59 protein-coding genes and 1 tRNA gene (1 of these 60 only partly in view) are annotated in these 54,765 nt (G+C 57.1%); 27 read left to right on the forward strand and 33 right to left on the reverse strand.

Going from position 1 to position 54,765, the window contains the following annotated elements:
- The 3 genes from AC4PR2_RS20735 to AC4PR2_RS20745 all read left to right on the forward strand — a co-directional run.
- On the forward strand, positions 1–456 hold a 456-nt coding region (locus tag AC4PR2_RS20735), incomplete at its 5' end, for a baseplate wedge 1 family protein (protein ID WP_492175411.1).
- 1 nt (position 457) lies between these two features.
- Positions 458–2,008, forward strand: a complete 1,551-nt coding sequence (locus AC4PR2_RS20740; RefSeq protein ID WP_492175413.1) for a hypothetical protein — start codon at positions 458–460, stop codon at positions 2,006–2,008.
- Positions 2,008–2,460 (forward strand): tail fiber assembly protein, encoded by a 453-nt coding sequence (locus tag AC4PR2_RS20745; RefSeq protein WP_492175414.1) that lies wholly within the window; start codon positions 2,008–2,010, stop codon positions 2,458–2,460. The genes AC4PR2_RS20740 and AC4PR2_RS20745 overlap by 1 nt, the downstream gene beginning before the upstream one ends.
- Here the strand turns inward: AC4PR2_RS20745 and AC4PR2_RS20750 are convergent.
- From AC4PR2_RS20750 to AC4PR2_RS20760, 3 genes are read right to left on the reverse strand one after another with little or no spacing between them, the layout of a single operon-like run.
- Positions 2,457–2,963, reverse strand: a complete 507-nt coding sequence (locus tag AC4PR2_RS20750; protein WP_342204967.1) for a DapH/DapD/GlmU-related protein — start codon at positions 2,961–2,963, stop codon at positions 2,457–2,459. The two genes, AC4PR2_RS20745 and AC4PR2_RS20750, sit on opposite strands and share 4 nt — an antisense overlap.
- Before the next feature lie 47 nt (positions 2,964–3,010).
- Positions 3,011–3,274, reverse strand: coding sequence for a helix-turn-helix domain-containing protein (locus AC4PR2_RS20755; protein WP_089191827.1), 264 nt, complete (start codon positions 3,272–3,274; stop codon positions 3,011–3,013).
- Between the two features lie 36 nt (positions 3,275–3,310).
- The gene (locus tag AC4PR2_RS20760) at positions 3,311–3,484 is read right to left on the reverse strand and encodes a hypothetical protein (RefSeq protein WP_153860755.1); all 174 of its coding nucleotides are present in this window, start codon (positions 3,482–3,484) and stop codon (positions 3,311–3,313) included.
- Positions 3,485–3,592: 108 nt separating this feature from the next.
- Here AC4PR2_RS20760 and AC4PR2_RS20765 point away from each other — a divergent pair, with 108 nt between their 5' ends.
- The 3 genes from AC4PR2_RS20765 to AC4PR2_RS20775 all read left to right on the forward strand — a co-directional run bounded on the left by AC4PR2_RS20765 (position 3,593) and on the right by AC4PR2_RS20775 (position 7,260).
- Complete coding sequence (locus tag AC4PR2_RS20765) at positions 3,593–5,908, forward strand: GDSL-type esterase/lipase family protein (protein ID WP_492175415.1); 2,316 nt, start codon at positions 3,593–3,595, stop codon at positions 5,906–5,908.
- Positions 5,909–5,917: 9 nt separating this feature from the next.
- On the forward strand, positions 5,918–6,709 hold the full coding sequence (locus AC4PR2_RS20770; RefSeq protein ID WP_492175416.1) for a hypothetical protein: 792 nt from the start codon (positions 5,918–5,920) through the stop codon (positions 6,707–6,709).
- A gap of 152 nt (positions 6,710–6,861) precedes the next feature.
- Positions 6,862–7,260, forward strand: a complete 399-nt coding sequence (locus AC4PR2_RS20775) for a HumD family translesion DNA polymerase (protein WP_492175417.1) — start codon at positions 6,862–6,864, stop codon at positions 7,258–7,260.
- Between the two features lie 481 nt (positions 7,261–7,741).
- Here the strand turns inward: AC4PR2_RS20775 and AC4PR2_RS20780 are convergent, their stop codons facing one another.
- Positions 7,742–9,082 carry an anaerobic C4-dicarboxylate transporter gene (locus AC4PR2_RS20780; RefSeq protein ID WP_100396529.1) on the reverse strand — a complete coding sequence of 447 codons (1,341 nt, stop codon included), beginning with the start codon at positions 9,080–9,082 and terminating at the stop codon, positions 7,742–7,744.
- 232 nt (positions 9,083–9,314) lie between these two features.
- On the opposite strand from AC4PR2_RS20780, the gene AC4PR2_RS20785 reads away from it, so the two are divergent.
- The 3 genes from AC4PR2_RS20785 to AC4PR2_RS20795 all read left to right on the forward strand — a co-directional run bounded on the left by AC4PR2_RS20785 (position 9,315) and on the right by AC4PR2_RS20795 (position 10,713).
- Positions 9,315–9,767 carry a PaaI family thioesterase gene (locus tag AC4PR2_RS20785; protein ID WP_087762306.1) on the forward strand — a complete coding sequence of 151 codons (453 nt, stop codon included), beginning with the start codon at positions 9,315–9,317 and terminating at the stop codon, positions 9,765–9,767.
- Positions 9,768–9,908: 141 nt separating this feature from the next.
- The gene (locus AC4PR2_RS20790) at positions 9,909–10,196 is read left to right on the forward strand and encodes a hypothetical protein (protein WP_060419583.1); all 288 of its coding nucleotides are present in this window, start codon (positions 9,909–9,911) and stop codon (positions 10,194–10,196) included.
- The gene (locus AC4PR2_RS20795; protein ID WP_492175418.1) at positions 10,129–10,713 is read left to right on the forward strand and encodes a hypothetical protein; all 585 of its coding nucleotides are present in this window, start codon (positions 10,129–10,131) and stop codon (positions 10,711–10,713) included. The genes AC4PR2_RS20790 and AC4PR2_RS20795 overlap by 68 nt, the downstream gene beginning before the upstream one ends.
- 66 nt (positions 10,714–10,779) lie before the next feature.
- Here AC4PR2_RS20795 and AC4PR2_RS20800 read toward each other — a convergent pair whose 3' ends face one another.
- The 6 genes from AC4PR2_RS20800 to etsA all read right to left on the reverse strand — a co-directional run bounded on the left by AC4PR2_RS20800 (position 10,780) and on the right by etsA (position 17,832).
- Complete coding sequence (locus tag AC4PR2_RS20800; RefSeq protein ID WP_033646469.1) at positions 10,780–11,049, reverse strand: hypothetical protein; 270 nt, start codon at positions 11,047–11,049, stop codon at positions 10,780–10,782.
- A gap of 90 nt (positions 11,050–11,139) precedes the next feature.
- Positions 11,140–11,277 carry a hypothetical protein gene (locus AC4PR2_RS20805; RefSeq protein WP_162215441.1) on the reverse strand — a complete coding sequence of 46 codons (138 nt, stop codon included), beginning with the start codon at positions 11,275–11,277 and terminating at the stop codon, positions 11,140–11,142.
- Positions 11,278–11,418: 141 nt separating this feature from the next.
- On the reverse strand, positions 11,419–12,921 hold the full coding sequence (proP, locus tag AC4PR2_RS20810; RefSeq protein ID WP_060419579.1) for a glycine betaine/L-proline transporter ProP: 1,503 nt from the start codon (positions 12,919–12,921) through the stop codon (positions 11,419–11,421).
- 415 nt (positions 12,922–13,336) lie between these two features.
- A complete protein-coding gene (gene etsC / locus AC4PR2_RS20815) occupies positions 13,337–14,704 on the reverse strand; it encodes a macrolide efflux RND transporter outer membrane subunit EtsC (protein WP_492175419.1) in 1,368 nt (455 codons plus the stop codon).
- Positions 14,705–14,707: 3 nt separating this feature from the next.
- The gene (locus AC4PR2_RS20820) at positions 14,708–16,645 is read right to left on the reverse strand and encodes a MacB family efflux pump subunit (RefSeq protein WP_100396531.1); all 1,938 of its coding nucleotides are present in this window, start codon (positions 16,643–16,645) and stop codon (positions 14,708–14,710) included.
- Positions 16,642–17,832 (reverse strand): macrolide efflux RND transporter periplasmic adaptor subunit EtsA, encoded by a 1,191-nt coding sequence (gene etsA, locus AC4PR2_RS20825; RefSeq protein ID WP_457644854.1) that lies wholly within the window; start codon positions 17,830–17,832, stop codon positions 16,642–16,644. The genes AC4PR2_RS20820 and etsA overlap by 4 nt, the downstream gene beginning before the upstream one ends.
- A gap of 231 nt (positions 17,833–18,063) precedes the next feature.
- Between etsA and cho the strand changes: the two genes are divergently transcribed.
- The 5 genes from cho to AC4PR2_RS20850 all read left to right on the forward strand — a co-directional run bounded on the left by cho (position 18,064) and on the right by AC4PR2_RS20850 (position 20,434).
- A complete protein-coding gene (cho, locus tag AC4PR2_RS20830) occupies positions 18,064–18,912 on the forward strand; it encodes an excinuclease Cho (protein WP_100396533.1) in 849 nt (282 codons plus the stop codon).
- Between the two features lie 112 nt (positions 18,913–19,024).
- A tRNA-OTHER gene (locus AC4PR2_RS20835) sits at positions 19,025–19,121 on the forward strand.
- A 185-nt stretch (positions 19,122–19,306) separates the two neighbouring features.
- On the forward strand, positions 19,307–19,606 hold the full coding sequence (locus AC4PR2_RS20840) for a sigma-S stabilization anti-adapter protein IraP (RefSeq protein ID WP_100396534.1): 300 nt from the start codon (positions 19,307–19,309) through the stop codon (positions 19,604–19,606).
- A gap of 123 nt (positions 19,607–19,729) precedes the next feature.
- Positions 19,730–20,233, forward strand: coding sequence for a YlaC family protein (locus AC4PR2_RS20845; RefSeq protein ID WP_038875410.1), 504 nt, complete (start codon positions 19,730–19,732; stop codon positions 20,231–20,233).
- Positions 20,234–20,302: 69 nt separating this feature from the next.
- Positions 20,303–20,434, forward strand: a complete 132-nt coding sequence (locus AC4PR2_RS20850; protein ID WP_015377413.1) for a hypothetical protein — start codon at positions 20,303–20,305, stop codon at positions 20,432–20,434.
- A gap of 62 nt (positions 20,435–20,496) precedes the next feature.
- On the opposite strand, the gene AC4PR2_RS20855 is transcribed toward AC4PR2_RS20850, so the two are convergent.
- The 4 genes from AC4PR2_RS20855 to mdoC all read right to left on the reverse strand — a co-directional run bounded on the left by AC4PR2_RS20855 (position 20,497) and on the right by mdoC (position 24,542).
- Positions 20,497–20,625, reverse strand: coding sequence for a hypothetical protein (locus tag AC4PR2_RS20855; RefSeq protein WP_019455877.1), 129 nt, complete (start codon positions 20,623–20,625; stop codon positions 20,497–20,499).
- A gap of 252 nt (positions 20,626–20,877) precedes the next feature.
- Positions 20,878–22,599: a potassium/proton antiporter gene (locus AC4PR2_RS20860; protein WP_492175420.1), complete on the reverse strand. Its 1,722-nt coding sequence runs from the start codon at positions 22,597–22,599 to the stop codon at positions 20,878–20,880.
- A gap of 283 nt (positions 22,600–22,882) precedes the next feature.
- Complete coding sequence (locus AC4PR2_RS20865) at positions 22,883–23,107, reverse strand: hypothetical protein (protein WP_060440221.1); 225 nt, start codon at positions 23,105–23,107, stop codon at positions 22,883–22,885.
- A 304-nt stretch (positions 23,108–23,411) separates the two neighbouring features.
- Positions 23,412–24,542, reverse strand: coding sequence for a glucans biosynthesis protein MdoC (gene mdoC, locus AC4PR2_RS20870; RefSeq protein WP_492175421.1), 1,131 nt, complete (start codon positions 24,540–24,542; stop codon positions 23,412–23,414).
- A 259-nt stretch (positions 24,543–24,801) separates the two neighbouring features.
- Here mdoC and AC4PR2_RS20875 point away from each other — a divergent pair, with 259 nt between their 5' ends.
- From AC4PR2_RS20875 to AC4PR2_RS20885, 3 genes are all read left to right on the forward strand, one after another.
- The gene (locus tag AC4PR2_RS20875) at positions 24,802–26,370 is read left to right on the forward strand and encodes a glucan biosynthesis protein G (RefSeq protein ID WP_170310507.1); all 1,569 of its coding nucleotides are present in this window, start codon (positions 24,802–24,804) and stop codon (positions 26,368–26,370) included.
- Positions 26,363–28,921, forward strand: coding sequence for a glucans biosynthesis glucosyltransferase MdoH (gene mdoH, locus AC4PR2_RS20880; protein ID WP_084826418.1), 2,559 nt, complete (start codon positions 26,363–26,365; stop codon positions 28,919–28,921). Before AC4PR2_RS20875 ends, mdoH begins: the two co-directional genes overlap by 8 nt.
- 212 nt (positions 28,922–29,133) lie before the next feature.
- Positions 29,134–29,331 (forward strand): YceK/YidQ family lipoprotein, encoded by a 198-nt coding sequence (locus tag AC4PR2_RS20885; RefSeq protein ID WP_046688460.1) that lies wholly within the window; start codon positions 29,134–29,136, stop codon positions 29,329–29,331.
- A 6-nt stretch (positions 29,332–29,337) separates the two neighbouring features.
- On the opposite strand, the gene AC4PR2_RS20890 is transcribed toward AC4PR2_RS20885, so the two are convergent.
- Together AC4PR2_RS20890 and AC4PR2_RS20895 are read right to left on the reverse strand one after the other, a co-directional pair.
- A complete protein-coding gene (locus AC4PR2_RS20890; RefSeq protein ID WP_197801587.1) occupies positions 29,338–29,883 on the reverse strand; it encodes a GNAT family N-acetyltransferase in 546 nt (181 codons plus the stop codon).
- Between the two features lie 33 nt (positions 29,884–29,916).
- Entirely contained in the window at positions 29,917–30,294 is a 378-nt protein-coding gene (locus AC4PR2_RS20895) for a MysB family protein (protein WP_033638020.1), read from the reverse strand.
- Between the two features lie 209 nt (positions 30,295–30,503).
- On the opposite strand from AC4PR2_RS20895, the gene leuA reads away from it, so the two are divergent.
- On the forward strand, positions 30,504–32,186 hold the full coding sequence (gene leuA / locus AC4PR2_RS20900) for a 2-isopropylmalate synthase (RefSeq protein ID WP_197801585.1): 1,683 nt from the start codon (positions 30,504–30,506) through the stop codon (positions 32,184–32,186).
- On the opposite strand, the gene AC4PR2_RS20905 is transcribed toward leuA, so the two are convergent.
- Positions 32,143–32,937, reverse strand: a complete 795-nt coding sequence (locus AC4PR2_RS20905) for an AraC family transcriptional regulator (protein WP_330113452.1) — start codon at positions 32,935–32,937, stop codon at positions 32,143–32,145. The genes leuA and AC4PR2_RS20905 overlap by 44 nt on opposite strands.
- 137 nt (positions 32,938–33,074) lie before the next feature.
- Here AC4PR2_RS20905 and AC4PR2_RS20910 point away from each other — a divergent pair, with 137 nt between their 5' ends.
- From AC4PR2_RS20910 to AC4PR2_RS20925, 4 genes are read left to right on the forward strand one after another with little or no spacing between them, the layout of a single operon-like run.
- On the forward strand, positions 33,075–33,392 hold the full coding sequence (locus AC4PR2_RS20910) for an ArsR/SmtB family transcription factor (protein ID WP_048233328.1): 318 nt from the start codon (positions 33,075–33,077) through the stop codon (positions 33,390–33,392).
- On the forward strand, positions 33,382–33,816 hold the full coding sequence (locus AC4PR2_RS20915; RefSeq protein WP_060440216.1) for a YeeE/YedE family protein: 435 nt from the start codon (positions 33,382–33,384) through the stop codon (positions 33,814–33,816). The genes AC4PR2_RS20910 and AC4PR2_RS20915 overlap by 11 nt, the downstream gene beginning before the upstream one ends.
- A 2-nt stretch (positions 33,817–33,818) precedes the next feature.
- Positions 33,819–34,247, forward strand: coding sequence for a YeeE/YedE family protein (locus AC4PR2_RS20920; RefSeq protein ID WP_197801581.1), 429 nt, complete (start codon positions 33,819–33,821; stop codon positions 34,245–34,247).
- Positions 34,238–34,636, forward strand: coding sequence for a VOC family protein (locus tag AC4PR2_RS20925; protein ID WP_038875445.1), 399 nt, complete (start codon positions 34,238–34,240; stop codon positions 34,634–34,636). The genes AC4PR2_RS20920 and AC4PR2_RS20925 overlap by 10 nt, the downstream gene beginning before the upstream one ends.
- Before the next feature lie 50 nt (positions 34,637–34,686).
- Here the strand turns inward: AC4PR2_RS20925 and AC4PR2_RS20930 are convergent, their stop codons facing one another.
- The 4 genes from AC4PR2_RS20930 to AC4PR2_RS20945 all read right to left on the reverse strand — a co-directional run bounded on the left by AC4PR2_RS20930 (position 34,687) and on the right by AC4PR2_RS20945 (position 39,457).
- On the reverse strand, positions 34,687–36,240 hold the full coding sequence (locus tag AC4PR2_RS20930) for a peptide MFS transporter (protein WP_492175422.1): 1,554 nt from the start codon (positions 36,238–36,240) through the stop codon (positions 34,687–34,689).
- Positions 36,241–36,713: 473 nt separating this feature from the next.
- Positions 36,714–37,952, reverse strand: a complete 1,239-nt coding sequence (gene mdtG, locus AC4PR2_RS20935; RefSeq protein ID WP_084826411.1) for a multidrug efflux MFS transporter MdtG — start codon at positions 37,950–37,952, stop codon at positions 36,714–36,716.
- A gap of 199 nt (positions 37,953–38,151) precedes the next feature.
- Positions 38,152–38,436 (reverse strand): YciI family protein, encoded by a 285-nt coding sequence (locus AC4PR2_RS20940; protein ID WP_049199424.1) that lies wholly within the window; start codon positions 38,434–38,436, stop codon positions 38,152–38,154.
- Positions 38,437–38,536: 100 nt separating this feature from the next.
- Positions 38,537–39,457, reverse strand: a complete 921-nt coding sequence (locus tag AC4PR2_RS20945; RefSeq protein ID WP_038875457.1) for a Kdo(2)-lipid IV(A) acyltransferase — start codon at positions 39,455–39,457, stop codon at positions 38,537–38,539.
- Between the two features lie 50 nt (positions 39,458–39,507).
- On the opposite strand from AC4PR2_RS20945, the gene AC4PR2_RS20950 reads away from it, so the two are divergent.
- Both AC4PR2_RS20950 and trhO read left to right on the forward strand, forming a co-directional pair.
- Positions 39,508–39,804: a hypothetical protein gene (locus AC4PR2_RS20950; protein ID WP_197801580.1), complete on the forward strand. Its 297-nt coding sequence runs from the start codon at positions 39,508–39,510 to the stop codon at positions 39,802–39,804.
- A 33-nt stretch (positions 39,805–39,837) separates the two neighbouring features.
- Positions 39,838–40,905, forward strand: coding sequence for an oxygen-dependent tRNA uridine(34) hydroxylase TrhO (gene trhO / locus AC4PR2_RS20955; RefSeq protein ID WP_033638032.1), 1,068 nt, complete (start codon positions 39,838–39,840; stop codon positions 40,903–40,905).
- A 43-nt stretch (positions 40,906–40,948) separates the two neighbouring features.
- On the opposite strand, the gene AC4PR2_RS20960 is transcribed toward trhO, so the two are convergent.
- A complete protein-coding gene (locus AC4PR2_RS20960; RefSeq protein ID WP_060440214.1) occupies positions 40,949–41,527 on the reverse strand; it encodes a YceI family protein in 579 nt (192 codons plus the stop codon).
- 23 nt (positions 41,528–41,550) lie between these two features.
- Positions 41,551–42,105 carry a cytochrome b gene (locus AC4PR2_RS20965; RefSeq protein ID WP_197801576.1) on the reverse strand — a complete coding sequence of 185 codons (555 nt, stop codon included), beginning with the start codon at positions 42,103–42,105 and terminating at the stop codon, positions 41,551–41,553.
- Between the two features lie 442 nt (positions 42,106–42,547).
- Here AC4PR2_RS20965 and AC4PR2_RS20970 point away from each other — a divergent pair, with 442 nt between their 5' ends.
- Positions 42,548–43,606: an AI-2E family transporter gene (locus AC4PR2_RS20970; RefSeq protein ID WP_060440213.1), complete on the forward strand. Its 1,059-nt coding sequence runs from the start codon at positions 42,548–42,550 to the stop codon at positions 43,604–43,606.
- On the opposite strand, the gene AC4PR2_RS20975 is transcribed toward AC4PR2_RS20970, so the two are convergent.
- The 8 genes from AC4PR2_RS20975 to pyrC form a co-directional block, all read right to left on the reverse strand.
- Positions 43,554–44,558, reverse strand: a complete 1,005-nt coding sequence (locus tag AC4PR2_RS20975; RefSeq protein ID WP_337046501.1) for a zinc-dependent alcohol dehydrogenase family protein — start codon at positions 44,556–44,558, stop codon at positions 43,554–43,556. The genes AC4PR2_RS20970 and AC4PR2_RS20975 overlap by 53 nt on opposite strands.
- Positions 44,559–44,561: 3 nt before the next feature.
- The gene (locus AC4PR2_RS20980; protein WP_004927822.1) at positions 44,562–44,678 is read right to left on the reverse strand and encodes a DUF2770 family protein; all 117 of its coding nucleotides are present in this window, start codon (positions 44,676–44,678) and stop codon (positions 44,562–44,564) included.
- A 122-nt stretch (positions 44,679–44,800) separates the two neighbouring features.
- Complete coding sequence (locus AC4PR2_RS20985; RefSeq protein WP_197801572.1) at positions 44,801–45,427, reverse strand: LuxR C-terminal-related transcriptional regulator; 627 nt, start codon at positions 45,425–45,427, stop codon at positions 44,801–44,803.
- A 216-nt stretch (positions 45,428–45,643) separates the two neighbouring features.
- Positions 45,644–46,759 carry an N-methyl-L-tryptophan oxidase gene (solA, locus tag AC4PR2_RS20990; protein ID WP_443014791.1) on the reverse strand — a complete coding sequence of 372 codons (1,116 nt, stop codon included), beginning with the start codon at positions 46,757–46,759 and terminating at the stop codon, positions 45,644–45,646.
- 141 nt (positions 46,760–46,900) lie between these two features.
- Positions 46,901–47,155 carry a biofilm formation regulator BssS gene (gene bssS, locus AC4PR2_RS20995; protein ID WP_004927812.1) on the reverse strand — a complete coding sequence of 85 codons (255 nt, stop codon included), beginning with the start codon at positions 47,153–47,155 and terminating at the stop codon, positions 46,901–46,903.
- Between the two features lie 201 nt (positions 47,156–47,356).
- A complete protein-coding gene (locus AC4PR2_RS21000) occupies positions 47,357–47,635 on the reverse strand; it encodes a hypothetical protein (protein WP_038875495.1) in 279 nt (92 codons plus the stop codon).
- Between the two features lie 130 nt (positions 47,636–47,765).
- Positions 47,766–48,005, reverse strand: a complete 240-nt coding sequence (dinI, locus tag AC4PR2_RS21005) for a DNA damage-inducible protein I (RefSeq protein WP_038875499.1) — start codon at positions 48,003–48,005, stop codon at positions 47,766–47,768.
- Between the two features lie 75 nt (positions 48,006–48,080).
- Positions 48,081–49,127, reverse strand: a complete 1,047-nt coding sequence (pyrC, locus tag AC4PR2_RS21010; protein ID WP_492175424.1) for a dihydroorotase — start codon at positions 49,125–49,127, stop codon at positions 48,081–48,083.
- Between the two features lie 213 nt (positions 49,128–49,340).
- On the opposite strand from pyrC, the gene AC4PR2_RS21015 reads away from it, so the two are divergent.
- Positions 49,341–49,628, forward strand: coding sequence for a putative quinol monooxygenase (locus AC4PR2_RS21015; RefSeq protein WP_492175428.1), 288 nt, complete (start codon positions 49,341–49,343; stop codon positions 49,626–49,628).
- Positions 49,629–49,690: 62 nt separating this feature from the next.
- On the opposite strand, the gene rne is transcribed toward AC4PR2_RS21015, so the two are convergent.
- A complete protein-coding gene (rne, locus tag AC4PR2_RS21020) occupies positions 49,691–53,068 on the reverse strand; it encodes a ribonuclease E (RefSeq protein ID WP_492175426.1) in 3,378 nt (1,125 codons plus the stop codon).
- A 552-nt stretch (positions 53,069–53,620) separates the two neighbouring features.
- Between rne and rluC the strand changes: the two genes are divergently transcribed.
- Positions 53,621–54,580 carry a 23S rRNA pseudouridine(955/2504/2580) synthase RluC gene (gene rluC, locus AC4PR2_RS21025; RefSeq protein ID WP_492175427.1) on the forward strand — a complete coding sequence of 320 codons (960 nt, stop codon included), beginning with the start codon at positions 53,621–53,623 and terminating at the stop codon, positions 54,578–54,580.
- Positions 54,581–54,586: 6 nt separating this feature from the next.
- On the opposite strand, the gene AC4PR2_RS21030 is transcribed toward rluC, so the two are convergent.
- Positions 54,587–54,765, reverse strand: partial view of a Maf family protein gene (locus tag AC4PR2_RS21030; RefSeq protein WP_060440208.1) — the end only. Its footprint extends 403 nt past the window's final position; 179 of the gene's 582 nt are visible here — the last part of the coding sequence; its start codon lies off the right edge, out of view; it ends in the stop codon at positions 54,587–54,589.

Here is a 54,765-nt window from a genome sequence, read left to right on the forward strand (position 1 = left end):
ATCGAAACCGCAGAGACCTATGGCCTCGATGTGTGGGGAAAAATTGTGGACGTAAGCCGGCGGCTAACGGTCGACGACGACTTTAATTATTTAGGGTTCAGTGAGGCGCGGCTGGATACGCCAACGCGGACAGATCCCCGCCCATTTGACCAGGCGCCGTTCTATAGCGGTGAGAGCACAACGCAGACCATTGAACTTGCGAACCCGATCTATCGCCGTCTGATCATGATGAAAGCCATGAGCAATATCACCGATTGCTCAATACCGAATATCAATCGGATGTTGTGTTACATGTTCGGCGATCGGGGGCGCGCCTATATCAAGAATGATGGCGGAATGAAGATGAGCTATGTATTCGAGTTTGAACTGTCGACCGCAGAACTGGCCATCGTCCAATCTTCCGGCGCGCTACCGGCGCCACCAGGTATTAACGTTTCGATAATTCAGAAGGCATAACATGAAACTGACAGATAAACCGCGTCAGATTGCAGTGCCGTTCGCCAGCGGTACTGCTGACAAAAACACGATCCCCAATAACGCCACCCAGGAAACTAAGGAAAAGGGTAAAGCTGCCTATGACTCTGGCTTTCCGCCACTCACAATGACAGCGATCGCGGCCGGCGGTATCCCGCCGCACGGGAAGGATTTTAACGGACTGCTGAACGACATCACTGCGGCAATTCGTTTTTCTCAAGCTGGCGGCCAGTATACCTTTGATTCCGCTTTTGCTCAGGCTATCGGCGGATATGCAAAAGGCGCTACGGTATTAAGCGCTGACGGCTCGAAAATCTGGTGGAATACTGTTGAAGCTAACACGACGGATCCGGACGGTGCCAGTGCAGCGGGCTGGAAAAATCTGTTGTCGGATCCAAATGGGCTGTTTCTTCAAAAGTCGCAGAACCTGGCGGATTTGCAAAACAAGGCCGAAGGGCGCAAAAATCTCGAGTTGGGAACCGCAGCAACTAAGAATGTCGGTACAGACAGCGGCAATGTTATGCCGGTTGGGGCATTTGGCCTTGGCGGGGGAGGTTTTGAGTTTAACTATACTAATAACGCTGGTTTGATGGCTGCATTACGAGCAAAAGGGAGTTGCATTTTCCGCAATACTAAAGACGGAACAGCTATGCCATCGTGGGCACCTGGCCTGTTTGCCCGCGCTGGGGATGCCAACTGTATGCTCACGATCAACCCATTTACTGGTAATGTAATTGCCGCTGGTTTTACTGATGGGAACAAAGACTCACCAAAGGTTAATACTCTATACGGCACAGCTAACAAGCCAACGGGCGCTGATGTTGGCTTGGGTAATGTCGGCAATTTCATGGCGGTTCAACAAGGCGGCGGAGCTAATCAGTCAAACAACAAGGTTTATATTGGCTGGGGTAACGATGGAATTCTTCGCTGCACTGTTGATACTACTGATTTAGGCCAGATATTCACGACCAAGTCACCGCCAAGTGCAGCTGAAACGGGGGCGTTTCCGAAAACAGGAGGAAATCTCTTTGGCAGTATGAATGCTGTTGGTAGTGTTGGCACTCAGGGCGGTGCATTCCTTATTAGAAACTCTGACGGTGTTCAGGTTGCCAGTGTCTCAGCAGGCAGTAATGGCTTAATCAGTGTTTACTCAGACGTTACAGGGCGTGCATTCGGAATTGGGGTGGATGGTAATTTCTATTCATCGAGTGGTGTCCAAATAATTGAGTCAGGTCAGCGTGTTTATAGCCCTAATAATCCACCACCGATAATTCAATTAAATACTGATTATATTGGTAGTCTCGCATTTGCACGTCTGAATCCTCAAAATTCCAGAGTTGGTTATGGTGGGTTAGTGTCTGGTTCTGATTTATCTCCATCCGGAGTTACCGGCTATCCCGGGGGTGGTAACTGGGCTGCTCTCTTCGCGGAGGGTCAGTTAGGAGGGACATGGAAATGCCTGGGGTTATGTGTTTCTGATAGTGAGGGTGGTAACAGGCATTACGGCGTTAGCTTATTTGTGAGGGTGTCATAATGAATTATGGACATGTGAAAAAATGCAGAACAACAAACATTAAAAAATATATAGATTGCGACGTTATTTTCCCTGAACTGTCAGATTCACCAATTTCGTTTACAGCGATACCTAACGATTCGACTGAACACGGACGCGATATTTATAATAGGGCGTTGAATGGTGAGTTTGGCGTCATAGTTATCGCTAAAAATGAAGTTGGTTATTATTGGGATGGGGATGAATTTGTAGAATACGATTTTGACATTGAAGCATTGCACTTCGATGAAATGAAAAATAGATTAATAAGTGAGGCTTCGCAAAAAATATCAATTCTATCTGATGCTGTTGATTTAGGCATTGCAACAGATGAAGAAAAAGTAAACATAGATAAGTGGAAGCAATATAGGGTGCTAGTAAACAGAATGAGCAAAGAGAATGGTTCCGGGTGGCCGGAAAAACCGGCCGATTAAATATTCTTCTTGAATACTGCCGGAGTGCCGGCATACATAGTGTTTGCTGGTACGTTACAATTCACTACGCTATTTGCACCGATAACGCTGTTTTCACCAATAGTAACACCTGGAAGAATAACAGCTCCGGCACATATCCAAGTATTCTTACCTATAATAATTGGAGCGGTTACATTTCTATCATGTCTGTTTTCTGGAGCTACATGGTGACTTACGGTTGATAAAGTTACGCCTGGGCCAATCATTGAGCCATCGTTGATGACTATTTTTTCATCATCAAGAAAGTTGCAGTTAGCATTAATGAATACATCACCAATGATCTCTATATTACCGTATTCATAATAAAAAGGCGCCATAATGTTGGCTCTGCTGCTAATGCTTACACCTGATTTTTTGAGTATTTTGTATTTCCTTTTGGTTGAATGTGAAGTGTTATTGAAAAACAACCTCGCTTTAGTAGGGCTTATTTTATTTTTTAAACTGTAAGCGAAATATTTAAGCATTGTTATCTCCTGATGTATTTTACTATGGTTAGACTGTCCAAGCGATTTTATTTAATTGTTGCACCAATCGATGCCATTTTATCAATGACTTTATCAAGCTCCTGCGGAGACAATGAAAGTTGCGCCGCCATAAAAAATAAAATGTGTGGTGACATTGCTCGCGGTTCGGCACCGCCAGTGTATTTTCGCCACTGACTATTGCTTGCCACACCCGCTAGATCTGCCATTTGCGTTCCGGTATATCCGAGTTCTGATTTTAGTTGCTCCAGATCCTCAGGGGTGGGAGGGGTGTATTCGTTTATCAGTCTCATTTTTCACCTGCGAAAAAGCCCCTCGCGGGGCTTCTCTTAAATAAATTTGATGATGATGGTTGTTACCGTAGCCACCGCGCCGATTAAACCGGTTGCTACGGCTACCGGATACCACATCGTTTCCCGGTTAATCTTCGCCGTCTCAGCCATCAGCTTGGCGATTTCGGCGTGGATCTTTTCAAGCTCTGCGGTGGTCATGTCGTTTGTCATCTCTCTCTTCCTTTCGGGGTCGGGCTGCGGCCTTTCCGCTACCTCATGTAGTAAATAATAGCCCCAATGGTGCTATTTGTCAATCGATAGTCTGAGGTTATTCACCATATGATCAAAATATCCGGCGTATACCGCGATCCGGCCGGCGTAGCCATGCCTGGCGCTTTGATAGCTGTAAAGTCGAAGAACAACACACTGGAAACGTTCAAATGCTTGTGTGTAGAAACCGTTACGGGTCTCGGCGGAGAGTATGAGTTCTCGGTCGCTCCTGACGATTACGAGGTGTTTGTTACCTATAACAATGGGATCCGCCAGCGCCTCGGCTTCATGCGCATTGAAGATGGAGCGGCGGATGGTTCCCTTAACGATTATCTGATTTATGCAGATCCGGAGCTGGCCCGGCCGCCGGTTTATTCTGACATTAAACGGATGTCCGAACGCGCAAGGAATGCAGAAATTGCATCCTCAGAATCAGCGCGTGCATCTGCGGGGTATCGCGATGCTGCAATGGATGCCAGGGATGTTGCTGTAGCAGAAAGTAAAACGGCGAAAGCGAGCGCGCAGTCGGCCATTGCCAGTGAAAAGGGTGCTGCAGGATCAGCCGCATCAGCGGCAAATTCAGCTAAGGAGTCTATAACAGCAGAGGGTATGTCAAAAAAATATTCGGATGATGCCCGGGGTTATTCGGAGATAACACAATCAGTAGCTGGGGCTTATCCAAGCAAAGCAGCAGCTCAGGACGCTATTGATAAAGGCACAGAAACGAGAACGGATTTTATCGTGTGGGGTGTTGTTGAGGGTGATATATGGACTGAGCGATATCAGAATGTTAATGGTGTCGCTACCCCAACCGGCGTGACAATGAAAAATGGCAAATTCATTGATGCTTTGGTAGCCGTTGTGAATAACTTGAATAGCTCGTTACCGAGTTATCACCAATCGCCCGACCTTGTGGCATTGCACGTTGATAGAAAGGGACAAGTGCCAGCTTGGTATCGTTACGGTAAACTTGGTTTTGCAGGGGTAGAGAGTGATTCGGCTCAGCGCCTTCTTAATGCCAGCTATTCGTTTTTCCCAATCAAAATGTCGGCAAATTTGTGGGCATTTGGGGTGGATTCGGCAGGCCAGGTTCCGATGTGGTTTCGAAATGGCGCGTGGGGTGCAGCTGCTGTAGAGCCAGATACAGCGGATAGAGTGATTAAAAACGCTCGAGCATTCCCATCATATAACATGGCGCCAAATAAAGTCGCGCTTTATGTGGACACCGTCGGTAACGTCCCTATCCGCATAATAGAAGGGGCGTTCGATGCGGCGGATGTAACACAACGAACAGCTAATCTCATTGGTGATAAGATCGGTGCCACCTGTAATGTAGCTGTGCGCAGTACATCAGGTAGCACGCTTTATTCAATGCGGATTAAAAAAGCAAAACTGAAAACCGGCGTTAGCGGCCGCCTGGTGGGAATGGCTGTGGGTGATTCGTGGTCAGAGTTCTACAATATTTCACAATCGCTGGCGAATCGTATGTATACGGACTGGGCCCCGCGCGCCGGTGCGGGCTGGTTCCAGCTGATTACCGACCCATCGTCACGTTGGGAAAACATGGTAGTTACGCGAAGTGGCTGGACTGAATACGACGCGAGCTATTCAAATGCTCAGCCGCCATATGGCTGCGGGGTTGACGGGATCGCTTATTACACGTCGGCCAATAACGCAACAGCTTCTATTACTAATGTGCAGGACACAACGGGAACCGTATTTTATTATGATGGCAATGGCACGTTTATAATTGGTGTTGGTAACACAACTAAAACTGTAGTCGGCACCGGTTCTGGCGAGTACCGCAGCACATCAATTCCTGGGCTAACATCGGGGTCAGATACAGTGACGATCACAACATCCGGGAATACCGGCGTTGTTTGCCTACACGGGTTTATGTTTGAGACGGAGACAGCAACAGGCTGCATGATGCATAAATGCGGGAATGGTGGGACGTGGGGCGCACAGCACACAAATTTTATTACACCTCGAATAAAATATTTTGCTCAGAAACTCAATCCAGATTTTATCGTAGTGAATCTGGGTACTAACGATTATTTACAGAGCAGAACCACATCAACGTATGTCACTGCACTAAACGGGATTATTGATGCATGGCGCACGATGTTGCCAGACGTGGGGATTATCCTCATTTCACCACCTGTGCCGAATGCCACAGGAACGACGCCGATGATAGATTTTCGCAACGCAATGCGGACAGTAGCACGCGATAAAAATGTGGAATGGTACGACCTATACGGCGATATGCCTACAGTATGGGCTACCGGAAATGCAATGGGGTGGTGGAAAGACGATTATCACCCCAACGATGTTGGTGCAGAACAAATCATAAGCTCGATTTTTGAGCTCCTGTTAAATAAATAAGGCCACGAAATGAACACAATGAACACAGTTGTACCTTTAATTCAGGGTGTATTGCCTGCTGGTCCTGCATATATGGATATCTCAGACTTTATAGTAGAAAATCCGTTTTATGACCTTACTATATTGAATGGGCTTATCGGAGCTTATTTTTTATCTAGTCAGATGAAGAATCCGCTTAATAATCATGCAAATTTAAGTAAGCCACTTAAAAGAGTTGGTAATCCAGTTATTGGCAGCAAGTATACTTCATTCAGCGATGGAAACCAGTTTGACACACAGATCCCAGTTGGGAGTTCGGCTGCGTCGAATGCAGCAGTAACAATCATCGCAGTTGCAAAAAATCCATCAACGACAGTAGATGCGTGGCCTTTCGGCAACTACCTCGGTGGATCTGGCAGCATTAGTACCGATAATATTCTTCTTCGCAAAGATAATAATATCGAATCTTATACATCAGATGGATCAGGCTTAGCCTCCGTTGTTACCAGAACTACCAATGGCGGTAGTGCTGGTCAGCTTCTGGTTGTTGCCGGACAATTTGGCCCGACGAGTATTACGGGCTCATGCTACCAACCAGGGACAGATAATTTATTGCAGAATACAAAGGCCATTTCATCTCGCAAGGCAAATCCAACGACAAGCTACCGAATCGGTGGAAGACCTGGTATGACGGGAAATGGTGCTCCCGATGTCGCTGCAGTGCTGGTCTATGAGGGAAGGTTGTCGGATTCAGACCTACTGACAGTGTGTCGCTATTTTCGAACTACGTTCGGATCCCGCTACGGTCTGTGGTCTGCATAAAACTGTGCCGGGAGGGAACCCGGCCATTCTCAAAACTATCTTTCTTTATCGATCAGGCATCTGCTATTTAAGGTGTGAATCGTTCTTCACATAGGTTTTTTCTTACGCTTATACTGTATGCATATACAGTATTTGTTGTGAGGTAAAACACCATGGGAATGATGCCTAAATTTTCCAGCCCGGCCGCGGACTACGTTGAGCGCCGCTTGAGCCTTGACGAGATCTGCATTTCAAAGCCGAGCGCTACTTATCTGCTCCGCGCCGCTGGCCAGGCGATGGCGGTCGGTATCCACGCTTACGCGTTGCTTGTTGTCGATTCGTCTGCGACGCCGGTACACGGCAGCATTATCGTAGCTGCGGAGGAAGGCGTGCATGTGTTGCGCCGGCTTCGTCTTTACCCGTATCGTGCGCTTGAGTTTCTCGATGGCTCCGGCCGGGAAACTGAACTCGGCAACGAAGACTCGGAAGAAGGGATCGAGGTGTTCGGCGTGGTGATGTACTGCGTGAACGATATGCGGTCGTGCGAGTGGGATGATCTGCCAGTTATTTGATTATCGGCCACTGCATGAGCCTTTGAAGAACTTCGCCGATTAATCCTGCGGGAGGTAGCTTGCAGCTTTATTTGCCTATCCAATAAGGGATTAAAGGTAACTTGGAACCCGGCCGGTTATGCATGTATTTGTTCGGAAGATGGGTATTAGTCTTGCTCTAACTAGATGATTTCTAAGTGTGCAGTTATTAACCCATGTTCCGAATTTTTAAACAAACTATTGTTTTTAAAGATGTTAACGCTGAATTTAAAATCCCTCGGCTTATGGCTGTGCGGGTTCAAGTCCCGCCCCGGGTACCAGGGAACGAAAATACCGAATAATCAAAGCAATAAGTAGTAATGTCGTAGACCGCCGAGAGGCGGTTTTTTTGTGCCTGAAATTCGTATTGCACCTGCACTTTTTCCTTTCTTATCATGCTCATACCCTTTGATTGTCAGCCTGCCTGCACGGAGGAGCCCCCCGCAGGGCTCCGAAATACAACTCATAAGAAACCGAACGCCGCGGCGAGGATCCAGCCGAAGACGCAGGAGACGCTGACGCCGATCAGGCCGGGCAGAATAAAGCTGTGGTTGATCACGAAGCGGCCGATGCGGGTGGTGCCGGAGCGGTCGAACTGGATCGCTGCCAGATCGCTAGGGTAGGTCGGCAGAATGTAATAACCGTAACAGGCCGGCGCCGAAGCGACGATATAGGCCGGGTTGACGCCGATTGCCAGCGCCACCGGCACCAGCGCCGCCAGCGCGGCGGCCTGCGAGTTGACGAATTTCGACACCAGCAGCAGGATCAGCGCATAGGCCCAGGGATATTCTTTCACCAGCACGCCCAGCGTGGCTTCGATCTGCCCCAGGTGCGCGCCGAACATGGTTTCCGCCATCCAGGCGACGCCATACACCGCCACGATGGCGATCATGCCGGAGCGGAACACTTCGTTTTTAGAGATAGACGCCGGGTTGGTGCGGGTAATGATGACGATCAACGCCCCGGCCATCAGCATGCACATCTGGATCACCAGGACCATGGAGAGTGGCTTGCCGCCGAAGCTGGGCCGCAGATCGGAAAACGCCCCCAGCACCGCCACCAGTGCGATAGTGGCAAGGAAAATCCACATGGCGATCCAGTTGCTGCGTGGCAGCACCCGATCCAGTAAGGTGGCGGCATCGCCATAGACGTAGCGATGGTTTTCCGGCACCGAGATGAATTTCTGGAACTCCGGGTCTTTGTCCAGGTCTTTGCCGCGGAACCAGCTGAAGATGCCGATCGCCAGAATGCCGCACAGGGTAGAAGGGATGGTGATAGAGAGCAGGTCGAGGAATTCCAGATGGCGGCCATTGAAGGTGTAACTGCTGAGCATCGCCACCAGTGAGACCACCGCCACCGAAACCGGGCTGGCGATAATACCCATCTGTGCGCCGATCGAACTGGCCGCCATCGGCCGCTCCGGGCGGATGTTATTTTTGATCGCCACGTCATAAATGATCGGCAAGATGGTGTACACCACGTGCCCGGTGCCACACAGGATAGTGAGAATACAGGTCACGAACGGCGCGATGATCGAGACATAGCGCGGGTTACGTCGCAGCATGCGTTCGGCGATCTGCAGCATGACGTCTAACCCACCCGAGGCCTGCAGGGTGGCGGAGGCCGCCACCACCGCGATGATCACCAGCATCACGTCTACCGGCGGTTTGCCGGGCTGCAGGTGAAAGCCGAACACCAGGATCATCAACCCGATCCCACCCAGCAATCCCAGCGCAATGCCGCCCTTACGTGCCCCATACAGCAGGCATGCCAATATCACCGCTAATTGCAGAAAGAAATCCATGATAAATACGCCTTAATAATGTTGAACTTAACTGCGCTCAGTTTCCGGCTGTGTTGGCTGCAGAAAGTTGTTTTAAATCTAAAGGCACTAATAAATTTGTGGTCATTAACCCTAAAGAGTGATGCTGGTCACACTCAAAGGAGTCAGGGCGTAGGTGACATCCGCACGAAAAAGCAAGCTAACAGGTCAGACCTCTACTATATGAGAGGTTTACTGACCCGAGGAGAAACCCATGGACCCGACAAAAATGACCGGACTGGCGCTGTTACAGGCTGCGATGGCCGGTAAAATCCCACCGGCTTCGATCGCTGAAACCGTGCCCATGAAACCGGTGGCGGTTGAAGAGGGGTATATCCGCATCGTGGCGCGGGCTGACGGGCGCCACCTGAATCCGCTGGGGGGCGTTCATGGCGGCTTTGCCGCCACGGTCTTGGACTCGGTGACCGGTTGCGCGGTGCACAGTACGCTGGGCGCGGGGATTGGGTATGGCACCGTCGATCTGCAGGTTAAAATGTTGCGCCCTGTGCCGAAGGAAACTGACCTGATCGCCGAAGGGCGTCTGGTCTATGCGGCCAAAAACGTGGCCTTCGCGGAAGGCACGCTCAAAACGGCGCAAGGGAAGCTGCTGGCTTCGGCAACCGCCACTTGTTTTATCATTCGCCCTAGCGAACAAGCATCGCAATAACCTGCCTTTTATCGGGCTTCGGGCTATGAACCCGGGGCCTGATGCATTTCTCTTCGGTTGCATACAGCGCTGCGCTACGGCGGCAGGCGCGATACGCCATTGTGGTCTAGTATTCTGGGGTAAAAATTTATCGGAGTGATTATGCAACCGTATCCGTATAAAGAGGTTGAGTTTGATCATGAGCTTTGTTTGGCGATTGGCAAAGCCGTGTTGGACGTGGTGGCGCAGGGGGATGAAACCAGCGCTCCAGGGGTGATGAACGCGATTGAGCGGTCGGTGGAACAGGGGCTGAATGACGACGAAATCGCCGCTGCCGACGATGCCCTGGATTTGATGGCGCGTCTCATCCACGGCTGCCGGTTTGTTAATCTACCGGGTGAAGAGGAGGCTTCCCGTGCATTGGTTGAATTTCAAGCGCTACAAGAGTGACGTTGCCAGACAGGCCGTGCCGCCGCATTTGAATGCGGCTGAATTTGCACGGCATTACGCCGATAAGCCGCAAACCGATACGGAAGAGTATCTTTCGTTGAGCGGGGAGATGTGCTGGGATGCGGTGGTGCTTTGTGCCCACCGTTCAGGCGCGCTCAGCAAGGCGAAATACAAGCAGCTGTGGCAGACGGTGTTCGATAAGCAATACAAACATTTCGTTAGCCCGGACGATACCGAGATCCGCACGATGGCCGATATGCTGCGCGCGCCGCAGGGATGTTTTATCGGCATATTCTCCCTGCGTGACGCGGCGGCGCCCCGTTTGCTGCATGCCATGATCGGTACCGGTGCGGGATTTGCCGCAGGCAATAAAAATCTTTGCATCGGCGTGGGGGGCGCGGTCGGCTGGGAAAATCTCAATCTGGCGCGCGATCTGCGCTGGCAGCCTGAAGGCGGCTTTTTACGCCAGGGCGACAACGAAGTGCTGCGCATAATTTATCGGCCTTTCCCCGCCTGAGCCGGTCCGCATGCTTGTAGAGTAAAAAACCGCCGTCTGGCGGTTTTTTATTGGCGCGTGTCACCCTTATTTGAACCCGCCGTTGCGAATGAATTCGAGACCGGCGGCGGTGATCCGCGTTTGATGCGGGTCGATATCATAGTTGTTCTCGTCGATGTCGCTCATCACATAGGCCTGTATCAGGCCCTTGGTTTTGAGATAGGCGAAGGGATCGGCGAACGCATGCGGGCTGGTGGCGTCTTGTTTCCACAGTTCGTAGGTTTTTTCATCCAGCGTGCCGGGGTGATTGGCGGCCAGCCGGGTCAGGATCTGATTGTAGAACGCATAATCGGTCATGATACAGTCCCCTTTATCGCGAGCGATAATCGCGGAAAATGGCGGTAAGGTCTTTCAATCATAGCCGATGTTTTCCACCGCCTGTGCGGGTTAGCCGCGTTGGCTTTCAATCCAGTGGAACAGGCGTGAAATGGTGAAGGTGATATCGCCGATGTTGAAGAGTGCGCCGAGCCACAGGGTGAGCATAACAAGGATACCGATGATGACGGGAAGGTCCATTTTGCTCATGATCGCGTGCTTCATCAATTAAGAGTGTGCTGTAAAGCCTACCATCAAACCCGATTGTCATAAAATGCGCGGCGTATTATTTCGGTTGAATTTAAAGCAAAAAAGCCACCCAATCGGGTGGCTTTTGTCTTTCAGCGCCGATCAGTCCAGCTTGGGATGCTGGTCGATCAGGATCTGCTTTTTCTTTTCCAATTCGGCGATCTGCGCGTTGATGTCCTCGACTTTCTGTTCGATGTTGTCGTAGGTCTCCTGCAGCAGCTCTTTCGCCTCTGAACGGTCAGACGCAGCCGGCGTCGCGCCGCGCAGCGGTTTGTTGGCGGTTTCTTTCATGTACAGACCGGTGATAAGACCGATCACCGCCACGACCATCAGATAGTAGGCCGGCATGTACAGGTTGCCGGTCGCTTCGACCAGCCAGGCGGCGGCGGTCGGCGTCGCACCGGCGATCAGCACCGAAATGTTGAACGAAATCGCCAGCGCGCTGTAGCGGATGTGCGTCGGGAACATCGCCGGCAGAATTGAGGCCATCACCCCGGTGAAGGAGTTGAGCAGCACCGCCAGCACCAGCAGACCGACGAAGATCAGGCCAATCACGTTGCTGTTGATCAGAATGAAGCACGGGATCGCCAGCGCCAACAGGCCGATGCTGCCGCCGATAATGAACGGCTTACGGCCGATGCGGTCACTGGTCAGGCCGATTACCGGCTGTACGAACAGCATGCCGATCATGATGGCGATGATGATCAGAACGCCGTGATCTTCCGAGTAGTGCAGGTTATGCGACAGGTAGCTCGGCATGTAGGTCAGCAACATGTAATAGGTCACGTTGGTGGAAATCACGATGCCGACGCACACCAGCAGACTTTTCCAGTGTTTGGCCGCGATCTCTTTGAACGAGGTTTTTGGCGGATTTTCGATGGCGTTGCGATCCTCTTTCTCCATCTTGTCCACGTGCTGCTGGAACGCCGGGGTTTCTTCCAGCGCATGGCGCAGATAGAGGCCGATCAAGCCCAACGGCGCGGCGATGAAGAACGGGATACGCCAGCCCCAGTCGAGGAAGTTGGCTTCGCCGACGATGCTGGAGATCAGCACCACCACGCCTGCGCCCATCACAAAGCCGGCGATGGAGCCGAAGTCCAGCCAGCTGCCCATAAAGCCGCGTTTGCGGTCCGGCGAGTATTCGGCGACGAAAATTGCCGCACCGGAATATTCACCGCCGACGGAGAAGCCTTGCGCCAGCTTGGCCAGCAGCAGCAGGATCGGAGCCCAGATACCGATCGACGCATAGGACGGGATCAGGCCGATACAGAAGGTGCTGACCGCCATGATGATAATGGTGACCGAGAGCACCTTCTGGCGACCGAACTTATCGCCCATGGCGCCGAAGAACAGGCCGCCGAGCGGACGCACCAGGAAGGGCACGGAGAAGGTCGCCAGCGCGGCGATCATTTGTACGCCGGGCGAGGCGCCGGGGAAGAAGACCTGGCCAAGTGCGTAAGCGACAAAGCCGTATACGCCGAAGTCGAACCACTCCATCGCGTTGCCCAGGGCCGCTGCGGTGATCGCCTTCTTGAGTTTGCTGTCATCGATGATGGTGATGTCGCTGATGTGCATCGGTTTATGTCGTTTTTTTCTTAACTTCATATAATCATCCCTTAATGAATTATTCGTTGTTCGTGAAAGCGTAATCTCCGTTCACTATTGTTTTCGAGTTATCAAATAGGCTAATCGAATCGCGGTTCAAGACGATTCATTATCCACATTTAAGTTGGGATGTGGATCACAAAATATCGTCATTTATGCCAAGGTTATGTCATTTAGGTGACTAATTATTTTGCATCTATAGCTTAACGTTATATCTTGCTGCGATCAAATTCAGCAGTTTAACTTAAGTGTTTGCACCGATTTGGTGCGAGAATGGTCTAATAAATGTGCGATTTGACGATTTTTCGTCTAATTGGTGATGTTTTAAGTATACAGAGTACGGGAGATAAGACAGGAAAAATTGATGTGTTTGCCGTCAAAAAAAACGCCTGACCCACTGGCCAGGCAGTTTGGATTAAGGTACCGATGAACCGCCGAATTCGAGATAGATTTTCGCCAGATTCTGGTACTGCGCGAAGCGGTTTTCATCCACCGCCAGCTCCGCCTGACGGCGTTGTTCCTGCGCGTTCAGCCAGTCGGTAATGGTGACGGCGCCCTGCCGGTAACGCACCTCGTTCAGCCGCTCCGATTTGCGCGCCAGCGCCAATGAGGCGCGCAGCTGCGCCTCCTGCGCCAGCAGCTGCGTGCGCAGTGACAGCGCGTTGTTCACATCGCCCATCGCCTTGTACAGCGCCTGCTTGAAGGCCAGCACTTGCTGTTCATAGTCGTTGCGGGCGATCTTAATCTCCACGCCCATTTGCCGCCACTGCAGGAACGGCAGCGTCAGGCTGGCGCCGAGGCTGCCGGTCGGGTTGCGCAGGAATTCCAGCAGCGCGCTGCTGCTGGCGCCCAGTGAACCAGTCAGGCTGAACGCAGGGTAGTATTGCAGACGTTTTTCATCGACGTTGGCCAAGGCGGCGCGCAACCGCAGCTCTTGAGCGCTGAGATCCGGACGACGGCTCAGGACGCTGGCGGGAATGCCGGTGTTGATCTGCGGCATCGTCGTCGTCGGCAGGCGCGCGGGCGCGATGGTGGCCTGGCCTGATGGCGCGCCCAGCAGCACCGCCTGCTCGTTCAGCGCCTGTTGACGATCGTGTTGTAACGACAGCAGGCTGCGTTCCTGCGTCAGCACGTTTTGTTCCGCGTTCACCACGTCCAGCGCCGAGATGCTGCCGGCCTGATAACGGGCGTTGGCCAGCCGCAGCGTCGTTTTGGCATAGGCGATGCTCGCCTGGCTGACGCTGATTTGTTGATTGAGAAAACCGATGCGCCAGTAATTCGTGGCGGCGTTGGCCAGCAGCGTCAGGCGCGCCGTCTGCAGATCCTGCTCGGAAGCCTGGCTGGCCCAATCGGCGGCATCGTGCTGGCGCTCCAGCTTGCCCCACAGATCGACTTCATAGCGGGTGGTGAGAGACGCGTTGCTGGTTTTATTCCAGGCGGAGGACTCTGACAGCGGGCGATTGATGCCGCTGCCTAATGAGGCGCTGACGTCGGGCGCGGTGCTGATGCCGACGCGTTCCGCTTCGAGGCGCGCGCGGTAGACGCGCAGCACGGCGACGGCCAGATCGTTGTTGCTGGCCATCACCTGTTGCAGCCAGCGATCGAGCTCGGGATCGTGGAAATCGCGCCAGTCGAACGGCGTCGGCGTGGCGTTCTCGGCGGCGTGCTGCCAACTCGCCGGGTAGTTGACCTGTGGCGCCCGGTAGTCGCTTTTCAGGGCGTTGCCGCAGCCGGCGGTGAGCAGGGCGGCGAGGCTTAACGCCAGGGGAGATAAAATTTTCATGGGTTACTCGCTGGCCAATGAAACGACCGGATCCATCCTTGCCGCTTTACGGGCGGGGAGATAACCGAAGATCATGCCGATTAAGGTTGAACAGAAAAACGCCGTCGCGGCGGCTTGCCAGGAATAGATGGCGGTGAACATGCCGCCCGCCAGCGAGGTGAACAGCGACCCGGCGGCGAACGACAGCGCGATGCCCAATGCGCCGCCGATCAGGCAGACCAGCACCGCCTCGATCATGAACTGTTGCATGATGTCGCCGCGCCTTGCGCCGACCGCCATGCGCACGCCGATTTCGTGGGTGCGTTCAGTGACCGACACCAGCATGATGTTCATCACGCCCAGGCTGCCGATCACCAGCGCGATTGATGCCACCATCAGGATCAGCAGGCTAAAAGTCATTGACGTGCGTTCGATGGACTTTCGAATTTTATCGAAGTTGTACAAACGGAAATCTTTTACGCCGTGGCGTTGGGTCAACAGCTGTGTGATAGCGGTGACGGCCGATTCGCTGGCGACATTGTCCTTTAGCCGAACGGTGATGCCGCTGAGCGTCGGTTTGCCTACCATGCGATACATCACCGTGCTGTAGGGCATCCAGACAGTGATGCGATTGGGCGCGTAGTTGCGATTGCTTTTAGCCACACCGATCACCCGGGCCGGCACCGAGCCGAGAAATACGATCTGGCCGAGCGGCTCGACGCCGAAATCGCCGAACAGCGCCTGGCGTGCATTGTCGTCGATGATCACTTCCTGCAGCGCATTACGATCGTCGCGGAAAGTCACGCCTTGTAACAGCTCGACGCCGTTAACGCGGAAATAGTCGCGCCCGACGCCGGTGATCGAGGCGGTGGCGGATTTGCTGCGAAAACGGATGCTGTCGGAAGCGTCTACCTCCGGGCTGACGCTGTCGACGAAGCTTTGCTGCGCCAGCGCGTCGGCATCGGCCGGTACCAGGGTGCGGATGCTGTCGATGGCGTCGTCGAAGAAGTCACGCCCCGGATAGATGCTTACCACGTTAGTGCCGAGATCTTTGAGGTTTTCCAGCGTGCGCTGCTTGGCGCCTTCGCCCAGCGCGACTACCGTGACCACGGCGGCGATGCCGAAGATGATGCCGGTCATGGTCAGCGCGGTGCGCAGGCGATGGGCGTTCATCGCCTTCAGCGCCATGTGCAGCGATTCGCGGGTGCGGTCAATCAGGCTTTGCCAGCCGCTTTGCCGGCTGCGGTTCGGCGGCGGCAGCGCGACGGCGGGCACCGACTTGCGGCCGCTGTCCGCGATGATCTCGCCGTCTCGCAGTTCGATGACGCGGTGGGCATGTTGCGCCACGTTCATATCGTGGGTGACGATCACCACGGTGTGGCCGCGCTGATTCAGTTCGCTCAGGATCGCCAGCACTTCCTGGCCGGATTGGGTGTCCAGTGCGCCGGTCGGCTCGTCCGCCAGGATAATTTCGCCGCCGTTGATCAGCGAACGGGCGATGCTGACGCGCTGCTGCTGGCCGCCGGAAAGCTGGCCGGGCTTGTGATCCTCGCGTCCCTCCAGGCCCAACCGCGCGAGCAGCTGTGCCGCTCGCTGCCGCCGCTGATCGCGCCGGGCGTTAGCGTAGATGGCCGGAATTTCGACGTTGCCCAGCGCGCTGAGATCGGGCATCAGGTGATAACGCTGGAAGATAAAGCCGATATGCTCGCGGCGCAGGCGGGCCAGTTCGTCCGGCGACAGGTGGGCGGCGTTCTGGCCGCTGATGTAGTAGTCGCCGCGATCCGGTACGTCGAGACAGCCCATGATGTTCATCAGCGTCGATTTGCCGGAGCCGGAGGCGCCGATGATCGCCACCAGCTCGCCGGCGGCGATGGTCAAATCGATGTCTTTCAACACCGTCAGCGCCTGACCGCCGTTGGTGTAGGTTCGGCTGATGCCTTTTAGCTCGATGATCGCGTTCACAGGAAAATGCCATCCTCAGCCGACTTGGCGGCGGGCTGCGACAGCACCACGGTTTCACCGGCTTTCAGGCCGCTGAGGATCTGAATGTCGACGTTGTTGGTGATGCCGGTGGTCACTTCGCGCGTTTCCAACTGTTGATCCTGAGTCAGCACCTGTACCTGTTGCCCTTTTCCTTCGGTTTTATGCACCGCCTGGATCGGCACCAGCAGGGCATTCTTCGCGTCGCCGAGCAGTAAGGAAACCTGCGCGGTCATGGCGATGCGCAGGCGGTTTTCCGGGTTGGGCACGTCCAGCAGCGCGTTGTAATAGACCGAGGCGTTCGAGGTGCCGGAGCCGGAAGCGGAACTGGTGCCGGCGAGCGAGTCGTCTTTCATCACCGATTCCGGTGCCAGCTCGATGGTGCGCAGCGTGGCGTCGTAGCGTTTATCCGGATCGGAAAAAATAGTGAAGTACGCCTTTTGCCCCGGTGAAATGCGGGTGATGTCGGCTTCGGAGATCTGCGCCTTGATGGTCATCGTATCCAGCCGCGCCAGCTTGACGATGGTCGGCGCGCTTTGGCTGGAGTTGACCGTTTGTCCCTGCTGCGTGACCACGGCGATGACGATGCCGTCCATCGGCGCGACCACGCGGGTATAGCCCAGATCGATTTTTTTCTTCTCGACTTCTATCTGCGATTGCACCAACTGCGCATTGAGTGCCTGCAGATCGGCGCGAGTGGTGGCGAGCGAGGCTTCGGCGGTCTCGAAGTCTTCTCGCGAACTGGCCTCGTCGTTCAGCATGCGCCGCTGGCGTTTAAAACGCGACTCTGCCTGTTTCAGCAAGGCCTGTTTGGCTAACATATTGGCTTTGACTACGTTCAGCGCCGCTTCGGCGTTGCGCAGATCGTTGCGTTGTTGCAGATCGTCGATGTCGGCGATCGGTTGCCCCTTGGTGACGCGATCGCCCAGTTTGACCTTCAGCGATTTGACTTCGCCGGAGACCCGCGCGCCGACGTTAACGCGTTCGACGGCATCCAGCCGCCCGGTGGCCAGCACGGCGTTTTCGATATCGCCCAGGCGGGCCGGCGCGGTAACGTAATCCTGCTGCGGCGGGCGTTGCCAATAGATTGCCAGCGCGACAGCGACGGCGATGAAAACGATGGCGGCGATCAACGCCAGACGGCGGGAGGGGAGTTTTAGTGATGACATACCCAGGTTTTCCATAACGATAAAAGCGGCGGTTCCAGTCTGCCATCATGGCAGCGCCAGCTTGAACTGGCGCTAAACGTGAGGCGCTTTCCCGCTGGAAAGGGGATAGTAAAGGCTTTCGCGCTAAAGATCACGGCGAGTTATTATCCGCCGGGTGTGCAACCGGCTGCACGGCACGCTATACTGGCTAAAAAACCAGTATTCATTCATCAGCAGGATAACGCCGCCGTCATGATGCCAAACCGCCTCGAGCCGGAACTCGACATTTACCAATACCCGGAGCACCTGCGCGCCTGCCTGGCGCCGTTGCCCAAAGGGCCGGGCGTCTATGTGTTTCACGGCGAAAGCGAAAGCCTGCCGCTTTACATCGGTAAAAGCGTCAACGTGCGCAGCCGCGTAATGGCGCATTTCCGCGCGCAGGACGAGGCAAAAATGTTGCGTCAAACCCGGCGCATCAGCTTTATCGAAACTGCGGGCGAGTTGGGGGCACTGCTGCTGGAGGCGCAATTGATCAAGCAACAGCAGCCGCTGTTCAACAAACGCCTGCGGCGCTCGAAACAGCTGTGCGCGCTGCGTCTGCAGGCGGACACGGTGACGATTGCCCACGCCAAAGAGATCGATTTCGCCGTCACGCCCCACCTTTATGGGCTGTTTGCCAATCGCCATGCCGCGCTGGAAAAGCTGCGCGCCATCGCCGACGAGCATCGTTTATGTTACGGCAAGCTGGGGATCGACAAGCTGCCCGCCGGGCGAGCCTGCTTCCGCTACAGCCTGCGCAAGTGCGCCGGCGCCTGCTGCGGCATGGAGCCGGCGCAGGAACATGCGCGGCGGCTCGGCGCGGCGTTGGAACAGCTACGCATCGCCTGTTGGCCGTTCGCCGGGCGAGTGGCGTTGGAAGAACAGGGCGAGACGCTGCGCCAGTACCATGTGATTCACAATTGGTTTTATCTGGGCTCGGTCAGCAGCTTGGCGCAGGCACAGCAGCTGCAGAGCGCGGCCAGCCACTTTGACAGCGATGGCTACAAGATTTTGTGTAAGCCGCTCATCGCCGGCGATTACCGGATTATTGAGCTGCCGTAACGCCATAGCGCTATCGATAACCTAAGACTTATCTGTAAATTCAGGGCATTATGCTAAAAAAGCTTGAGTCCATAATGTTGTTATGGATAATGGCGCCCCGAAGCGAAGGAACGCGCTATTAACTCAGTTGGCAGAGTGATTGGTTTTATAATGGCTTGTTTTGGCTTGAAAATTGATAGACGCGGGTTCGAGTCCTGCATAGCGCGCCAGCTTTCTTCCCTTCATCTCACCGCGCTTACCGTAAAGCGCACCCGGGTTGATTTGCACTATCGGCTCCTCGTTGGGATTTTCGGGTGTGCTTTACCGTAACCGCTGGCTTTCCTTCCTCTTTCTCTTTCGATCCTTTGCTAAACTGTAATCAGGCAGGCTTGCTGCCCGGCAACAGGAGGTCGATATGTCTCACTCCGAGCAACTGCAGGAACTCTTGCAACGCGTCGCCGCCCTCGAGGCGAGAGAGAAAGCGCTGACCGCCGCGTCCAACGCTTATCAGGCGATTATCACCACCATGTTGGGCAATATGGAGAAGACCGAACGTGACCGGATCATCGCGATGATCGATCAGGCTCATGAAATCGCTTACGCCCGCGCCATTCAACGCAGCAACGAATCGCAAAAGCAGAAAATCAAACAGGCCGACGATGTGGCCCAGCGCATGTTCATGTTTGCGCAAGGCAAGGCCGCCCAGCCGCGCTGAATCCGAACTATAACAGTTGCCGCCATTAAGTTGGCTAACTGATCTACCCGGCGAAACTGTACTTGTGTTACTTTTAGCGGTGAGATTTGATGGCAATGCTGTTTCCAGCATAAGGTTGTAACGATGGACGCGATTAAAAGCATCTTGGTTAAAGAGATTGAACAGATCAATCGGCGCGAAGGGCGTGACGGCAAGCCGCGCTTCAACAGCGAATTCGCCCGCACGCACCGCTATCTGTGCCTTGCCATGTTCGCCGGTTATTTCGCGGTGATCGCCGTGATGTACCAGGTGCCGTACATGGGGATATATGCCTTCCTGGGCTTCACCGCTTTCGTGCTGTTCATGTTCGCCATGCTGCTGATAGAGATCCGGCCGGTATACCGCTTCGAGGACATCGGGGTGCTGGATCTGCGGGTTTGCTACAACGGCGAATGGTACTTTACCCGCGCGCTGTCGCCTTATGCGGTGCAGCAGCTGCTGGATGAGCCGTCTATCGGCGCCGCGCTGAAACAGAAGATGCGGGTGATCATCGGCAACAAGGGCGAAATCGACTTCTACGACGTGTATGACATGGCCTACGGAAAAAAGCCGCAGGATGAGCCACCGCAGCTGGCGGCGGCAAACTGAAAGGTTTCCGGCCAGCGGCTTGTCGATTATACTCAGCGTTTGAACGTGAAGCAGAGTGAGGACCAAGCGATGAGTGATGATATTTTCGATTTTGATATCGATGCCGAACTGGCGAAAGCCGAAGAAAAAGCGGCGCAGAAGGTAAAAGAGGTCCCTGAGTTCCTCGAAGACGAAGCGGACTGCGAAGGTTGCAAGATCTGATCGCCTGACCCATAAAAAAAACCGCCGCGGCGGTTTTTTTTATCTCTGAGCGTCGGGCGGTATCAATCCAGCACGAATCCCCAGATGAGGAACGCCGCCACCAGAATCAGGCAAAGCGCGGACACCGTCACCAGTATTTTCCCCAGAATGTCTTTTTCTTGTTCCCGCTGCGTCACGTTGAAATTATCCAATTAAAAGTCTATGGACCAAACCGGCGATGCTGAGATCGAGCGCCGCTACGCCCAGCGCCATGATCATCATCACCGAAAGAAATCGAGTCTTGCCGTTCACATCCCTAATCCCTGTTGGCGCCGCTGTTAAATTGTTTTTATATCAACCGGATATAATTCAGCGACGCCGTACTTCATGCATCATGATAGTGATTAAGAACGTTCTTAAGGCCAGAAGTTCCCTCGTCTGGTAACGCAGCCGGTACGGCAGCGTCAGTCGGTTACAATCCGCACGCCTATCTTGCTGACTTGATTGCCGTCCATTTCGGCGATGGTCCAGGTCAGGCCGTCCCATTCCACCTGGTCGCCGATCACCGGTTCGCCGCCAATCAGCTGAATGACGAACTGGCCAAGCGTCTGCTGCTCGTCCACGTCGTCTTGCAGATTGAGGCCATAAAGCTGCGAGATGTCGCTTAAACGGGCGTCGGATTGCAGGATAAAGTCGCCGAAGAAGCGCTCGTCGAGCGTCACGGCCGGCGCCTGGCTGAACAGCTTGCCGAGGATCGGCAGGTCGTGCTCATGGCCGATGACGCACAGAATATCGTTCTCCCGCAGGCGGGTACTGCCGCTAGGGTGCAGCAGCTCTTTGCCGCGGAACAGGGCGGCAATACGGGTGTTGGGCGGCATTCTCAGCTCACGCAGCGCCGCGCCGACGCACCAGTTTTCCGCCGAAAGCTGATAAACGAACTGTTCCCATTGGTTCTCCGGGTGCACGTCCAGCCCAACGCGGGAGATAGGCGTCAGTGCCGGCGGCACGATCACCTTGGCTTTTTTGGCGGCAAACGACAGCGTGGTGCCTTGCAGCAGCAGGGAGACCAGCACCACGAAGAACGCCACGTTGAAGAACAGCTGGGCGTTGGGCAGGCCGGCCATCATCGGGAACACCGCCAGGATCACCGGCACCGCGCCGCGCAGGCCGACCCAGGAAATAAAGCCGCGTTCGCGCAGGGTAAAGCTTCGGAACGGCAGCAGGCCGATAAACACCGACAGCGGGCGGGCAAACAGGACCATCCAAAGCGACAACAGCAGGGCAGGGATGGCGATCGGCAGCAGCTCGTGCGGGTTGAGCAGCAGGCCGAGCACCAGGAACATGCCGATCTGGCTGAGCCAGGCCAAGCCGTCGAAGGTTTGTACGATGCCGTGACGGTTGCGGATCGGCCGATTGCCCAGCAGCAGGCCGCACAGGTACACCGCCAGAATGCCGCTGCCGTCCAGCGCGGTGGTCAGCGCGAAAATAAGAATGCCGCCGCTCACCGCCAGCAGCGGATAGAGGCCGTCCGCCAGTTTGATGTGGTTGATCAGCGTCAGCAGCAGCCAGCCGCCGCCCAGACCGAAGACGATGCCCATGCCGAACTGCTGCATCAGATGCAGCGGGAAGGTCCAGCTCAGCGCGGTTTCCCCGGCGGCGATCATCGCAATCAGCGTGATGGTGAGAAACACCGCCATCGGATCGTTGCTGCCGGACTCGATCTCCAGCGTGGCGCTGACGCGCTCGTTCAGGCCTTTGCCGCCCAGCAGCGAGAAGACCGCGGCGGCGTCGGTGGAACCGATAATGGCGCCGATCAACAGCCCCTGCAGCAGATCGAGATTGAACAGCCAGGCGGCGGCCATGCCGGTCAGGCCGGCGGTGATCACCACGCCAATGGTGGCAAGAGACAGCGCCGGCCACAGGGCGACGCGGAAAGAGCTGACCCGGGTGCGCATGCCGCCGTCGAGCAGGATCACCGCCAACGCGAGGTTACTGACCAGGTAAGCGACCGGATAATTGCTGAAGACGATGCCGCCGGGGCCGTCGACGCCGGCCAACATGCCGATCGCCAGGAAGATCACCAGGATCGGAATGCCGAGCCGGGAAGAAAATGAGCTGAGCAGAATGCTTGCCCCCACCAGCACGGCACCGATGACGAACAAACTGTTAATGGTGCTGGCATCCAAAATATCGTTCTCCTGAGGCTGGGGGATAGGGGGCACTGCGCGTGTGTCGATGATAGCGTGTTTAGTGGGTAAAACGCCAAGGCTGATTGCGAAAACAACCGATCAATTATTGCCCTTTGGTGTGATTAACCGAAGAAAGTGAGGAGAAGAGAGAGAATCCTGCCTTTTATCCAACATTATCAGGCTGCTGTATTTCGGCTTTGGCAACAATGGCCGATCGTGGCTGAGGGAAAAACCATTAAGCCCGCGCAGGCAGGCTTAATGGTTTGCAGGCGCGGTAGGGTTAGTGGTCGAGCGATTCCAGCGCCCGTTTGATCAGCTCGCTGGCCAACTTGCTTTCCGTTTCGGAAATGCCGTCGAGATTGAAGTTGGAGAGTTCAGTGACCAAAATGCTGCGTTCTTTGCCGCTGATTGAGGCGTCCAGCGCGGACAGCAGCCTGCCGAGGATCTTCAGCAGGGTGGCGTTTTCCACTTCGGCTTCCTGAGCCGGGGTCTTCTTATCAGTCATTCAAAATCCTCTCTGTCGTGACGGAAGGGAGATGCAGCTAACGCCATCGAATGAATTAAACGATCGCGCAGCCCTTCGGGGGTGTTGAGCCCAATCACTACCGTAAGGCAGGGATCCGGATTTCTACTTATGCATCGCAGTTATAACGATTAGGGTATGTATTCAGCCGTATCACTTTGCCCTAACGGACGGCGCCAGGCTGAGCAATGTGTGCTTTGCATGCAAACCACCAGTATAGGCTTTTTGCACGACGGCAAGATGACAGGAAACCCCTGCAAACGATCGGGTTTGCAGGGGCGCAAGGTTATTGCGGCTTACCGGAGAACAAGAAGCGCAGCACCGGAATACGCTTGTGCAGTTCATATAAAGCGAAGGCCAGCGAGAACACAAACAGCAGGCCCAGCAAGAATCCCAACAGGTTGTTGCCGATATAAGGCGTCACGAAAGCGCCATATATCAGGGTCAACGGGTGGTGCACCAGATATATAAACAGTGAGGCATTGACCAGATAGGTGATGCGCGGCGAGTGATAATTCAGCAGGGTATGCCCGAAAGAGAACACCACGTTGGTCATCAGGATCCCCATTAGGGTTTTGATCACCACTTCCAGCTCGAACATATAGCTGCTGTGCGCCAACAGCTTTTGATTCAGCATATATGCGATAAACAACAGCAGCGAGCCGAGCAGCGCCAGCGGCGAGCGACGCAGAAAAATCTCCTTAAGCCACACGTACTTAAACGCATAAGCGCCGAGGATGAAGAACGGCAGGTAGAACATCGTCTCCATCACCACGAAATTGAACAGGCCGTTGGATAATAGCTGCGGCGCGACAATTAAAATAATACGGTGCGCGGCCGAATAGCATACCGCATAAATAAAGAAACACAGTGAGATGTTTCCTAATCCACGCAGTCTGTTTATTAACGCCGGAATATGCTCACGAGTTTGACGCTTGATTTTACGGAACAGATAAAAGCAGGCACAGGTTAACAACGACAGCGTCAATAAGAACCACAGATGAGAAACCAATTCCCAAACTGTTACATTTATTTTCTGATAGAGAGAAAATTCATCCCAGCCGTTTAATTTATCGGTGAAATATTTCAGCATGAAAAACTGCGGCACCGTAATTAGCGGGATGGAGCTTAACAGCGGGATCGCCACCCGCTCCAGCCTGACCTTCAGCCACTGGTGGCGCTCGTAGCGCTCGTAAAGCATGTAGGAGAAGTAGCCGGATATCACGAAGAACACCTGCATGCGGAAAGCGTGGATGAAGTCGTTCAGCACCGTGAGCGAGAAGGAGGGGGACGCGCTGTTCACCGCCCAGGCATGGCTGGAATAAATCAGGGAGAGGTGAAACGGAATCCCAAGCAACATCAAATAGGCTCGGATCGAATCGAGGAAAAACTCGCGCTGTTTGCTGCCTTTAGTCATAGATTACCGCTGGTGATTTAATCGGGTGCTCATTAACACGCTTAATAAGTCGTCAAACGTTAAATTGTTATCCGAAACCCTACTATAGCCCCCCGCATTTTTCCATAGCGTCTTGTTGCGCGGCTTGCTACGCTGGTGTTCCATCAGCTGCTTAAACAATGAGCCGTAAACATGAACCATCCATTTATCATGTTGTCGGAAAGCTGAGTAATCCATTAATATGGATTTAAATGATTTGAGCACACGAATAGGGGGGGATGTGCTAGTTAATATATTATCCGGACAACCACGCGCCGCGAGCGTTCGTTGGTTAGGTGCTACCGTATTGTTCACGCTGTTCAGTTCGCCGGCATGGGCCTTTTCTATTGATGATGTGGCCAAGCAGGCGCAGGATCTGGCCGCGAAAGGTTTCGAAGCCCCGAAGAGCAACCTTCCTTCTCAGTTCCGCGAGATGAAGTTCGCAGACTATCAGCAGATTCAGTTCAATCACGATAAAGCCTATTGGAGCAAGCTGAAAACCCCTTTCAAGCTTGAGTTTTATCATCAGGGGATGTACTTCGACACGCCGGTGAAAATCAATGAAGTCACCTCCACCAGCGTAAAACAGATCAAGTACAGCCCGGATTACTTCAACTTCGGTTCGGTCAAACACGACCCTGAATCGGTGAAAAACCTCGGCTTTGCCGGCTTCAAGGTGATCTACCCGATCAACAGCGCCGACAAAAACGATGAGATCATGAGCCTGCTGGGCGCGAGCTATTTCCGCGTGGTGGGTAAAGGGCAGGTTTACGGGCTTTCCGCTCGCGGCCTGGCTATCGATACCGCTTTGCCATCTGGCGAAGAGTTCCCGCGTTTCCGTGAATTCTGGGTTGAGCGTCCGAAGCAGGGCGACAAACACCTGGTGATCTACGCGTTGCTGGATTCCCCGCGCGCCACCGGCGCTTACCGTTTCACGGTGATCCCGGGCCGCGACACCACCGTGGACGTCGAGTCTAAAGTGTTCCTGCGCGACAAGGTGGGCAAACTTGGCCTGGCGCCGCTGACCAGCATGTACCTGTTCGGGCCGAACCAGCCGTCGCCGACGCTGAACTATCGCCCGGCGTTGCACGACTCCAACGGTCTGTCTATCCATGCCGGCAACGGCGAGTGGATCTGGCGCCCGCTGAACAATCCTAAACACCTGTCCGTCAGCACCTATACCGTCGAGAACCCGAAAGGCTTCGGTCTGCTGCAGCGCGGCCGCAACTTCAAGGATTACGAAGATCTGGACGATCGTTACGATCTGCGCCCGAGCGCCTGGATCGAACCGAAGGGCGACTGGGGTAAAGGCAAGGTCGAACTGGTGGAGATCCCGACGGCGGATGAAACCAACGACAATATCGTGGCGTTCTGGACGCCGGATACGCTGCCGGAAGCCAAAAAGCCGCTGACGCTGAGCTACCGTCTGAACTTCACCCGCGATGAAGACAAACTGCATTCGCAAGACATCGCCTATGTGGCGCGGACCATGCGTTCGACCGGTGACGTGAAGCAGTCCAACCTGATTCGCGAGCCTGACGGCAGCGTGGCCTTCCTGGTCGACTTCGTCGGCCCGGTGCTGAAAGGGCTGGACGCCAACACCCCGGTCGCTTCTCAGATCAGCATCGGCGACAACGGTGAAATGGTAGAAAACAACGTCCGCTATAACCCAGTGACCAAAGGCTGGCGCCTGACGGTACGTCTGAAAGTAAAAGACGACAAGAAGCCGGTAGAAATGCGCGCAGCGCTGGTCAATGGCGATAAGACTCTGTCGGAAACCTGGAGCTATCAGCTACCTGCCAATGAATAAGCCTACTCAACCCGCCCAGGATTATCTTGCGGCGCTGCCTCTGACCGCTGAGCGGTCGGAGGCGCTCAACCCTCACACGGCGGATGACGCTCAGGCACTGGAGGCGCTCCATCGGCAGATGGGCGCCGCCGACGCCAACGTCAACAGCCTGTCGGCGGATGACGTGGCGTTGGCCTCGGTCAAACCGCGCATCGAAAGCGCCTGGCCGGATGCGGTCAGCGATGACGATTTCGACACCGACGCCGAAGGGCGCGCCATTCTGAAGGCGACGCCGCCGATCAAACGAACCACCATGTTCCCTGAAGCCTGGCGTACCAACCCGGTGGCGCGCTTCTGGGATTCTCTGCTGGGGCGTTCGCCGCACAATCGGCACGCCACCAAAGAGGAGGCCGAGGCCGAGAACCGCTGGCGCGTTGTCGGTTCCATGCGCCGCTACGTGCTGCTGGTGCTGATGCTGGTGCAGACCGGCATCGCCACCTGGTACATGAAAACCATCTTGCCTTATCAGGGCTGGGCGCTGATCGATCCTATCGCCATGCTGGATCAGGATCTGATGCAGTCGGTGCTGCAGCTGCTGCCTTATGTGCTGCAAACCGGCATTCTGATCCTGTTCGCCGTACTGTTCTGCTGGGTCTCGGCCGGTTTCTGGACCGCGCTGATGGGCTTCCTGCAGCTGCTGATCGGTAAAGACAAATACAGCATTTCCTCCACCATCAAGGGCGATGAGCCGATCAACCCGGCGCACCGCACCGCGCTGATCATGCCGATCTGTAACGAAGACGTCGAACGCGTGTTCGCCGGCCTGCGTGCGACCTATGAGTCCGTCGCCGCGACAGGTCAGCTGGAACACTTCGATATCTACGTGCTGAGCGACAGCTACGATCCGGACATCTGCGTGGCGGAGCAAAAGGCGTGGATGGAGCTGTGCCGCGATGTCGACGGCCACGGCCGCATCTTCTATCGCCGCCGCCGCCGTCGCGTAAAACGCAAGAGCGGCAACATCGACGACTTCTGCCGTCGTTGGGGCGGTGAGTACAGCTACATGGTGATCCTGGACGCCGACAGCGTGATGAGCGGCGAATGCCTCACCGGGCTGGTGCGTTTGATGGAAGCCAACCCGAACGCCGGCATCATCCAGTCCGCGCCGAAGGCGTCCGGTATGGATACCCTGTATGCGCGCGTGCAGCAGTTCGCTACCCGCGTTTACGGGCCGCTGTTTACCGCCGGCCTGCATTTCTGGCAGCTGGGCGAGTCGCACTACTGGGGCCATAACGCCATCATCCGCGTGAAGCCGTTTATCGAGCACTGTGCGCTGGCGCCGCTGCCGGGCGAGGGTTCCTTCGCCGGTTCAATCTTGTCGCACGACTTCGTTGAAGCGGCGCTGATGCGCCGCGCCGGCTGGGGCGTGTGGATCGCTTACGATCTGCCGGGCAGTTACGAAGAGCTGCCGCCAAACCTGCTGGACGAGCTGAAACGCGACCGTCGCTGGTGCCACGGCAACCTGATGAACTTCCGCCTGTTCCTGGTGAAAGGCATGCACCCGGTGCACCGCGCGGTGTTCCTGACCGGCGTCATGTCCTACCTGTCGGCGCCGCTGTGGTTCATGTTCCTGGCGCTCTCCACCGCATTGCAGGTGGTGCACACCCTGATGGAACCGCAATACTTCCTGCAGCCGCGGCAGCTGTTCCCGGTCTGGCCGCAGTGGCGGCCCGAGCTGGCGATAGCGCTGTTCTCCACCACGCTGGTGCTGTTGTTCCTGCCGAAGCTGCTCAGCATCGTGCTGATCTGGGCCAAGGGCGCGAAAGAGTACGGCGGGGCGTTCCGTCTGTTCATTTCGATGCTGATGGAAATGCTGTTCTCGGTGCTGCTCGCGCCGGTGCGCATGCTGTTCCATACCGTGTTCGTGGTGAGCGCCTTCCTCGGTTGGGAAGTGGTGTGGAATTCGCCGCAGCGTGACGATGACGATACGCCTTGGGGCGAAGCTTTCCGCCGCCATGGCTCGCAGATGTTGCTGGGCCTGGTGTGGGCCGGCGGCATGGCGTGGCTGGATCTTCGCTTCCTGTGGTGGTTGGCGCCGATCGTGTTCTCGCTGATCCTGTCGCCGTTCGTGTCGGTGCTGTCGAGCCGCGCGACGCTGGGCATGAAGAGCAAACGCGCCAAGCTGTTCCTGATCCCGGAAGAGTACAATCCGCCGCGCGAGCTGCTGGCGACGGAAGAGTACCTGCATCTCAACCGCAACCGCGCGCTGACCAACGGCTTTATGCATGCGGTGGTCAACCCGTCCTTCAACGCGCTGGCGACGGCGTTGGCGACGGCGCGTCACCATCTGCGCGCTACCCTCGATCGCAACCGCGAGGAACGGGTGAACGAAGCGCTGCAGCTGGGGCCGGAGAAGCTGGTGAAGGGCAAACGTCTGGAGCTGCTGAGCGATCCGGTCACGCTGGCTCGTCTGCACCAGCGCGTCTGGCTGTTGCCGGAAGGCGCTGCCTGGCGTGAGCACTATCAGCAGTTGCCGCACAACCCGCTGGCACACCCAACGGGTCGACGTTAATCGCTGAACGGTAACGCTCAGACGGGGAATGCGCATGGCGCGTTCCCCGTTTTTTTTTTACCTTTTGCTTACGTGCGCCGGTACCGGTGGAGAAAGGGAACTGTGATAGACTGGGCCGATGCGTTGTTCACTCGCGAAACAACCCTTTGCTCAGAGTCAATGTCGTGAAGCTCTCTTCCTACCTTCGGCTGGCCTGCGTGGCGGCCGGCGTGATGGTCTTAACCGGTTGCGGCAGCATCATCAGCCGCACCGTGCCCGGTGCGGGGCATGGCCACCAGTACTATCCCGGCGTGCAGTGGGATTTGCGCGATACGCCCTGGCGTTACGTCACGGTGATAGATGTGCCGCTGTCGATGGTGGTGGACACCTTTATGCTGCCGTTCGATGCGCAGCACGGCCCCTATGAGTAAACCTGCTCAGCGGGTGGCGAACACCACCAGCTGATAGCCTTTCTGCCCGCAATGGAAAGGTGCCAGCGCCGTCATGCCCAACCCTTGCACATGAGCGGCCAACGAATGCGGATTGTCGTCGTCGATAAACAGCGCGCCCACGTCGTAGTCATGACTGGTGTGCGCTTTGACGGCGGCGTAGAGGCGTTTCAGCACGCCTTTGCCGCGCCAGGCTGCGTCGAGGCAAACCGGGCCGTAGAGAAACACCCGCTGCTCACTCAGCGCCCGCCCGGCGAAGGACTGCGTGGCGAGCGTCGCCAGCATCGCATCCACCACCGGCGGCCGCGGTTGCACGTCGGCGGGCATCAGGCAAACGAACCCGGCCAGTTGGTTCTCCTGTTCGGCCACGAGTATGCCGATGCCGCGGTTGATCGCCGTCAGCTGCGCCTCATTCATGCGCGATACGATAAATCCCTGCCGTTTGTGGCGCTCGTCGAGTGCTTCCTGCACGTTTTCCCCCTGCAGCTGTAAAATGGCGGGGTAGTCGGTAGGGCGGGCCCGGCGGATAATCATACTGCCTCCTTGGCGATAAAAACGTGGTGCGGGTTAACGTTCATCCCATTCATCGGCCGCGGCCTGGCCTTCTTCGGTATCCAGCGGCGGCTCGAGCTGGAAGTCGCCTTCTTCCCATTCGTACAGGGTATTTTCGTCTATCCACTCGGCGGTGATCTCCACCTCGTCGTAGTCACCGTCGAATATCGCCTGCGCCGCCGCACCGCTGCGCAGCGGCAGGCATTCCACCGCTTCGCCTTCTTCTTCGAAGAACTCGGCCTGCCACATCGTGTCGCCATCCTGCATCACGTACTTTTGCAGATTGAACTGCTGCGGCACCGGCGGTTCGTCATCGCCGCCGCCTTCGGCGGTGTCGATAAACTCTTCACGTGCGGCCTCGATGGCTTCTTCCAGGGTTGCATACAGGCTCATGTTCGCCTCCGTTGACAATGAGAGTAGAGCGCCCGGCGCATTGCCGGTGCGGTGGGATAAACGTCAAAACTAATTGTTGTCTCACTGGCGCAGGATGCAAATTTTTTTGTTGTCCGCTTTGCGACGACGGTTGTCCGCAAAGCGGGAGAAGAGGAGGCGATGGCGGGAAATAATGGCGCTATCGTTAACTCAGTTGCCAGGAGAAGCCCATGTTAATCGACCCTTCAAGCAAATACCGACCGTTCCCGCCGGTGACATTACCGGATCGTCAGTGGCCTTCGCGTACCCTGCGGCAGGCGCCGCGCTGGTGCTCCAGCGATCTGCGCGACGGCAACCAGGCGCTGGCGGAGCCGATGGATAACGCGCGCAAGCGCGAATTCTATCAATTGTTGTTGCAGTGCGGTTTCAAAGAGATTGAGGTGGCTTTCCCTTCGGCGTCGCAAACGGATTTCGATTTTGTGCGCACGCTGATCGACGAGCAACTGATCCCGCACGACGTCACGATTCAGGTGCTGACGCAGTCGCGAGACGATCTGATCGATCGCACCTTCGAGGCGCTGCTGGGGGCACCGCGGGCAATCGTGCATCTGTATAACGCCACGGCGCCGATGTTTCGCGACATCGTGTTCCGTCAGGATAAGGCCGCAACCGTGGCGCTGGCGGTGAACGGCGCGCGGCGCATTCGCCGGCATTGCGAGGCTCAGCCCGATACCGCCTGGTGCTTCGAGTATTCGCCGGAAACCTTCTGTTTTACTGAATTAGAGTTCGCGCTGGAGATCTGCGAGGCGGTGGCGGAGGTGTGGCAACCGGGGCCGCAGCGGCCGATGATCATCAACCTGCCGGCGACGGTGGAGGTGAGTACGCCCAACGTGTATGCCGATCAGATTGAGTGGTTCTGCCGTCACTTCAGCCGTCGCGCCGATGTGGCGATCAGCGTACATCCGCATAACGATCGCGGTACCGGCGTGGCCTGCGCGGAGCTGGCGCTGCTGGCCGGTGCCGATCGGGTCGAAGGCTGCCTGTTCGGCAACGGAGAGCGTACCGGCAACGTCGATCTGGTTACGTTGGCGTTGAATCTCTATACCCAGGGCGTGGCGCCGGGCCTGGACTTCAGCCGCCTGAAACAGGTGGTGGAAGTGGTGGAACAGTGCAATCAGCTGCCGGTGCATCCTCGCCATCCTTATGCCGGTGAGCTGGTGTTTACCGCCTTCTCCGGTTCGCATCAGGATGCGATCAAAAAAGGTTTCGCCGCGCAACGGCAGCGACAAGATGGCTGGTGGCAAGTGCCTTACCTGCCGCTCGATCCCGCCGATGTCGGCTGCAGCTATGAGGCGGTGATCCGGGTCAACAGCCAGTCCGGTAAAAGCGGGGCTGCCTGGCTACTGGAACAAAATCATGGGCTGGCGTTGCCGCGCGGTCTGCAGATTGATTTCAGCCAGGTGGTGCAGCGTGCGACCGACGGCAGCGGGAAGGAAATGAGCGGCGCACAGCTGTGGCGCTTATTCCGCGACACCTATGGGCTGGTGGAGCAGCCGTGCTTGCAGCTGTTGAGCTACCAGACGGAAAGTCATGGGGTAGAGGCCTACAGCTTCAACGCGCGAGTTGCCTGCGAGGGAGAGCCACTGCGTCTGCAGGGGACCGGCAACGGTCTGCTTTCCAGCGCGGTGGATGCGCTGCGCCAGCGCTTCGGCTTGCCGCTGGCGATTGAGGATTACCACGAGCACACGCTGGGGCATCAGAGCGACAGCCGAGCGGTGGCCTATATCTGCTGTGCGCTGCCGCAAGGTGAGGCGACCTACGGCGTTGGCATCGACGTTGACTCCGCCAGCGCTTCGCTGCAGGCGCTGTTCAACGTTGCCGGGCGCTATCTGTCGTCGGCGCGGTCCGGCTGAAATAGTCGCTGGGCGCGACCCCCAATAACCGGCGGAACATGGCGCTGAACGCGCTGGGGCTGTCATAGCCAAGATCCAGCGCCACTTCCAACACCGAGCGGCCGGTCGCCAGCGCGTTCAACGCCGCCAGCAAACGGGCGCGCCGCATCCAATCACTAAAATGCAGCCCGGTTTCTCGCTGGAAGCGCCGCGACAGGGTGCGTCCGCTGACGCTGAGCTGAGCGGCCGCCTGTTCCAGCGTCCAGGGCTGTGCCAGCGTGGCCTGAATATGGCGGCATAAGGCAAGCAGTGAGGCCTCACGCGGTTCGGGCAGGTGCAACGGCAGGATCGGCAGTATTCTCAACTCATCCAGGATCAGTTCCATCACGCGCTCATCGCGCCCGCCGCTGGGATAGCCGGGCGCAATCTCCATCGAACAGATAATCAACTCGCGCAGCAGCGGCGAAACCTGCACCACCTGGCATTGGGCCGGCAGATCGGCGCGCGCCAATGGATCGACGAACAGCGTCCTGGCTGCCACCTGGCCGGTGATGCGCAGGCTGTGCACCATTTTCGCCGGTACCCAGACGCCGCGGCCGGGTGGCACCACCCAACTGCCGAGCCGGGTCGTGACCTGCACTACGCCGCTCAGGCTGTGGATCAGCTGCGCGCAGTTATGGTAGTGATCCGGCTCGCTATCGCCGTGGCGATAATCCTTGGCCAACGGCCGGATGGGCTGATCGACCGGCAGAACGTCATGAAACAGCAGCATCGTTAGCGGCCTCCGCGCGGCAAAAAGGGGGATGACAGCATGCCATGCGGCGCGGTTCCACACCAGCCTGTGGCACGCGGCAGATGAATAGTTTATAAAATGATATTATATAATTTTATAAATTGATTGGAGGGGTGATGGATATTGACGCGATGCGCAAGGCGGCGGCGCAGGCCGGCGCGATGCTGCGCACCTTGGGCAATGAAGATCGGCTGCTGCTGCTGTGTCGACTCAGCCAGGGCGAGATGGCAGTGAGCGAGCTGGCGCAGGCGCTGGCTATCCGCCAGCCGACATTGTCCCAACAGCTTGGCGTGCTGCGCGAGGAGGGGCTGGTCTCCACCCGGCGAGCCGGCAAGCAGATTTACTATGCGGTGGCCGATGCCAAAGCGCTGGCGCTGCTAACGACCCTGTATCAACTGTATTGCCCACAGCCGGAGAACCGCGATGACCATTGACTGGCAACACTTCACGCCCTATTCCGCGCTCGCGGGCGGGGCCATTATCGGCGGTGCGGTAGCGCTGCTGCTGCTGTTCAACGGCCGCATCGCCGGCATCAGCGGCATTACCGGCGGCTTATTGAGCGCGGGCGGCCGGGAGCGGGGCTGGCGCGCCGCATTTCTTGGCGGGTTGCTGATTTCTCCCTGGCTGTATGCGGCGGCGGCGGCTTTGCCTCCTGGTGAGATCGCGGCCGGCAGCGGCTGGCTGGCGATCGCGGGGCTGTTGGTGGGGGTGGGTACCCGATTGGGCAGCGGCTGCACCAGCGGGCACGGCGTGTGCGGCGTCGCGCGGTTGGCACCGCGATCGTTGGCCGCCACGGCGGTGTTTATGCTGCTGGGCTTTACGACCGTGTGGCTGATGCGCCATCTGCTGGGAGGGTGAAGATGCTTAAGTCTCTGTTGGCGCTGCTGAGCGGCGTGATTTTCGGCCTGGGGTTAATTATCGCCGGCATGGCCAATCCCGCTAAAGTACTGGCGTTTCTCGATATTACCGGCCAGTGGGATCCTTCGCTGGCGTTGGTGATGGTTGGGGCGATTGCAGTGGCGGCGCCGGCCTTTATGTGGGCGCGCCGACGCCAGCGGAGCCTGTTGGGGGAACCGCTGCAGATCCCGGCCGCCGGGCGTGTGGATCGCCGTTTGCTGGTGGGCAGCGCGCTGTTCGGCATCGGTTGGGGCATGGCGGGCATTTGCCCTGGCCCGGCCTGGGTGTTGGCGAGGGCGGAAATACAACGGGTATGGCCGTTCCTGCTGGCGATGCTGGCGGGCATGGCGCTGTATGAGATTATCATGAGGTGGAGGCGTTCATGTCGATAGCCAAGGCGGTGCTGCGCATTGCGCGCCCGACCGATCGGTTGCAAGAGATTGCCACGCTGTATTGCCGCGGGTTGGGGTTTGAAAGGCTGGGCGAGTTTGTCGATCATCAGGGCTTTGACGGCATTATGATCGGGCATCCGCAGCATGCCTACCATCTGGAGTTCACGCAGCATCGCGGGGTGCGGGTCGGGCAGGCGCCGACGCAGGATCATCTGCTGGTGTTTTACCTGCCGGATGAGAACGAATGGCGAGCCGGGTGTGAGCGGATGCGGGCGGCGGGATTCTTGGCGGTCGTCGCCTATAACCCCTATTGGGATAGGGCGGGGCAAACCTTTGAAGATCCTGACGGCTACCGGGTGGTCCTGCAACATCAGGCCTGGCAAGCATAAAAAAACCGGCGCCTCGAGCGCCGGTTTGCGAGATAAAAACGGGTTATCCGTCAGGCGTTGGTCGCCGGTTTTTGCGCGCTCTTGGACTGGGTATTTTCCAGCATGCGGCGAATCGGCACGATCAGCACGATCAGCACGGCGGCGCAGATCAGCAGCGCGACGGAGCAGCGAGCGAACAGATCCGGCAGCATATCCAGCTGGTCGGCCTTGACGTGGCCGCCGATCAGGCCGGCGGCCAGGTTGCCCAGCGCGCTGGCGCAGAACCACAGCCCCATCATTTGCCCGCGCATTCTCTCCGGCGCCAGCAGCGTCATGGTGGCCAGCCCGATCGGGCTCAGGCACAGCTCACCCAGCGTCAGCATCAGGATACTGCCCACCAGCCACATCGGCGATACGCCGGCGCCGCCGTTGCTGAGCACATTCTGCGCGGCCAACATCATCAGGCCGAAACCGCCGGCGGCGCACAGGATACCGATCACGAACTTGGTGATGCTGCTCGGACGCACGTTATTGCGCGCCAGCGCAGGCCAGGCCCAGCTGAACACCGGCGCCAGCAGGATGATGAACAGGGCGTTGATCGACTGGAACCACACCGCCGGGATCTCGAAGCCGCCGACCATGCGATTGGTGTAATCGTTGGCGAACAGGTTGAACGAGGTTGGCTTCTGTTCAAACGCCGACCAGAAGAACGCGGCGGAGATCAGCAGAATGAAGCACACCAGCAGGCGTGCACGCTCTTTGCGGCTCAGGCCGGCAAAGGCGAACAGGTAGATGAAATACAGGGTGACCGACGCGGCGATGACGTACACCAGCACGCTGGCTACCTCAACCGGGTTGATGACGATGGTGCCCTGAGCGATCAGCACGATGACCGCAGCCAGGACTACCGCCAATGCCAGCAGCCAGGCGCCGACGCCTTTTTTCTTCGCGACCGGGCTGTTCCAGGTGGAATCCAGGCCCACTTCGCGGTCATAGCGTTTCATCGCCGGTACGGCGAACACCCGGAAAATCACCAGCGCCACCAGCATCCCGATACCGCCGATGCCGAAGCCCCAGTGCCAGCCGTGTGATTTGATCAGCCAGCCGGAGATCAACGGGGCGATGAACGAACCGATGTTGATGCCCATGTAGAACAGCGAGAAACCGCCGTCGCGGCGCGCATCGCCATTCTTGTACAGCGTGCCGACCATCACCGAGATACAGGTCTTGAACAGGCCGGAACCGAGCACGATGAACATCAGGCCGATGAAGAACAGGTTGGTGCCCATCACCGCGGACAGGGCGATCGACAGGTGGCCGAGGGCGATCAGGATAGAACCGTACCAGACGGCCTTGCGTTGGCCGAGCCAATTGTCCGCCAGCCAGCCGCCCGGCAGTGCCGCCAGGTACATGCTGCCGGCGAAAATGCCGACGATCGCCGACGCGTTCTCACGCGCCAGACCCAGGCCGCCGTCGTACACGGTGGCGGCCATAAACAGGATCAGCAGCGGACGGATGCCGTAGAACGAAAAGCGTTCCCACATTTCGGTGAAGAACAGAGAACCCAGCGGATAGGGATGGCCGAAGAAGGTCCGGCTTTCTGACTTATTGACAGAGGATTGCATAACGATTTCCCAATAAAAAGGCGCTGCATGGCTGCAGCCCGTACTGTGGTTGTATGTGTATTTAATGAAGGCGATCCGCCCAATGCGGATTACCCGACAAAACCGTGGCTGCAACGCTGATAAACCGTGGAAAGCGTGCTGACCTTTTTTCACTTGGCCGATGGTTCACATCTGGCGTGATATTATTTAACCATTTGATAACTGGTCGTTGGTTTTGTCTAGTACCTGTATCCCATTTTTTAGACGAAAAGTCGACAAGCATCTCCTTTTCTGGTTTTTCTGTTGGTTGTGGCGGGAATATGATTGACAGCGGGTTTTATGCGCTGAAAGTTAATTAATTGTTGATAAACAAGATGTTGAGGTAAGAATGTTCCGAGTGGGCCGAAAATTCGCAGGCCCGAAGGAAGCATTATTAAAAGTGGGGGAAACGCGGCGTTGATCCGGCCAATGGCGGAAATTGGCGATAAATGCAGCTATTGTTCTTCCTGCAGCGTGTCTTCCCGCATGTAGCCCGGCCGCCGCCGCAGACACCACCAGGAATAACCGGCGTTGAACAGCACCACCAAAGCGGTGACGCCGAAGACTGCGCGAAAACCGTAGCCGGCGGAGACCGCGGCGCCAAGCAATGGGCCGCTGACGTTGCCGACGTCGCGGAACGACTGGTTATAGCTGAAAATGCGGCCGGCCACCTGATTGGTGCAGTTGTAAATCAGCAGCGTCTGTACCGCCGGCAGCAGCGCGCCGTCGGCCGCCCCCAGCAGAAAACGCAGCACCCCGAGCTGCCACGGCGTTTGCACGAAGGCCATCGGGATCAGCAACAGCACCGAGACGATCAGCATACATATCAGAATGCGCTCCGGGCCGATGCGATCGCCCAGCTTGCCCAGACGTGGGGCGCTCATCAACGCCGCGACGCCGGGCACCGAGGCGATTAGCCCGCTGATAAACGCCAGGTTATGGGTAACGCCGGCCAGATCGCGCACATACAGCGTCAGGATCGGCGCAATCGAGCCGGTGGCAATCTGGATAATCATGGTAGTCACGAACAGGCTGAGCACCAGCTTCGGGTTTTTCAGCGAGGCAAACACCTGCCGTGCGTGCAACATGTCGCGTTTTTGTACCGGGGTGAACTGCTCTTTGACATACAGCAGCGTCAGCACGAAGCAGACGAACAGCACCGCGGCGGTGATGTAAAACACCGGGCGCAGACCATAGAGGTCGGCCAACAGGCCGCCGATCAGCGGGCCGATCAGCGCACCGCCGACACCGCCGGTTGACAGGGTGCCGAGCGCCCAGCCGCTGCGGTTGCGTGGCACCTGGGTGGCGATCAGCGCGTTGGCGTTGGGTATGAACCCGCCAAGCAGCCCCAGCACCGCTCGCAGCGCGAGAAATTGCCAGACCGTTTGCGCCATGCCCATCAGCACCATGACGATCGCCATGCCCAATGCGGAGCGCAGCAGCATCAGTTTACGGCCGCGTCGGTCGGCCAGGGCGCCCCAGAACGGCGCGGCGATAGCGGAAAACAGGAAGGTGATGCTGAACAGCAGACCGGACCACATGTTGAGCGCCTGATGGCCGGTTACGCCCAGCGTCTCTACATACAGCGGAAGAAACGGCATCACCAGGCTGAAGGCGGCGCCGGTGAGGAAACACCCTACCCAGGCGACGAAAAGGTTGCGTTTCCAGTTAACGGGTTCTGCTGCCGAAGCCATAAATGTCCACTGCCGAAAGGTGACGCGCTTTGCCGGCGGCAAGATGAAGGGGCAAAGCGTGAAAGTTAGCTTGGTAAGTATGCGCCGCCAGCGCGGCGACGGCAAACGAGGGGACAAGGATTGGGCAAAAAATGAAATACAGTTTTAAAAAAGACGTTTAAACCTTATTCCGCGCTTAGCGCGCGGAATTTACAGCGTTTTATAGTCCGGCCAGCGCCTCGAAACCGGCGGCGGTGGTGGTGGCGCTAAAGTCGGTGACCTCGTAGTGAGCCACGGCGTTGAAGGGATCTTCGGCCAGGATGGCGTCTAACCGCGCACGCTCAATGCCCTTGGCCAGGATCACGCCGCCGGTGCGGGGATTTTTGCGGCCGGAGGCGACGAAGGTGCCGTCCTGAAAATATTTCTTAAGCCAGGCGATGTGCCCGTCAAGGTGGCTGTCGACTTCGGCGATCGGGCGATGGTAGGTCAGGCTGACAATGTACATAGCGGCTCCAGGTTGGCGGCAAAGGCTTTACCATCCCACCCTCGCCGTCGATTCTCAAGAGGCGCGCAATAAAAAACCCGCCGGTGGCGGGTTTGCTTTATCAGTAGAGCGAAGGCTCGCCTTCCGGGCGGGTCTTGAAGCGACGATGCAGCCACATATATTGGTCAGGCGCCATCAGGATCTCTTTTTCCACCACTTTATTCATAAAGGCGGCGGCCTCGATTTCATTATCCAGCGGGAAGTTTTCCACCGCCGGTTGCATGATCAGCTCATACCCTTTGCCGTCCGGCAGGCGGCGCGGGGTGAACGGAATGATCGCCGGTTTGCCCATCCGCACCAGCACGTAGCTGCCGGTGGTGGTAGCGGCCTTGTCGACCGCGAACAGCGGCACGAAAACGCTGCTGCGCGGGCCGTAGTCGTGATCCGGCGCATACCAGATGATATCGCCCTGTTTCAGGGCGCGGATCATGCCTTTGACGTCCTTGCGATCCAGCATCGACTTGTTGGAGCGCATGCGCCCCCAAGTTTGCAGCCAGTCCATCAGCTTGTTGTCGTGCGGGCGGTAAACGCCGATGCCCGGGTTATGAATGCCGAAGATGCGCGCGCCCAGCTCCAGCGTCAAAAAGTGCAGGCCAATCAGCAGCACGCCCTGGTGGTTGTCGCGCGCCTTTTGGATGTGTTCCAGGCCGCTGACCTTGAACCAGCGTTCGATGCGCCAGTTAGGCCAAAACCACGCCATGCCGGTTTCAAACAGCCCCATGCCGACCGATTCGAAATTCTTTACCACCAGCGCATCGCGTTCGGCCTGCGGCATGTCGGGAAAACAGAGCTCGAGGTTGCGTTGGGCGATAGCGACGCGGCGCTTGAGAAAGCGCATGGCAAACCGCCCGATCGAGGTGCCGAGCCAGTAGATGACGGGGTAAGGCAGCAACACCAGCAGATACAGCAAGCCGATGCCGACCCAGGTCAGCCAATAGCGTGGGTGCAATAAGGAGCGATTGAAAGTAGGAACTTGAGTCATGGGTTCTCTGTTTGAATACGGTTGTTTAAGTGTAATGACAGAGTCATAGCATGGTCTGGCAGCCGGGTGAGTTCGGCCGCAAGGTTCGTTTCTGCCGTTTGTTTGCGACTATTGTGGCATTTTTCTCGCGCTCCGGGAAAACACAACGCATTAAAATCCCCTTTTCGGCGTTAAATATGCATCAGGTGCCGGATTTTTCCACAATATTTCCCGCTAAAGGCCAACGGCAATATCATGGCCAGGCATCATTCAGGAGCAACCGTGTAGGCATGATGGCGGGGCTGCGCGGCGGCGGTTTTTCGGGTATGATGTGCGCCGCGCGCGGGCCGGCAGGCTGCGCGCGATAATCAGTCACCTCCCGAAAGACAGGAAAGTACACCATGCCAGTGTTACATAACCGAATTTCTAACGAGGAACTGAAGGCGCGCATGCTGGCGGAAACCGAGCCTCGCACCACAGTTTCTTTTTACAAATACTTCTCCATCGACGATCCCAAAGCGTTTCGCGACAGCCTGTACGTTCAGTTCGAAAAACTGAAGGTGTTCGGCCGCATCTACGTGGCGAAAGAGGGCATCAACGCGCAGATCAGCGTGCCGCAGCATAATTTCGACGCGTTCAAAGCCGCGCTGTTCGCCTCGCACCCGGCGCTGGATCAGGTGCGCCTGAACATCGCGCTGGAAGACGACGGCAAATCCTTCTGGGTGTTGCGCCTCAAGGTGCGCGAGCGTATCGTGGCCGACGGCATCGATGACGAGAGCTTTGACCCAAGCAACGTTGGCGAGTATCTGCAGGCCGATCGCGTCAATCAGATGATCGACGATCCGAATACGGTGTTCGTCGATATGCGCAACCACTATGAGTACGAAGTCGGTCACTTCGAAAACGCCATCGAGGTGCCGTCGGATACCTTCCGCGATCAGCTGCCGATGGCGGTGGAGATGCTGCAGGACAGCAAAGACAAAAACATCGTCATGTACTGCACCGGCGGCATTCGCTGTGAAAAAGCCAGCGCCTATATGCTGCACAACGGCTTTAAAAACATCTACCACGTGGAAGGCGGGATTATCGAGTACACCCGCAAAGCGAAAGAGCAGGGGTTGCCGCTGAAGTTTATCGGCAAAAACTTCGTGTTCGATGAGCGCATGGGCGAGCGCATCTCCGACGATGTGATCGCCAACTGCCACCAGTGCGGTGCGCCGTGCGACACCCACACCAACTGCAAGAACGACGGCTGCCATCTGCTGTTCATTCAGTGCCCGAGTTGCGCCGCCAAGTTTGAAGGGTGCTGCAGCGAGATTTGCCGCGAAGAGCTGAAGCTGCCGCGCGAAGAGCAGCGCGCGCGCCGTGCCGGCCGTGAAAACGGCGTCAAGATCTTCAATAAGTCGAAAGGCTTGTTGCAGACCACGATGCACATTCCGGCACCGGAAGAAGAAGGCCCAGCCCGCTGAGCCTGAGGAAATCAGAAGCCCGGCCGCCAAGCCGGGCTTTTTTTTATTTCTCGCGTACGCCTTCTACGGAGATGATCAGCTCAACGTCTTGCGACGCCGGGCCCAGATCGGTGGTGATGCCGAAGTCTTTCAGCTTGATCTTGCCGTTGGCTTCAAAGCCGGCGCGGTAGCCGCCCCACGGATCGTTGCCCTGGCCAATCAGTTTGGCGTCCAGCGTGACCGGCTTGGTCACGCCGTTCAACGTCAGGTTACCGACCACCGCATAACCGTCGCCGCTTTTCTTCACGTCGGTGGATTCAAACTTGGCCTGCTTGTTCTTCTCTACGTTGAGGAACTCGGCGCTGCGCAGGTGCTTGTCGCGTTCGGCGTGGTTGGTGTCGACGCTGGCGGTATTGATGGTCACGTTGACCTTGTCCTTGGACGGATCTTTTTCGTCGAAGGTGAAGCCGCCGTCGAAGTCTTTAAAGCTGCCGTACAGCCAGCTGTAGCCCAGGTGCTGGATGCGGAATTCGATAAAGGCGTGCTGGCCCTGTTTGTCGATCTTGTAGTCCGCCGCCAGTGCGGAACCGGCGCTCAGCAGCAGGGCGCCTGCGGTCAGGCCCAATACGGTCTTTTTCAACATAGCAATCTCCATAAGTCCAAAGGTTAATCGGCGCTGCTACCCAGCATCCGTTTCAAAGTGACATCACGATCGATAAAGTGATGTTTAAGCGCGGCCAGCCCGTGCAGTACCGAGAGCACTACCACGGCCCAGGCCAGGTAAAGGTGAATGGCGCCGGCGGTATCGGCTTGCTCCGCCATGCCGGTCACGGTGGCGGGCACGTCGAACCAGCCGAATACGCTGATTGGTTGGCCGTCGGCGGTCGAGATCAGATAGCCGCTGATCAGAATGCCGAACAACACGGCGTACAACGCCAGATGCGCGAGAATGGCGCTGACGCGAGTGAGGCGACCATAGCTGGCCAGAGGCTTGGGCGGCGGCGAGACAAAGCGCCAGATCACGCGGATCACCATGACGATGAACAGCAGCGCGCCGATGCTTTTGTGGATCTCCGGCGCCTGGTGGTACCAGACGTCGTAATAGCCCAGCGTAACCATCCACAGACCAAGTGCGAACATGCCGTACACCGTCAGCGCCACCAGCCAGTGGATCAACACTGACGCATGGCCGAAACGATCGGCGGTATTTTTCCAGAGCATCCTGTTTCCTTCGATTACCGATTGGCTGGCTGCAATAATTAAACTTTAGGAAACATAAAATCAATAATAAATTTAACTATGTTACTTCTTAGAAATATTAGTCAGTGAATTTGTTTGAGATGTTCGGAGTTCATCAGATAAATCGTTGAAGGTGATATTATTTCTTTCACGTAACGATTATGCTAGTTGTTGAAAATTAGGATTATTATCTATTAATGTCAGCTTTTGTCATTTTACGTAAACCGTCCATAAATTGCTCGGTGGGATTATTTGTTGGCAAAGGTTATGCCTATTTCTCGCGGCGAAGAGCAGGGCGGAAAGATTAATTTTTTCGAACGGTTACGCGAAATCCTCTGCGGCACAACGGCGGAATTTGCTACCATTAGCGCCAAGCGTCGGCTCTTGATGGCCGGCTAACCCAGTGAAATAACAAGGAAACGTCATGGGCCGAACCCGTGTAACCGACAACAGCCTGCGTTTGGCCGTCCTGCTGGCGATGTTGGTGATCATTCTGGCTGGGGTGAAAGCCGCCGCCGACATCGTGGTGCCGTTTCTACTGGCGGTGTTCCTCGCCATGGTGCTGAACCCGCTGGTGGCGATGCTGGAACGCAGACGGGTGCCGCGCATCCTTGGGGTGACGCTGCTGGTGACGGCGGTGATTGTGGTCGTGATGCTGTTCATCGGCATGCTGGGCGCTTCGCTGAACGAGTTCGCCCGTTCGCTGCCGCAGTACCGCGGCATGATGATCGAGAAACTGCGCGAGCTGCAGTATTACGCCGATCGCTTCAATATCAGCCTCTCCAGCGAAGCGATGCTGCAATATGTCGATCCCAGCGCGGCGATGAATCTGGTTACCCGCATGCTGGGGCACCTGTCTGGCGCCATGACCAACGTCTTCCTGCTGCTGATGACCGTGGTGTTTATGCTGTTCGAAGTGCAGCTGCTGCCTTATAAACTGCAGCAGGCGCTGGATAAGCCGAATGAAGGCCTCGCCGCGATGCGGCGGGCGCTGGACGGCGTGACGCGTTATCTGGTGATTAAAACCATCATCAGCCTGGCCACCGGGGTGATCGTCTGGATCTTCCTGGCGGCGGTCGGCGTACGCTTCGCCTTTATCTGGGGGCTGCTGGCGTTTCTGCTCAACTATATTCCCAATATCGGCTCGGTATTGGCCGCCATTCCGCCGCTGATTCAGGCGCTGCTGTTCAACGGATTGGGTGATGCGCTGGTGGTGGCGGGCGGCTTTATCGCAATCAACATGGTGATCGGCAATATCCTCGAACCGCGGGTGATGGGTCGCGGGCTGGGGTTGTCGACGCTGGTGGTATTCCTGTCGCTGATCTTTTGGGGCTGGCTGCTCGGCCCGGTCGGCATGCTGCTGTCGGTGCCGCTGACAATCGTGGCGCGCATCGCGCTGGAGACTACCGAGGGCGGCTATCGGCTGGCGGTCATTTTGGGTGACGGTCGCCCGCCGCGTCAGCCTCCGGCGCCGCCGGAGTGAGGAAGATCTTGCCGTTCACACCGGGCTGCGTAGCGTGTTGCAACGCCGCTGCGTACTGATATAAAGGGTAAATCGCGGCGGGCGGGCGCAGCGTCAGCTGGCCGCGCCGCAGCAGCTGGAATAGCTGATAAAACGCCGTTTGCCACTGCGCCGGTGTCGCCTGCGCATTCCATTTACGCAGGTGGAACAGCGAAGCGCGCAGCTTCAATTCGTCCACCACGCGCCGCCAGTCCACCTGGCGCCCACCCAGCAGGCCCAGCGCCACAAAATCGCCGCCGGTGCGAACCGCCCGCGCCAGCTGCAATCCGTCTTCTCCGCCGATGCAGTCGATAGCGGCGCGGGCGCCAAAGTGGGGCATTTGCGCCAGCTGCGGCGCCTCAATAACGCGCCAGGCGCCGGCGGCCAGCAGCGCCGGGCGATGAGTGAGGTTGCGCACCACCACCGCCAGACGAATGCCACGCTGCGCCGTCATCTGTGCCAGCAGCAGGCTAACGGCGGAGCCGCCGCCGTTGAGCAGCAGCACGTCGCCGGCGTTGAGCGGCAGCCATTGCGTCAGCAGCACCCAGCAGGTGAGCGGGTTGATATAGATTTGCGCCGCGCTGGCGTCGTCGATGTCGTCCGGTACCCAGACCACCCGTTCTTCAGGCAGCGTGACGAAGGTTTGCCAGCTGCCGTCACCCGCTACCGCCAGTGCGCGTCGGCCGGTCGAGCGTCCGCTTTGCGGATCGACGATGACGCCTACGCCTTCATAGCCAGGCACCTGCGGCAGGGCGATGCGGTGCGCGTATTGGCCGTGAATCGGGATCAGGTCGGAAGGGTTGATCGGGGCATAGCGCATCTGCAGCAGCAGCCGGCCGGGGCGCAGCGGCGGCCTGCTCGTCTGCTGCAGCGCCAGCACCTGGGCGGGATCGCCGAAGCGGCTGAAGCTCAATCGGGGAAATGACGACGGCATGGGTTACATCACGAAGAAAAAATAGACATCCAGCGCCAGCAGCACCAGCCACAGACAAAGATACAGCACCAGGTGCTCACGCACGTTGTTGACGATAGCCGCCAGTATTCGGTTTAACATTTCAGCCGCCTGAAGAAAGAGACCTTTGATTATAGTCCTTTTCTCGGCACCTTTTATAGCGGGGCGCGCGTGAGCGCTGGAAGAGTGGCGATAAAAAAGCCTGCGTTATCGCAGGCTTGATGTTACACCGTCAGCAGCGCCAGCGGCGTCGAATTCGTTGGTGCGCTGGGCGGGTAGAAATAACGCAGCACGTTATACAGCGAGTAGAACTCCAGCCGGTTGCGCGCGTTGATCTTCTCCGTGATGTGACGCTTGTGCACATACACCGTATGCGAGCTGATCTGCAGCTTTTTCGCGATGCGGTAGTTGGGCATTTCTGCCATCCAATATTTCATCACCGTCAGTTCCTGCGGGCTGAACAGGGAACGCTCTTCGCCGTCATCGGCCAGCGCCAGCGGATTTTCGCGCAGCGTGCGCAAGGTGAGCGGCAGAATGCTTTTATTGAACAGGAACGCGTTATCGGCGATGCGCATTGGCGTTTCGCTGTAGGGGTAAGGCGTATCGAGATAGATAAACAGCAAGGCAGACTGACTGGCTTCCATAAACGCCAGCAGCTGTGCGTCCGCTTCGTTATAGCGGCACTGGTTGCTGAGGTTCACCAGAATGTGGCTCGGCTGAAAGCTGGCCAACAGCGGCGTAGCGTACTCAATGCTGTGGCAGCACTTGATCGTTGTAATCCCACTATCAGCAAAGTAGCTGGCTATACCGACCCGGGTGAAGCAGCATTCGTCCACGACAAGTAGTTTCATGGTGACGTCCTTGTTGAAAGCCGATGGAGCATATCTTCTGTAAAATAGGACTTACACTGCAAGTGTTCAATTCGGAAATTCAAATGCTGAATGCAAGAAATTTCCGTTATCAGAATTTTTACTTGGTATTTAAAAGAGTTAGCAGGTTAATAAATTGTAACTGCCAAATTTTGCTGTCCAGGGCACGACGGCAACCTGGACAGAGAAATCCTTCGCTTAGCTAAATCGTTTCAGACCAAAGCTGGCGACGTCGACCGGCGGCGCTTTGTCCTGCGCGAACAGGGCGGCAATCTCACCCAGCGCGCTGGCGAACTTGAAGCCGTGGCCGCTCAATCCGCTGATGACCATCAGGCGATCGCACTCCGGCAGGGTATCGATAATAAAGTCTTCGTCGGGGCTCATGTCATAACTGCAGGCTTCGCCGTGTAAACATACGCCTACACCCGGCAAAAACTGCCGCAGGAAGGAGAAAACTTCGGTGCCGTCACTGGCGTAGCTACCGAAGGGTTTGCGCTGCTCGGGGGCGTCCATCGGCTGCCCGCCGTCGTGTTTACCCACTTTCAGGCCGTCGTTATCCGCCGGGAAGCCGTAATAGTGCGTGCCGTCCTGCGCTTCGACGGTAAAGGCCGGGAAGCGATTGTTCACGCTGTAGCGGCTGTCCGCCTGATGCCAGGAGAATACCTTGCGCAATGGCGCAATCGGCAGCTGCGGTAACAGCGCTTTCACCCAGGTGCCGGCGGTGACCACGGCTTTTCGCGCCGTGAAACGCCCTTCGCCGGTGACGACTGCAACGCCACCATCGATAGGCTCCACCGCGCTGACCGGGCAGTTGAACAACTGGCTGCAGCCGGCCTCTTTCGCCAGCTTGATCAGGCTGGCCACCGCCAGCTCGGAGCGCAGGAAGCCGGCGTCCGGTTCGAAAACGCCGACGTAACCTTCCGGAGCGCGGAATTCCGGCCAGCGTTGAGCGATCTGTTCGGCACTGAGGGTTTGTGCGTTCAGGCGGAATTTCTGCGCGCTCTGCTGAGCATTGTGAATGAATTTGGAGTGCTGCGGCCCCAAATTGAGCACGCCGCACGACTGGAACAGTTCCTCGCCGGATTGTTGAATCAGCGCATTCCACAACGCCTGTGCGCGCAGCACCAGCGGCACGTACTTTTCACCTTCGCCGTAAGCGTGACGGATTATGCGGGTATCGCCGTGATGGCTGCCGTTGCGGTGCGGGGGAATGGCGCTGTCGATCATCAGCACTTTCAAGCCGGCCCGGGTAGCGTAATACCCTGCCGCCGCGCCGACTGAACCGCTGCCCACCACAATCAAATCATATTCCACGTGCCCACCCTCTCTGATAGCGATTTCTTATCGCCCCATGATAAAAGGTTGCCGAGCGCAATGCACTGATTGAACGGCGAAAGGCAAAGAAAAAGGCGCCGGGAATGGGTCGCGGCGCCTCAGGGGTTAGGGGACGATGAATCAATGTTTTCTGCGATCAAGATCCTGGTAATCCGTAGCTTCAATCTTGGCGATGCCGGCCTCTAAGATATTGATTAATTGACGGGCGACATCTGTGGTCAGCCAAAGCGTTCTGTCTACTTGGGCTTCTTCTGGCGTTTGGTCTAGTGAAGACAGGTAATGAAGGCGTATCATCATGGCGTCGTAAACGTCGACAGTACTGATATCCCAACCGACAAGCGGGTGCGTCTGAATTACTTCATCATTTCTGTCCATAAAGACCCCTTATTGAGTAGTAACTACCGTGAGTGACTAACGAGGATCAATGCGGCTCATCATCATGAGAGCAATTACAGTATACGCATCCGCTTTCATCGGTGGAGGGGGTTGTCACCGAAATTTGCAAAATAAATATTTATTTGAACAATTATTCTACAAACCGGTATGCGAATTTTTGGATGAATAAAGCGCAGGGCATTATTCCGCGCCGGCTGGCGGCGGTGAACCGTGCAGGCATTTTTCCAGCTCTTCGGCCAAATGGGCGAAATGTTTCTGCGTTTCGGCGTCGCGGTTTTGGCTGTGCGATTCCAGCTTCAGGCTGTGGATCAGCAGCTGGTTGGCTTTGTCATCCAGGCTGAAGGCCAGATAAGAGAAAGCCACTTCCAATACGTTCAAGCGCCTTTTCTGATCGGCAATCAGCGCCAGCAGTTCACCAAACGTCATCGCGTCTTCGGATTTCACCTTGTCCGGGGCCATGCTTACTCCTTTGCGTTAAATACAGCGCTGAGGCGGATTTTGTTCCAAAGTAAGGGTAAGCGATGAATGGGCAGGGCGCCAGAAACAAAAAAGCCGGAGAGCGACCCCCGGCAAAAACAGCATTGCAGTGTTATTCTGCGCTGAACCACTCGTCCGCGCTTTCCCAGGTTTCCTGAAGGATTTCCTCGATCAGATCCCGGTCGGTTTTGGCGCCTCCCAGCACGGAGAGGCCGTTGGCGCCGGCATAACGTACTTGCACGACGGCGTCTGGAAACTGGCGATTGACCCGCTTGCCCAGTTCGCCGGTCAGTGCCTCAATGGCGCCCGCCGGCAGCGGCCGGGTTTTATCTATAGTGACTTCAACACGCATAATTGCCCCCGAAGCGATTTACTGTTTATTTATACAGTTAACCGGGTGCGGGGGCAAGAGGGCGAAGCAAAAATATCAGTTTTTCAGCGACCAGTTCAGGGTTTCACCGGCCAGGAAGGGGATCACGGATTCATTGCCCAGGGCGATCTCTTCCGGTTGGGTGGTCGGCACGCGCTGCAGCTCGATGAAGTCTTCGTTGAGCGGCAGACCATAGAAGCGTGGACCGTTGAGCGAGCAGAAGGCTTCAAAGTGCTCCAACGCGCCGAGTTGTTCGAACACGGCAGCGTAAGCCGGGATGGCATTCGGCGCGTTGAAGCAGCCGGCGCAGCCACAGCTGGATTCTTTGCGGTGCTTGAGATGCGGCGCGGAGTCGGTGCCGAGGAAGAAACGATCCGAACCGCTGGCGACCGCCTGACGCAGCGCATCCTGGTGGACATTGCGCTTGAGGATCGGCAGGCAGAACAGGTGTGGGCGAATGCCGCCCACCAGCATGTGGTTGCGGTTGAACATCAGGTGCTGTGGCGTGATGGTGGCGCCGAGGAAACGATTGCCTGCCTGCACATATTGCGCCGCTTCTTTGGTGGTGATGTGCTCGAAGACGATCTTCAACTCTGGGAACTGGCGGCGGATAGGTTCCATGACCTGTTCGATAAAGCGCGCCTCGCGGTCGAAAATATCGACGGCAGGATCGGTCACTTCGCCGTGGATCAGCAGCGGCATGCCGATTTTTTGCATCTGTTCGAACAGCGGGTAAATGCCGGTCACGTCGCTGACGCCGTGGCTGGAGTTGGTCGTAGCGTTGGCCGGATACAGCTTGGCGGCGGTAAACACCCCTTGCTCGAAGCCGTTGACCAGTTCACTGGCCGCCAGGGAGTTGGTCAGGTAGCAGGTCATCAGCGGAGTGAAGTTGTGGCCCTGCGGGACCGCCGCCAGAATGCGATCGCGGTAGGCGCGCGCGGCGGCCACGGTCGTTACGGGCGGAACCAGGTTCGGCATCACGATCGCCCGGCCAAATACCTGGCTGGTATAGGGCACCACCGTTTTCAGCATCTCGTCGTCACGCAGGTGGATATGCCAGTCGTCTGGGCGGCGGATTTTCAGAACTTGAGGTTGTGCGGTCATCTAGCTAGGCTCCGGCGGTCAAATACGTCTAATGAAAAGCGAATAATGGGTTTATTCACGCCGGGGTGTAAGGATAAGCGGAAAGTGCCTGAGATGCATCTGTTTGTTGGCGACAAGTTGAAATCAATAGGGCGGCGGGCGCATAGTGGCAGAGATTTCAACGATGCCGACGCCAATACCGTCGACCTTCATCAAGTGGAAAGGGAGAAAGCAATGGAAGTACGCGTTATCGCCACCCTGCAAGCGAAAGCGGGATTTGAAGCCGCCGTCAGCGATGCGGTGCAGGATATTATCGAGCCGAGCCGCCAGGAGTTGGGCAACCTGCAGTATGATTTACATCGCGATCTGGAAAAGCCGGGCGTCTTCGTGTTCTTTGAGCGTTGGGCCAGCAGCGAAGCGCTGGATAAGCATAATGAGACGGCGCATTTTCAGCAGTTCGTCAGCCGGCTTGACGGCAAGTTGGACGTTTTGGACATCAAGAAACTGAAAAAGATAGCCTGAGCCTTTTTACAGGCAAGAAAAAACCCGCCGATGGCGGGTTTTTTTTAGGGTTGCAGATTAACTCATTCGTTAACCGGCTGTGGCTTGGTGGCCGGCGCAGTCGCCTGGCTCACCGCCGAATGGCCGCCTGCCGAGCCTTTGCCTTCAAAGTTGAAGGAAGGGCGCTGCCAGTCGCTGTGCTTGCGTTCTTCCGGCACGTAGGCCGGCGCAGGCGCTTTGGTCATCGGCGCAGTGGCGATGTGTTTGTACAGCACGTCCTGCACGGCTTTCACCGGTGCCGGCTGCTGAGCAACCACAGGCGCAGGTTCCGCGGCGATTGGCGCTGGGACTTTTTCGACCGGAGCGGCTTCTACGGCGGCTGGCGCAGGTGCGGCTTCTGCCACTGGCGTTTCTTCCGCTGGCGTGGCTTCTACCGGTGCAGTTTCGACCACAGGCTTCTCTTCCACCAGCTTGGCTTCAACCACAGGTTCTGCAGTTACGGCTTCAGCTACCGGCTCGGCTTCCACTGCCGGGGCAGTCTCTTCCGCTTTCGGTTCTTCAACTGCGGCAGGTGCCGGTGCGGCTTCCACCGGCGCCGGGGTTTCCTCGGCCGGGGTGGCAACGACCGGTGCCACGGCTGCAGCTTCTTCTTCCGTTACGGTGACGGCTGCAGTTTCAACGATGGCTTCTGGAGCCGGCTCGTTGACGCTGGCCGCAGCCTGAGTTTCTTCCACGGCAACGCTGTGTTGTTCAACCGCTGCGGCGACAACCGGTGCGGCTGCCTGTTCTACGACTTCGGCCTGCACTTCGGCTTCTTCAACCTGAGCAACCGGGTAGCTTACCCAGACTTTGCCCGACGCCATTTCCGGCGAAGCGAACGCGCCCACCAGCGGCATTGGGGATTGCAGCGGGTAACGCTCATCGCGGTAACGGCGGCGGCGCTGGCCGCTGACGCGCAGGTGACGCGGTGAACGACGGGAGCGACGCGGCATGCCTTCGCCGTTGCCGCGGTTTTCGCCCTGGGCATCGTCTTCCGGCTGTGCAGCAACGGTTTCCGGCAGCAGCTTGACGCTGTCGTTGGCGGTCGGCTGTGCGTCGGCGGCTTTCGCGACCGGCGCTTTCGGCGCCAACAGCTCTTCCGCTGCACGCTGCAGTTCTTCTTCCGCAGACAGGATGCGCACTTTCTGCGACAGAGGGCGGCGCTGACGGCGCTGCATGTTCTGCTGCTGGCGTTCTTCCTGCTCTTCGTCGGTGCTCTCGACCGCTTCAACGCTTTCCAGCGCTTTCACTTCCTGCTGAGCCTGGCGCTTCTCTTCCTGACGACGACGCTGGCGTTCAGCACGTTGCTCACGACGCTGCTGCTGATCTTCGCGCGGCGCTTTAGCGCTTTCTTCCGAGGCGGTTTCCTCAGCGACCGGTGCGTTCTGCTGCTGGTTGCGGCGGTTACGGCGCTGTTCATCGCGGGATTCACGCGATTCACGGCCTTCACGGTTCTCACGCGGTTCACGGTTGTCGCGCTCGCGATTGTCACGGCCTTCACCGCGCTCTTTACGCTCGCCGCGTTCCGGACGATCGCCACGCTCACCGCGCTCTTTACGGCCGGTGCCTTGACGGCGCTGGCCGCGACGATCCTGACGACGGTTTTCACCGTTGCCTTCCGCCTTCGGCGTTTCGGCCGGTTTGGCTTCTTCGACGGCAGGTTGTTCTTCACCGGCGAACAGGCTCTTCAGACCCCCGAACAGGCGGCCCAGGAAGCCCGGCTTGGCGGCGACCGGCGCTGCGGCTTGAGCCTTGGCGGCGGCAGCGGCAGGCTTGGCCACGGCGACAGTTTCTTCAGCCGGCGGCGGCGCATCGGCGGACAGGGAGAAGGAAGCCAGGGCCGGTTGCTCCGGACGCTTGCGTTCCATCGGCGCATCTTCCAGCGGGCGCTCCATGTCTTCTTCATGCAGCTTCGGCAGCAGGTAGCTCAGGGTAGAGGTTTCCTCACCTTTACGCACACGCAGCACCGAGTAGTGCGGGGTTTGCATCTGATCGTTCGGCACGATGACGGCTTTCACGCCGCCCTGGCGTGTTTCGATCGCGCTGACGGATTCGCGCTTTTCGTTCAGCAGGTACGAAGCGACCTGAACCGGCACGATAGCGTGAACTTCTTTGGTGTTTTCCTTCAGCGCTTCTTCTTCGATCAGGCGCAGGATGGACAGCGCCAGCGATTCGTTGTCGCGGATGGTGCCGGTGCCGTTACAGCGTGGGCACACGTGGTGGCTGGACTCGCCCAGCGACGGGCTGAGGCGCTGACGGGACATTTCCAGCAGGCCGAAACGGGAAATGCGGCCGATCTGGATGCGCGCACGGTCCTGGCGCACGGCGTCGCGCAGGCGGTTTTCCACTTCGCGCTGGTGGCGAACCGGCGTCATGTCGATGAAGTCGATGACGATCAGGCCGCCAAGGTCACGCAGGCGCAGCTGGCGAGCGATCTCGTCCGCCGCTTCCAGGTTGGTGTTGAACGCCGTCTCTTCGATGTCGCCGCCGCGGGTTGCGCGGGCGGAGTTGATGTCGATGGCGGTCAGCGCTTCGGTGCTGTCGATGACGATCGAGCCGCCGGACGGCAGGCGCACTTCGCGCTGGAAGGCTGATTCGATCTGCGATTCGATCTGGTAGTGGCTGAACAGAGGGATTTCACCGCTGTACAGTTTAATTTTGCTGCTGAAATCCGGGCGGCCCAGCGCAGCGATGTGCTCTTTGGCCAGATCGAGAATTTTCGGGTTGTCGATCAGGATTTCGCCGATGTCCGGGCGCAGGTAATCGCGGAAGGCGCGCACGATAACGTTGCTTTCCTGGTGGATCAGGAACGGCGCAGGGCGGCCTTCGGCGGCTTTTTTAATCGCTTCCCAGTGCTTCAGACGGAAGGAGAGATCCCACTGCAGCGCGTCGGCGGATTTGCCTACGCCCGCAGTGCGAACGATCAGGCCCATGCCGTCCGGCAGTTGCAACGAGGAGAGCGCTTCTTTCAGCTCGGTGCGATCGTCGCCCTCGATGCGGCGGGAAATACCACCGGCACGCGGGTTGTTCGGCATCAGCACCAGATAGCTGCCCGCCAGGCTGATGAAGGTGGTCAAGGCGGCGCCTTTGTTGCCACGTTCTTCTTTGTCTACCTGAACGATGACTTCCTGGCCTTCGCGCAGCACATCTTTGATGTTCGGGCGGCCATGGGAAGAGTAATTGCTAGGGAAGTATTCGCGGGCGATTTCTTTAAGGGGGAGGAAACCATGTCGTTCTGCGCCGTAGTCCACGAACGCTGCTTCAAGACTTGGTTCAATGCGGGTGATTTTGCCTTTGTAAATATTCGCTTTTTTCTGCTCATGACCCGGACTTTCGATATCCAAATCATACAGCCGCTGTCCATCTACGAGGGCAACACGCAACTCTTCCTGCTGAGTTGCGTTAATCAACATTCTTTTCATCTTAACTTACTCGTTATTTTTTCATTATCGACAAAGCTGCGGGCAAAATAACCTCATGGCCGGAGTTAAACCGAAAGCCCCGTGTCTTCTCGCAAAGCCGTCAACCTCACGGTTGTCGCCTGCATAGGGGCGCATTATCTCGGTAAGCCTGCTTTTCTTTGTGAAAGACAGCACTTTTACTAGGGGAATAGCCTCTGATTTACGTCGACAGATCTGATTCCATTTGCCGGCCAAGCTGCAACCCGCAGCCCGCTAATTGTTTGATTTCGCATTACGTCTTACGCCATTGCTGCGTTTTTGCGCGATCAGACAAATTTTATAATTCCACCGTTTTCCCTGTTTAACGAGAATCAACGCGGAAAGTGACTGCATTATTCCACTGCTGATGCCGTTATAGCAAGGTGACTTTTCCTTAACTGCGGAAGAAATCGCAAACGTTCAAACCGGCTTGCTGCCTTATTGTTCGCTGGGGTTTCGCCCGCCGTCAGAGAGACAGTTAAGCACAGAAAAAGATGTGGCGCTATTCACGCGCTCTATTTAGAATCCCGCACCATGAAAACGAACAATCCAGCAGTACAATTCATCACGATTTCCGACGACGAAGCCGGTCAGAGAATCGACAACTTTCTGCTCGCTCGCCTGAAAGGCGTGCCGAAGAGCATGATTTATCGCATCGTGCGTAAGGGCGAGGTGCGGGTCAATAAAGGACGCATCAAGGTCGAATACAAATTGGCGGCCGGCGACGTGGTGCGCGTGCCGCCGGTACGGGTGGCCGAGCGCGAAGAGACGCCGGTGTCGGCCAAGCTGGATAAGGTAGCCGCATTGGCCGACTGCATCCTTTATGAAGACGACTACCTGCTGATCCTCAACAAGCCCTCCGGCACCGCGGTGCATGGCGGCAGCGGCCTGAGCTTCGGCGTGATCGAAGGGCTGCGCGCGCTGCGCCCGGAAGCCCGTTTCCTCGAGCTGGTGCACCGTCTGGATCGCGACACCTCCGGCGTGCTGCTGGTGGCCAAGAAGCGCTCCGCGCTGCGCTCGCTGCACGAACAGCTGCGGCTGAAGGGGATGCAGAAGGATTATCTGGCGCTGGTGCGCGGCCAGTGGCAGTCCCACTGCAAGGCCGTACAGGCGCCGCTGCTGAAAAACATTCTGCAAAGCGGTGAGCGCATCGTGCGCGTCAGCAGCGAAGGCAAGCCTTCGGAAACCCGCTTCAAGGTGGAAGAGCGTTACGAATTCGCCACCCTGGTGAAGGCCAGCCCGATCACCGGGCGCACCCACCAGATCCGCGTGCACACGCTGCATGCCGGGCACCCGATCACCTTTGACGATCGCTATGGCGACCGCGAGTTCGATCGCCAGCTGGCGGGTACCGGCCTGAAGCGGCTGTTCCTGCACGCTGCGGCGCTGCGCTTTGAGCATCCCTCCACCGGCGAAACGATGCGCATCGAAGCGCCGATGGACGAAGAGCTGCGCCACTGCCTGCAGGTGCTGCGCCGGCAGGCGGCCAAGTAATCCGCGTCAGACCAGCGGGTTGATGCCCTCAGCCCGCAACATCTCCAACAGCGCGATCAACGGCAGGCCGATCAGGGCGTTCGGGTCCCGGCCTTCCAGCCTGTCGAACAGTGCGATCCCCAATCCTTCACTCTTAAAACTGCCTGCGCAGTTCAGCGGTTGCTCCATGCGAACATAGGCAGCGA

The sequence above is a fragment of the Serratia sp. A07 genome (assembly GCF_058725505.1).

Bases quoted from the DNA above. Each gene is read 5' to 3' on its own strand.
- AC4PR2_RS20975 (WP_337046501.1), bottom strand. From the start codon at position 44,558: ATGCCGTCGTCATTTCCCCGATTGAGCTTCAGCCGCTTCGGCGATCCC.
- leuA (WP_197801585.1), top strand. From the start codon at position 30,504: ATGTTAATCGACCCTTCAAGCAAATACCGACCGTTCCCGCCGGTGACA.
- rluC (WP_492175427.1), top strand. From the start codon at position 53,621: ATGAAAACGAACAATCCAGCAGTACAATTCATCACGATTTCCGACGAC.
- trhO (WP_033638032.1), top strand. From the start codon at position 39,838: ATGCCAGTGTTACATAACCGAATTTCTAACGAGGAACTGAAGGCGCGC.
- AC4PR2_RS20760 (WP_153860755.1), bottom strand. From the start codon at position 3,484: ATGACAAACGACATGACCACCGCAGAGCTTGAAAAGATCCACGCCGAA.
- AC4PR2_RS20960 (WP_060440214.1), bottom strand. From the start codon at position 41,527: ATGTTGAAAAAGACCGTATTGGGCCTGACCGCAGGCGCCCTGCTGCTG.
- etsC (WP_492175419.1), bottom strand. From the start codon at position 14,704: ATGAAAATTTTATCTCCCCTGGCGTTAAGCCTCGCCGCCCTGCTCACC.
- AC4PR2_RS20905 (WP_330113452.1), bottom strand. From the start codon at position 32,937: ATGCTGCTGTTTCATGACGTTCTGCCGGTCGATCAGCCCATCCGGCCG.
- AC4PR2_RS20980 (WP_004927822.1), bottom strand. From the start codon at position 44,678: ATGTTAAACCGAATACTGGCGGCTATCGTCAACAACGTGCGTGAGCAC.
- cho (WP_100396533.1), top strand. From the start codon at position 18,064: ATGATGCCAAACCGCCTCGAGCCGGAACTCGACATTTACCAATACCCG.
- AC4PR2_RS20770 (WP_492175416.1), top strand. From the start codon at position 5,918: ATGAACACAATGAACACAGTTGTACCTTTAATTCAGGGTGTATTGCCT.
- AC4PR2_RS20895 (WP_033638020.1), bottom strand. From the start codon at position 30,294: ATGAGCCTGTATGCAACCCTGGAAGAAGCCATCGAGGCCGCACGTGAA.
- AC4PR2_RS21015 (WP_492175428.1), top strand. From the start codon at position 49,341: ATGGAAGTACGCGTTATCGCCACCCTGCAAGCGAAAGCGGGATTTGAA.
- AC4PR2_RS20850 (WP_015377413.1), top strand. From the start codon at position 20,303: ATGAGTGATGATATTTTCGATTTTGATATCGATGCCGAACTGGCGAAA.
- AC4PR2_RS20940 (WP_049199424.1), bottom strand. From the start codon at position 38,436: ATGTACATTGTCAGCCTGACCTACCATCGCCCGATCGCCGAAGTCGAC.
- AC4PR2_RS20805 (WP_162215441.1), bottom strand. From the start codon at position 11,277: ATGAGCAAAATGGACCTTCCCGTCATCATCGGTATCCTTGTTATGCTC.
- AC4PR2_RS20985 (WP_197801572.1), bottom strand. From the start codon at position 45,427: ATGAAACTACTTGTCGTGGACGAATGCTGCTTCACCCGGGTCGGTATA.
- AC4PR2_RS20745 (WP_492175414.1), top strand. From the start codon at position 2,008: ATGAATTATGGACATGTGAAAAAATGCAGAACAACAAACATTAAAAAA.
- AC4PR2_RS20915 (WP_060440216.1), top strand. From the start codon at position 33,382: ATGACCATTGACTGGCAACACTTCACGCCCTATTCCGCGCTCGCGGGC.
- AC4PR2_RS20790 (WP_060419583.1), top strand. From the start codon at position 9,909: ATGCAACCGTATCCGTATAAAGAGGTTGAGTTTGATCATGAGCTTTGT.
- mdtG (WP_084826411.1), bottom strand. From the start codon at position 37,952: ATGGCTTCGGCAGCAGAACCCGTTAACTGGAAACGCAACCTTTTCGTC.
- AC4PR2_RS20890 (WP_197801587.1), bottom strand. From the start codon at position 29,883: ATGATTATCCGCCGGGCCCGCCCTACCGACTACCCCGCCATTTTACAG.
- AC4PR2_RS20920 (WP_197801581.1), top strand. From the start codon at position 33,819: ATGCTTAAGTCTCTGTTGGCGCTGCTGAGCGGCGTGATTTTCGGCCTG.
- AC4PR2_RS20865 (WP_060440221.1), bottom strand. From the start codon at position 23,107: ATGACTGATAAGAAGACCCCGGCTCAGGAAGCCGAAGTGGAAAACGCC.
- AC4PR2_RS20925 (WP_038875445.1), top strand. From the start codon at position 34,238: ATGTCGATAGCCAAGGCGGTGCTGCGCATTGCGCGCCCGACCGATCGG.
- AC4PR2_RS20785 (WP_087762306.1), top strand. From the start codon at position 9,315: ATGGACCCGACAAAAATGACCGGACTGGCGCTGTTACAGGCTGCGATG.
- rne (WP_492175426.1), bottom strand. From the start codon at position 53,068: ATGAAAAGAATGTTGATTAACGCAACTCAGCAGGAAGAGTTGCGTGTT.
- mdoC (WP_492175421.1), bottom strand. From the start codon at position 24,542: ATGACTAAAGGCAGCAAACAGCGCGAGTTTTTCCTCGATTCGATCCGA.
- AC4PR2_RS20845 (WP_038875410.1), top strand. From the start codon at position 19,730: ATGGACGCGATTAAAAGCATCTTGGTTAAAGAGATTGAACAGATCAAT.
- AC4PR2_RS20910 (WP_048233328.1), top strand. From the start codon at position 33,075: ATGGATATTGACGCGATGCGCAAGGCGGCGGCGCAGGCCGGCGCGATG.
- AC4PR2_RS20765 (WP_492175415.1), top strand. From the start codon at position 3,593: ATGATCAAAATATCCGGCGTATACCGCGATCCGGCCGGCGTAGCCATG.
- bssS (WP_004927812.1), bottom strand. From the start codon at position 47,155: ATGGACAGAAATGATGAAGTAATTCAGACGCACCCGCTTGTCGGTTGG.
- AC4PR2_RS20780 (WP_100396529.1), bottom strand. From the start codon at position 9,082: ATGGATTTCTTTCTGCAATTAGCGGTGATATTGGCATGCCTGCTGTAT.
- AC4PR2_RS20740 (WP_492175413.1), top strand. From the start codon at position 458: ATGAAACTGACAGATAAACCGCGTCAGATTGCAGTGCCGTTCGCCAGC.
- mdoH (WP_084826418.1), top strand. From the start codon at position 26,363: ATGAATAAGCCTACTCAACCCGCCCAGGATTATCTTGCGGCGCTGCCT.
- AC4PR2_RS20800 (WP_033646469.1), bottom strand. From the start codon at position 11,049: ATGACCGATTATGCGTTCTACAATCAGATCCTGACCCGGCTGGCCGCC.
- AC4PR2_RS21000 (WP_038875495.1), bottom strand. From the start codon at position 47,635: ATGGCCCCGGACAAGGTGAAATCCGAAGACGCGATGACGTTTGGTGAA.
- AC4PR2_RS20930 (WP_492175422.1), bottom strand. From the start codon at position 36,240: ATGCAATCCTCTGTCAATAAGTCAGAAAGCCGGACCTTCTTCGGCCAT.
- AC4PR2_RS20775 (WP_492175417.1), top strand. From the start codon at position 6,862: ATGGGAATGATGCCTAAATTTTCCAGCCCGGCCGCGGACTACGTTGAG.
- AC4PR2_RS20965 (WP_197801576.1), bottom strand. From the start codon at position 42,105: ATGCTCTGGAAAAATACCGCCGATCGTTTCGGCCATGCGTCAGTGTTG.
- AC4PR2_RS20750 (WP_342204967.1), bottom strand. From the start codon at position 2,963: ATGCTTAAATATTTCGCTTACAGTTTAAAAAATAAAATAAGCCCTACT.
- dinI (WP_038875499.1), bottom strand. From the start codon at position 48,005: ATGCGTGTTGAAGTCACTATAGATAAAACCCGGCCGCTGCCGGCGGGC.
- AC4PR2_RS20970 (WP_060440213.1), top strand. From the start codon at position 42,548: ATGGGCCGAACCCGTGTAACCGACAACAGCCTGCGTTTGGCCGTCCTG.
- pyrC (WP_492175424.1), bottom strand. From the start codon at position 49,127: ATGACCGCACAACCTCAAGTTCTGAAAATCCGCCGCCCAGACGACTGG.
- AC4PR2_RS20950 (WP_197801580.1), top strand. From the start codon at position 39,508: ATGGTCTGGCAGCCGGGTGAGTTCGGCCGCAAGGTTCGTTTCTGCCGT.
- AC4PR2_RS20840 (WP_100396534.1), top strand. From the start codon at position 19,307: ATGTCTCACTCCGAGCAACTGCAGGAACTCTTGCAACGCGTCGCCGCC.
- AC4PR2_RS20755 (WP_089191827.1), bottom strand. From the start codon at position 3,274: ATGAGACTGATAAACGAATACACCCCTCCCACCCCTGAGGATCTGGAG.
- etsA (WP_457644854.1), bottom strand. From the start codon at position 17,832: ATGTCATCACTAAAACTCCCCTCCCGCCGTCTGGCGTTGATCGCCGCC.
- AC4PR2_RS20885 (WP_046688460.1), top strand. From the start codon at position 29,134: ATGGTCTTAACCGGTTGCGGCAGCATCATCAGCCGCACCGTGCCCGGT.
- proP (WP_060419579.1), bottom strand. From the start codon at position 12,921: ATGAAGTTAAGAAAAAAACGACATAAACCGATGCACATCAGCGACATC.
- AC4PR2_RS20945 (WP_038875457.1), bottom strand. From the start codon at position 39,457: ATGACTCAAGTTCCTACTTTCAATCGCTCCTTATTGCACCCACGCTAT.